General features: G+C 71.5%; 52 protein-coding genes, 1 pseudogene and 1 riboswitch (2 of these 54 only partly in view). Of the genes and pseudogenes, 37 read left to right on the plus strand and 16 right to left on the minus strand.

Annotated features, from left to right (window positions below):
- The 14 genes from rimM to ACFWBY_RS14135 all read left to right on the plus strand — a co-directional run.
- Positions 1–286: the 3' portion of a ribosome maturation factor RimM gene (gene rimM / locus ACFWBY_RS14070; protein ID WP_385329350.1), read on the plus strand. It extends 284 nt beyond the left edge of the window; 286 of the gene's 570 nt are visible here — the last part of the coding sequence; its start codon lies beyond the left edge, outside the window; its stop codon occupies positions 284–286.
- Positions 286–1107 carry a tRNA (guanosine(37)-N1)-methyltransferase TrmD gene (gene trmD / locus ACFWBY_RS14075; protein ID WP_385329347.1) on the plus strand — a complete coding sequence of 274 codons (822 nt, stop codon included), beginning with the start codon at positions 286–288 and terminating at the stop codon, positions 1105–1107. Before rimM ends, trmD begins: the two co-directional genes overlap by 1 nt.
- Positions 1108–1241: 134 nt before the next feature.
- On the plus strand, positions 1242–1592 hold the full coding sequence (gene rplS, locus ACFWBY_RS14080; RefSeq protein ID WP_214947866.1) for a 50S ribosomal protein L19: 351 nt from the start codon (positions 1242–1244) through the stop codon (positions 1590–1592).
- Positions 1593–1636: 44 nt separating this feature from the next.
- Positions 1637–2422: a signal peptidase I gene (lepB, locus tag ACFWBY_RS14085; RefSeq protein WP_385329344.1), complete on the plus strand. Its 786-nt coding sequence runs from the start codon at positions 1637–1639 to the stop codon at positions 2420–2422.
- Positions 2415–3284 (plus strand): signal peptidase I, encoded by an 870-nt coding sequence (gene lepB / locus ACFWBY_RS14090; protein WP_385329342.1) that lies wholly within the window; start codon positions 2415–2417, stop codon positions 3282–3284. The genes lepB (ACFWBY_RS14085) and lepB (ACFWBY_RS14090) overlap by 8 nt, the downstream gene beginning before the upstream one ends.
- 117 nt (positions 3285–3401) lie before the next feature.
- Positions 3402–4328 carry a signal peptidase I gene (gene lepB, locus ACFWBY_RS14095; protein WP_385329339.1) on the plus strand — a complete coding sequence of 309 codons (927 nt, stop codon included), beginning with the start codon at positions 3402–3404 and terminating at the stop codon, positions 4326–4328.
- A 103-nt stretch (positions 4329–4431) separates the two neighbouring features.
- Complete coding sequence (lepB, locus tag ACFWBY_RS14100) at positions 4432–5148, plus strand: signal peptidase I (RefSeq protein WP_385329337.1); 717 nt, start codon at positions 4432–4434, stop codon at positions 5146–5148.
- Positions 5138–5650, plus strand: coding sequence for an NUDIX hydrolase (locus ACFWBY_RS14105; RefSeq protein WP_385329334.1), 513 nt, complete (start codon positions 5138–5140; stop codon positions 5648–5650). Before lepB (ACFWBY_RS14100) ends, ACFWBY_RS14105 begins: the two co-directional genes overlap by 11 nt.
- A 55-nt stretch (positions 5651–5705) precedes the next feature.
- A complete protein-coding gene (locus tag ACFWBY_RS14110; RefSeq protein ID WP_214947872.1) occupies positions 5706–6014 on the plus strand; it encodes a DUF2469 domain-containing protein in 309 nt (102 codons plus the stop codon).
- A 203-nt stretch (positions 6015–6217) separates the two neighbouring features.
- Positions 6218–6589 carry a YraN family protein gene (locus ACFWBY_RS14115; protein WP_385329331.1) on the plus strand — a complete coding sequence of 124 codons (372 nt, stop codon included), beginning with the start codon at positions 6218–6220 and terminating at the stop codon, positions 6587–6589.
- A complete protein-coding gene (locus ACFWBY_RS14120; protein ID WP_385329329.1) occupies positions 6589–8211 on the plus strand; it encodes a YifB family Mg chelatase-like AAA ATPase in 1623 nt (540 codons plus the stop codon). The genes ACFWBY_RS14115 and ACFWBY_RS14120 overlap by 1 nt, the downstream gene beginning before the upstream one ends.
- The gene (gene dprA, locus ACFWBY_RS14125; RefSeq protein ID WP_385329327.1) at positions 8208–9428 is read left to right on the plus strand and encodes a DNA-processing protein DprA; all 1221 of its coding nucleotides are present in this window, start codon (positions 8208–8210) and stop codon (positions 9426–9428) included. Before ACFWBY_RS14120 ends, dprA begins: the two co-directional genes overlap by 4 nt.
- A gap of 209 nt (positions 9429–9637) precedes the next feature.
- Positions 9638–10474 (plus strand): RNA polymerase sigma factor WhiG, encoded by an 837-nt coding sequence (gene whiG, locus ACFWBY_RS14130; RefSeq protein WP_385329324.1) that lies wholly within the window; start codon positions 9638–9640, stop codon positions 10472–10474.
- A 125-nt stretch (positions 10475–10599) separates the two neighbouring features.
- Positions 10600–11157, plus strand: a complete 558-nt coding sequence (locus tag ACFWBY_RS14135) for a TetR/AcrR family transcriptional regulator (protein WP_385329707.1) — start codon at positions 10600–10602, stop codon at positions 11155–11157.
- A gap of 60 nt (positions 11158–11217) precedes the next feature.
- Here the strand turns inward: ACFWBY_RS14135 and ACFWBY_RS14140 are convergent, their stop codons facing one another.
- A complete protein-coding gene (locus tag ACFWBY_RS14140) occupies positions 11218–11739 on the minus strand; it encodes a M23 family metallopeptidase (protein ID WP_385329321.1) in 522 nt (173 codons plus the stop codon).
- A gap of 253 nt (positions 11740–11992) precedes the next feature.
- On the opposite strand from ACFWBY_RS14140, the gene rpsB reads away from it, so the two are divergent.
- The 9 genes from rpsB (at position 11993) to ACFWBY_RS14185 (ending at position 21829) form a co-directional block, all read left to right on the plus strand.
- Positions 11993–12916 carry a 30S ribosomal protein S2 gene (gene rpsB / locus ACFWBY_RS14145; RefSeq protein WP_385329318.1) on the plus strand — a complete coding sequence of 308 codons (924 nt, stop codon included), beginning with the start codon at positions 11993–11995 and terminating at the stop codon, positions 12914–12916.
- Positions 12917–13051: 135 nt separating this feature from the next.
- The gene (gene tsf / locus ACFWBY_RS14150) at positions 13052–13888 is read left to right on the plus strand and encodes a translation elongation factor Ts (RefSeq protein ID WP_385329315.1); all 837 of its coding nucleotides are present in this window, start codon (positions 13052–13054) and stop codon (positions 13886–13888) included.
- Between the two features lie 162 nt (positions 13889–14050).
- Positions 14051–14830: a UMP kinase gene (gene pyrH, locus ACFWBY_RS14155; protein ID WP_385329312.1), complete on the plus strand. Its 780-nt coding sequence runs from the start codon at positions 14051–14053 to the stop codon at positions 14828–14830.
- 98 nt (positions 14831–14928) lie between these two features.
- A complete protein-coding gene (gene frr / locus ACFWBY_RS14160) occupies positions 14929–15486 on the plus strand; it encodes a ribosome recycling factor (RefSeq protein WP_385329309.1) in 558 nt (185 codons plus the stop codon).
- Positions 15486–16562 carry a phosphatidate cytidylyltransferase gene (locus tag ACFWBY_RS14165; RefSeq protein ID WP_385329306.1) on the plus strand — a complete coding sequence of 359 codons (1077 nt, stop codon included), beginning with the start codon at positions 15486–15488 and terminating at the stop codon, positions 16560–16562. The genes frr and ACFWBY_RS14165 overlap by 1 nt, the downstream gene beginning before the upstream one ends.
- Positions 16563–16661: 99 nt before the next feature.
- Positions 16662–17774: a 23S rRNA (adenine(2503)-C(2))-methyltransferase RlmN gene (gene rlmN, locus ACFWBY_RS14170; RefSeq protein WP_385329304.1), complete on the plus strand. Its 1113-nt coding sequence runs from the start codon at positions 16662–16664 to the stop codon at positions 17772–17774.
- A gap of 58 nt (positions 17775–17832) precedes the next feature.
- A riboswitch (TPP riboswitch) is annotated at positions 17833–17941 on the plus strand.
- Positions 17942–18027: 86 nt separating this feature from the next.
- Entirely contained in the window at positions 18028–19128 is a 1101-nt protein-coding gene (locus ACFWBY_RS14175; RefSeq protein ID WP_385329302.1) for a thiamine ABC transporter substrate binding subunit, read from the plus strand.
- A gap of 62 nt (positions 19129–19190) precedes the next feature.
- Positions 19191–20807 carry an ABC transporter permease gene (locus ACFWBY_RS14180; RefSeq protein WP_385329300.1) on the plus strand — a complete coding sequence of 539 codons (1617 nt, stop codon included), beginning with the start codon at positions 19191–19193 and terminating at the stop codon, positions 20805–20807.
- Positions 20807–21829: an ABC transporter ATP-binding protein gene (locus ACFWBY_RS14185; protein ID WP_385329297.1), complete on the plus strand. Its 1023-nt coding sequence runs from the start codon at positions 20807–20809 to the stop codon at positions 21827–21829. The genes ACFWBY_RS14180 and ACFWBY_RS14185 overlap by 1 nt, the downstream gene beginning before the upstream one ends.
- A 151-nt stretch (positions 21830–21980) precedes the next feature.
- On the opposite strand, the gene ACFWBY_RS14190 is transcribed toward ACFWBY_RS14185, so the two are convergent.
- The 6 genes and pseudogenes from ACFWBY_RS14190 to ACFWBY_RS14215 form a co-directional block, all read right to left on the minus strand.
- Positions 21981–22883, minus strand: a complete 903-nt coding sequence (locus ACFWBY_RS14190; RefSeq protein ID WP_385329295.1) for a hypothetical protein — start codon at positions 22881–22883, stop codon at positions 21981–21983.
- Between the two features lie 87 nt (positions 22884–22970).
- Positions 22971–24068, minus strand: a complete 1098-nt coding sequence (locus ACFWBY_RS14195) for an LOG family protein (protein WP_385329292.1) — start codon at positions 24066–24068, stop codon at positions 22971–22973.
- Between the two features lie 26 nt (positions 24069–24094).
- A complete protein-coding gene (locus tag ACFWBY_RS14200; RefSeq protein WP_385329290.1) occupies positions 24095–25168 on the minus strand; it encodes a hypothetical protein in 1074 nt (357 codons plus the stop codon).
- A pseudogene (locus ACFWBY_RS14205) lies at positions 25150–25812 on the minus strand (ABC transporter ATP-binding protein); the annotation flags it as partial. The gene ACFWBY_RS14200 and the pseudogene ACFWBY_RS14205, both read right to left, overlap by 19 nt.
- Before the next feature lie 305 nt (positions 25813–26117).
- On the minus strand, positions 26118–27479 hold the full coding sequence (locus tag ACFWBY_RS14210) for an aspartate aminotransferase family protein (protein ID WP_214947890.1): 1362 nt from the start codon (positions 27477–27479) through the stop codon (positions 26118–26120).
- A 3-nt stretch (positions 27480–27482) separates the two neighbouring features.
- Positions 27483–27986 (minus strand): Lrp/AsnC family transcriptional regulator, encoded by a 504-nt coding sequence (locus ACFWBY_RS14215; RefSeq protein WP_073910973.1) that lies wholly within the window; start codon positions 27984–27986, stop codon positions 27483–27485.
- A 169-nt stretch (positions 27987–28155) separates the two neighbouring features.
- Between ACFWBY_RS14215 and ACFWBY_RS14220 the strand changes: the two genes are divergently transcribed.
- The 3 genes from ACFWBY_RS14220 (at position 28156) to ACFWBY_RS14230 (ending at position 31489) form a co-directional block, all read left to right on the plus strand.
- Positions 28156–29595 carry a gamma-aminobutyraldehyde dehydrogenase gene (locus ACFWBY_RS14220; RefSeq protein ID WP_385329286.1) on the plus strand — a complete coding sequence of 480 codons (1440 nt, stop codon included), beginning with the start codon at positions 28156–28158 and terminating at the stop codon, positions 29593–29595.
- 105 nt (positions 29596–29700) lie between these two features.
- The gene (locus tag ACFWBY_RS14225; RefSeq protein WP_385329283.1) at positions 29701–30879 is read left to right on the plus strand and encodes a spermidine/putrescine ABC transporter substrate-binding protein; all 1179 of its coding nucleotides are present in this window, start codon (positions 29701–29703) and stop codon (positions 30877–30879) included.
- Positions 30880–30979: 100 nt separating this feature from the next.
- Positions 30980–31489: a hypothetical protein gene (locus ACFWBY_RS14230; RefSeq protein WP_385329280.1), complete on the plus strand. Its 510-nt coding sequence runs from the start codon at positions 30980–30982 to the stop codon at positions 31487–31489.
- A 7-nt stretch (positions 31490–31496) separates the two neighbouring features.
- Here ACFWBY_RS14230 and ACFWBY_RS14235 read toward each other — a convergent pair whose 3' ends face one another.
- The 5 genes from ACFWBY_RS14235 to ACFWBY_RS14255 all read right to left on the minus strand — a co-directional run bounded on the left by ACFWBY_RS14235 (position 31497) and on the right by ACFWBY_RS14255 (position 36507).
- Positions 31497–32708: a serine hydrolase domain-containing protein gene (locus tag ACFWBY_RS14235; protein WP_385329278.1), complete on the minus strand. Its 1212-nt coding sequence runs from the start codon at positions 32706–32708 to the stop codon at positions 31497–31499.
- Positions 32709–32852: 144 nt separating this feature from the next.
- A complete protein-coding gene (locus ACFWBY_RS14240) occupies positions 32853–33599 on the minus strand; it encodes a response regulator (protein WP_385329276.1) in 747 nt (248 codons plus the stop codon).
- The gene (locus ACFWBY_RS14245; RefSeq protein WP_385329273.1) at positions 33596–34774 is read right to left on the minus strand and encodes a sensor histidine kinase; all 1179 of its coding nucleotides are present in this window, start codon (positions 34772–34774) and stop codon (positions 33596–33598) included. The genes ACFWBY_RS14240 and ACFWBY_RS14245 overlap by 4 nt, the downstream gene beginning before the upstream one ends.
- Positions 34771–35460, minus strand: coding sequence for a glycerophosphodiester phosphodiesterase (locus ACFWBY_RS14250; RefSeq protein ID WP_385329270.1), 690 nt, complete (start codon positions 35458–35460; stop codon positions 34771–34773). Before ACFWBY_RS14250 ends, ACFWBY_RS14245 begins: the two co-directional genes overlap by 4 nt.
- A 21-nt stretch (positions 35461–35481) precedes the next feature.
- Positions 35482–36507, minus strand: coding sequence for an adenosine deaminase (locus ACFWBY_RS14255; protein WP_385329268.1), 1026 nt, complete (start codon positions 36505–36507; stop codon positions 35482–35484).
- A gap of 110 nt (positions 36508–36617) precedes the next feature.
- Between ACFWBY_RS14255 and ACFWBY_RS14260 the strand changes: the two genes are divergently transcribed.
- Complete coding sequence (locus ACFWBY_RS14260; RefSeq protein ID WP_385329265.1) at positions 36618–37301, plus strand: DUF4190 domain-containing protein; 684 nt, start codon at positions 36618–36620, stop codon at positions 37299–37301.
- A gap of 94 nt (positions 37302–37395) precedes the next feature.
- On the opposite strand, the gene ACFWBY_RS14265 is transcribed toward ACFWBY_RS14260, so the two are convergent.
- A complete protein-coding gene (locus tag ACFWBY_RS14265; RefSeq protein WP_385329262.1) occupies positions 37396–39006 on the minus strand; it encodes a TROVE domain-containing protein in 1611 nt (536 codons plus the stop codon).
- 449 nt (positions 39007–39455) lie between these two features.
- Positions 39456–40007 carry an NADAR family protein gene (locus tag ACFWBY_RS14270; protein ID WP_385329260.1) on the minus strand — a complete coding sequence of 184 codons (552 nt, stop codon included), beginning with the start codon at positions 40005–40007 and terminating at the stop codon, positions 39456–39458.
- Positions 40008–40201: 194 nt separating this feature from the next.
- Between ACFWBY_RS14270 and ACFWBY_RS14275 the strand changes: the two genes are divergently transcribed.
- From ACFWBY_RS14275 to ACFWBY_RS14310, 8 genes are all read left to right on the plus strand, one after another.
- On the plus strand, positions 40202–41731 hold the full coding sequence (locus ACFWBY_RS14275) for a gamma-aminobutyraldehyde dehydrogenase (RefSeq protein WP_385329704.1): 1530 nt from the start codon (positions 40202–40204) through the stop codon (positions 41729–41731).
- 73 nt (positions 41732–41804) lie between these two features.
- Positions 41805–43055 carry a spermidine/putrescine ABC transporter substrate-binding protein gene (locus ACFWBY_RS14280; protein ID WP_385329257.1) on the plus strand — a complete coding sequence of 417 codons (1251 nt, stop codon included), beginning with the start codon at positions 41805–41807 and terminating at the stop codon, positions 43053–43055.
- Between the two features lie 75 nt (positions 43056–43130).
- On the plus strand, positions 43131–44282 hold the full coding sequence (locus tag ACFWBY_RS14285) for an ABC transporter ATP-binding protein (RefSeq protein WP_385329254.1): 1152 nt from the start codon (positions 43131–43133) through the stop codon (positions 44280–44282).
- Positions 44279–45208: an ABC transporter permease gene (locus ACFWBY_RS14290; RefSeq protein WP_385329252.1), complete on the plus strand. Its 930-nt coding sequence runs from the start codon at positions 44279–44281 to the stop codon at positions 45206–45208. The genes ACFWBY_RS14285 and ACFWBY_RS14290 overlap by 4 nt, the downstream gene beginning before the upstream one ends.
- On the plus strand, positions 45208–46014 hold the full coding sequence (locus tag ACFWBY_RS14295; protein WP_385329248.1) for an ABC transporter permease: 807 nt from the start codon (positions 45208–45210) through the stop codon (positions 46012–46014). Before ACFWBY_RS14290 ends, ACFWBY_RS14295 begins: the two co-directional genes overlap by 1 nt.
- A 22-nt stretch (positions 46015–46036) precedes the next feature.
- Positions 46037–47455, plus strand: coding sequence for an NAD(P)/FAD-dependent oxidoreductase (locus ACFWBY_RS14300; protein WP_385329245.1), 1419 nt, complete (start codon positions 46037–46039; stop codon positions 47453–47455).
- 152 nt (positions 47456–47607) lie between these two features.
- Positions 47608–48072: a hypothetical protein gene (locus ACFWBY_RS14305; protein ID WP_385329243.1), complete on the plus strand. Its 465-nt coding sequence runs from the start codon at positions 47608–47610 to the stop codon at positions 48070–48072.
- Positions 48073–48172: 100 nt separating this feature from the next.
- On the plus strand, positions 48173–50014 hold the full coding sequence (locus ACFWBY_RS14310) for a chitinase (protein WP_385329241.1): 1842 nt from the start codon (positions 48173–48175) through the stop codon (positions 50012–50014).
- Here the strand turns inward: ACFWBY_RS14310 and ACFWBY_RS14315 are convergent.
- Positions 49999–50511 (minus strand): phosphatase PAP2 family protein, encoded by a 513-nt coding sequence (locus ACFWBY_RS14315; protein WP_385329238.1) that lies wholly within the window; start codon positions 50509–50511, stop codon positions 49999–50001. The genes ACFWBY_RS14310 and ACFWBY_RS14315 overlap by 16 nt on opposite strands.
- A 432-nt stretch (positions 50512–50943) precedes the next feature.
- The gene (gene gabT, locus ACFWBY_RS14320) at positions 50944–52278 is read right to left on the minus strand and encodes a 4-aminobutyrate--2-oxoglutarate transaminase (RefSeq protein ID WP_385329235.1); all 1335 of its coding nucleotides are present in this window, start codon (positions 52276–52278) and stop codon (positions 50944–50946) included.
- Between the two features lie 242 nt (positions 52279–52520).
- On the opposite strand from gabT, the gene ACFWBY_RS14325 reads away from it, so the two are divergent.
- On the plus strand, positions 52521–54929 hold the full coding sequence (locus ACFWBY_RS14325) for an ATP/GTP-binding protein (protein WP_385329233.1): 2409 nt from the start codon (positions 52521–52523) through the stop codon (positions 54927–54929).
- Between the two features lie 140 nt (positions 54930–55069).
- Positions 55070–56292 carry the 5' portion of a PucR family transcriptional regulator gene (locus ACFWBY_RS14330; RefSeq protein ID WP_385329231.1) on the plus strand. The gene runs 358 nt beyond the window's last position, so the window shows 1223 of its 1581 coding nt (coding positions 1–1223); it begins with the start codon at positions 55070–55072; the stop codon falls past the right edge of the window.

Consider the following 56292-nt stretch of genomic DNA (forward strand, 5'->3'; position numbering starts at 1 on the left):
GTACTACGACCACCAGCTGATGGACCTCGACGTCGTCCTCGCCGACGGCACCGAGATCGGCCGGATCACCGAGATCTCGCACCTGCCCTCGCAGGACCTCTTCATCGTCGAGCGGCCGGACGGCTCCGAGGTGATGATCCCCTTCGTCGAGGAGATCGTCGCCGAGATCGACCTGGAGGAGCAGCGCTGCGTCATCACGCCGCCGCCCGGGCTGATCGACGAGCGCGAAGCGATCATCGACTCCAGCCGCGACGAGGACTCCGAGGGCTCCGGGGAAGAAGCCTGATGCGTCTCGACGTCGTCACGATCTTCCCGGAGTACCTGGAGCCGCTCAACGTCTCCCTGGTCGGCAAGGCGCGGGCGCGCGGGCAGCTCGACGTACACGTCCACGACCTGCGGGACTGGACGTACGACCGGCACAACACCGTGGACGACACCCCGTACGGCGGCGGCCCCGGCATGGTCATGAAGACCGAGCCGTGGGGCGAGGCCCTGGACTCCGCGATGGCCGACGGCTACGAGGCGGGCGCGCACGGGCCCGTCCTGGTCGTTCCCACGCCCAGCGGCCGACCGTTCACCCAGGAACTGGCGGTCGAACTCTCCGAACGTCCGTGGCTGATCTTCACCCCCGCCCGGTACGAGGGCATCGACCGCCGGGTCATGGACGAGTACGCCACCCGGATCCCGGTCTACGAGGTCTCCATCGGCGACTACGTCCTGGCCGGCGGCGAGGCGGCCGTCCTGGTCGTCACCGAGGCCGTGGCCCGGCTGTTGCCCGGGGTGCTCGGAAACGCCGAATCGCACCGCGACGACTCCTTCGCGCCCGGCGACATGGCCAACCTGCTGGAAGGGCCCGTCTACACCAAGCCGCCCCAATGGCGCGGCCACGGCATCCCGGACGTGCTGGTCAGCGGACACCACGGCAAGATCGCCCGGTGGCGCCGGGACGAGGCCTTCCGCCGCACCGCGAGCAACCGCCCGGATCTGATCGAGCGCTGCGAGGCCTCCGCCTTCGACAAGAAGGACCGTGAACTGCTCAGCATCCTCGGCTGGAAGCCGTCGGCCGACGGCCGGTTTTGGCGTAGGCCGCAGACCGTGGAAGAATAGGCGGCTGCTGTGTGCTCGCGTGCGCCCCTGCCACAGGGGGACAGTCGTCCGCCGAGTCCCGCAGCTCCCGAATTCTCTACGGAAACCCCGCACCGGCGGCCTGTGGCGCCGTGCGAAGAAAGCAGACGAATCACATGTCTCACCTGCTCGATGGCGTCAACGCCGCCACGCTGCGCTCGGACGTTCCGGCCTTCCGCCCGGGTGACACGGTCAACGTGCACGTCCGCGTGATCGAGGGCAACCGCTCCCGTATCCAGCAGTTCAAGGGTGTCGTCATCCGCCGCCAGGGCGCCGGCGTCTCCGAGACCTTCACGGTCCGCAAGGTCTCCTTCAGCGTCGGCGTGGAGCGTACCTTCCCGGTCCACTCCCCGATCTTCGAGAAGATCGAGCTCGTCACCCGCGGTGACGTGCGTCGCGCCAAGCTGTACTTCCTCCGTGAGCTCCGCGGCAAGGCCGCGAAGATCAAGGAGAAGCGCGACCGCTGATCTGCTCTCGGGGTTCCGGGGCAAGCCCGATAGGCTCGCCCCCGATGGACACCGAAGCAGCTCACACGCAGCGCGGCCACTCTTCCCCCGGCGAGGGGGAGGGGCGGTCGCGCTTCGCGTTTTCCGACGGCGGTTCCACGGGCTCCGATGACGCGGCGGGCCGGGGCGACGAGGCCGCCGCCCAAGCGGCGGGGTGGCTGACCTGGCGCCGGGCCGGGCTGCTGGGCGTAGCCTGCACCCTCTTCCTCCTGCTGCTCAGCAACTTCGTCCTCCAGCCCTTCCTGATCCCGAGCCGCTCGATGGAGCCGACGCTCGAGGTCGGCGACCGGGTCCTGGTCAACAAGCTGGCGTACCGGTTCGGCGACCGGCCCCGGCGCGGGGACGTCGTGGTCTTCGACGGCACCGGATCCTTCGTGCCGCAGGGACCCGACGGCAATCCGGTCGGCGACGCCCTGCACGGCGCGGCCTCGGCGCTCGGGCTCGCCGATCCCTCGGACACCGACTTCGTGAAGCGGGTCGTGGGCGTCGGCGGAGACGACGTCGTCTGCGACGAGAACGGCCGGATCAAGGTCAACGGGGTCCCGTTGGAGGAGCCGTACCTGTTCCCCGGAGACTCGGGGTCGAGAGTGCCCTTCCGGATCGTCGTACCCCTTGGGACCCTGTGGGTCATGGGTGATCATCGTTCCCAGTCCCGGGACTCCCGGGACCACCTGGGCGAACCGGGCGGGGGGATGGTGCCGGTGGAGAAGGTGATCGGGCGGGCCGACTGGATCGGCTGGCCCGTCTCGCGCTGGGGCGCCGTGGACTCCGCGGACGGCCGACGTGGGTAGCAGGGGGCGTCCGAGAGGCGCCCGGGACGAGGACGCGGGCGCCGAACCGGAGCCCGGGGACGCGGCCGGTGGCGGCCCGGCGGAGGCCGGCGGCCGCGCCGACCGGCGTCGGCTGGCCCGCCGGGTCCGGCGCAAGCGGCGTACCCGCCGGGTGGGGGAGCTGCCCCTGCTGGTGGTCGTCGCGCTGTGCATCGCGCTGGTCCTCAAGACCTTCCTCGTGCAGGCCTTCTTCATCCCGTCGGGCTCCATGGAGCAGACGATCCGGATCGGCGACCGGGTCCTGGTGGACAAGCTGACCCCCTGGTTCGGCTCCGAGGTCGAGCGCGGCGAGGTCGTCGTGTTCAAGGACCCCGGGGACTGGCTCGGTGGCGAGGCCGCCCGTCCGGCACCGGATCCGGTGGGGGTCAAGCAGATCAAGCAGACGCTCACCTTCATCGGCCTGCTGCCCTCCGCCGACGAACAGGACCTGATCAAGCGGGTCATCGGAGTCGGCGGGGACACCGTGAAGTGCTGCGACGCCCGGGGCCGGGTCAGCGTCAACGGATCACCGCTGGACGAGCCGTACCTGAACCCGGGGAACGTGCCGTCGGAAATCCGCTTCGAGGTGCACGTGCCCGACGGACGGCTCTTCGTCATGGGCGACCACCGGGCGAACTCCGCCGATTCCCGCTACCACCTCGACGAGGCCTTCCAGGGCACGATCGACGAGAACGACGTGGTCGGCCAAGCCGTGGTGATCGCATGGCCCTTCGGGCACTGGCACCGGCTGGAACAGCCCGCCACCTTCCGCATGGTGCCCGACCAGGCGCGCGCCGGACGCCGCGCGCCCCGTCGGCGCCGCCCGGGTGCGTCGTTCGCATAGTGTGTCCTCGGTCTCCCGCGCCTTTGGGAACTCCCGCTCGTTAGGGGAGGGGAGGGCCCGCGCCCGATCAGGCGCGGGCGGATTTCCGATTCCGACTGAGGAGTGGATGTGGGGGATGTGGCGGTAGGCGCACGGTCCGGACGCGATGAAGGTGATGAGCGGCCGGACGACGCCGTCGAGCGCGATGCCGTCGAGCGCGATGCGAAGGACGGCGACGCGCACGACGACGGCGTGGTCACGCGCCCGCACCGCTCGTTCTGGAAGGAGCTGCCGCTCCTGGTCGGTATCGCCCTGCTGCTCGCTCTGCTGATCAAGACCTTCCTGGTGCAGGCGTTCTCGATCCCCTCCGACTCGATGCAGAACACCCTGCAGCGCGGTGACCGGGTGCTCGTGGACAAGCTGACGCCATGGTTCGGTTCCGAGCCCGAGCGCGGAGAGGTCGTCGTCTTCCACGACCCCGCGAACTGGCTGAGCGGCGAGGCCAGCCCGGAGCCCAACATCGCGCAGAAGGTCCTCAGCTGGATCGGCCTGATGCCGTCCGCCGAGGAGAAGGACCTGATCAAGCGGACGATCGCGATCGGCGGTGACACGGTCGAATGCAAGAAGGGCGGACCGGTCGTCGTCAACGGCAAGGAGCTCGACGAGCCGTACATCTTCCCCGGCAACACCCCCTGCGACGACTTCCCCTTCGGCCCGCTCAAGGTGCCCGAGGGCAAGATCTGGGTGATGGGCGACCACCGGCAGAACTCCCAGGACTCCCGCTGGCACCAGCAGGACCCGACCCATGGCTTCGTGCCCGTCGACGACGTCGTCGGCCGGGCCGTGGTCGTCGCGTGGCCGATCACCCGCTGGTCCACGCTGCCGATCCCGGAGACCTTCGACCAGCCGGGCATCGGCAACCAGGCCGCGGCCACCGCGCTCGGTCTCGGGGCGTCCGGACTGGCGCCGGTCGGGCTCGGCCCGGCCGCTCTCGGCTTCGCCGGAGCGGTGCCGGTCGTGCTGTGGCGCAGGCGGAGGCTGACTGGCGGGCGTACCGGCAGGTAGGGTGCCGCCCAGGTCGACGATCTCCGAGGGTGGGGGCGCTGCAATGGGCGGAACACGAGCAATACGAGCAGGTGACGGCGGTGGCCGCGGCAGTCTCGGCAGCATGCTGTCGGGAATCGCCGTGGCCATCGGCTTTGTGCTCTTCCTGGGCGGGTTCGTGTGGGGAGCCGTCGTGTACCAGCCGTACACGGTGCCGACCGACTCGATGGTGCCGACGGTCAAGCCCGGGGACCGGGTGCTGGCCCAGCGCATCGACGGCGGCGACGTGCGCCGCGGGGACGTGGTCGTCTTCAAGGACGACCTGTGGAGCGATTCGCCGATGGTCAAGCGGGTCGTGGGCATCGGCGGGGACACCGTCAAGTGCTGCGGGGACGGCGGCCGGCTCACCGTGAACGGCAAGGAGCTGGACGAGCCGTACATCGAGGAGGAGACGCTCGACGTGCCGGACGCGCCGGGCGGCTCCGCCTCGCGGACGCCGTTCGAGGTGACGGTCCCCGAGGGCAACCTCTTCCTGCTGGGTGACCGCCGCGGCGCCTCGCTGGACTCCCGGGCGCACCTGCAGGAGGCCGGGCAGGGGACGGTGGCGCGGTCGGCGGTGAAGGGCCGGGTCGACGCCCTCGCGTGGCCCTCCATGTCGATGCTGGAACGGCCGGGGACCTACGCCTCCCTGCCCGGCGGGATCTCCGGTGCCGGGCCGCTGCGCCTCCAGGTGGCGGCGGTGGCGGCCGGTGCGGCCCTGGTGCTGCTCGGAGCCGCGTACGGTCCGGTCGCACGGGTTCTCGGGCGCGGGCGCAGGAGGGACCGGGCCGGTGTCCGCTGACACGGCGGGCGGAGCCGGCGGCGGCCCGCGCAAGGTGTCGCGCGTCATCCTGCTGGACCCCGAGGACCGGATCCTGCTGCTGCACGGCTTCGAGCCGGGAGACGCGGCGGACGACTGGTGGTTCACGCCCGGCGGAGGCCTGGAGGGCTCCGAGACCCGGGAGCAGGCCGCGCTGCGCGAACTCGCCGAGGAGACCGGGATCACCGAGGTGGAGCTCGGGCCGGTGCTGTGGCACCGCTACTGCTCGTTCCCCTTCGACGGGCGCCGCTGGGAACAGGACGAGTGGTACTTCCTGGCCCGGACCACCCAGACGGTGACCGGGATGGGCGGGCTCACCGAACTGGAGCGGCGCAGTGTCTCCGGAGCCAGGTGGTGGACCTCCGAGGAACTTCTCGCGGCCCATGAGACGGTGTACCCGACCAGACTCGCGGAGCTGCTCCGTACGCTGCTCGACGACGGTCCTCCGGGTGCGCCCGTGAACCTGGCCCCGGAAATCGTTTAGGGGCGCACGGGCCTGGCGCACAATAGGGGGACGCACGGCTGAAGGGGAACATGCCATGAGTGCCGAGGACCTCGAGAAGTACGAGACCGAGATGGAGCTGAAGCTCTATCGCGAGTACCGCGACGTCGTCGGGCTGTTCAAGTACGTGATCGAGACCGAACGCCGTTTCTACCTCACCAACGACTACGAGATGCAGGTGCACTCGGTCCAGGGGGAGGTCTTCTTCGAAGTCTCGATGGCCGACGCGTGGGTCTGGGACATGTACAGGCCGGCCCGCTTCGTCAAGCAGGTGCGCGTGCTGACCTTCAAGGACGTGAACATCGAGGAGCTCAACAAGAGCGATCTCGAGCTTCCGGGCGCCTGAGGCGTTCTGAGGCGTTCTGAGGCGGCGCCTGAGGCGCCGCCTTCTCTAGGGCGCTGCTGATGCGCTGAGCTGTGCAAAGGCCTCCTTCCGAGCCGACGGTTCACCCCCAGGGGTGAGCGGGTTATCCACAACGCCTTGGTTGTCCACCAAGATCCACAAGGTGGGCGGGGCTGCGGGACCGTCGGCGGTGGAGGTGGTGCCGGATGAACGCGAAGGGCGTGGCACAGCAGGCATTGGGGCGGTACGGCGAAGATCTCGCGACGCGGCGGCTCACCGAGGCCGGGATGACCGTGATCGCGAGGAACTGGCGGTGCCGCGGCGGGGAGATCGACATCGTCGCCCGGGACGGGGACGCCCTGGTCGTGTGCGAGGTCAAGACCCGGCGGGTCGGGGAGTTCGAACACCCCATGGCCGCCCTGCGGCCGGTCAAGGCCGACCGATTGCGCCGGCTCGCCGGGCGCTGGCTCGCCGACCACGGCGGGCCGCCCCCGGGCGGGGTGCGCATCGACCTCGTCGGAGTCCTCCTGCCGCGGCGCGGTGCGCCCGTGGTGGAGCACGTCAGGGGGGCGGCCTGATGGGCTTCGCGCGTGCCTGCTCGGTCGCCCTCGTCGGCGTCGACGGAGTGGTGGTGGAGGTCCAGGCCGACCTCGAACCGGGCATCGCGGCCTTCGCCCTGGTGGGGCTGCCCGACAAGACCCTGATCGAGAGCCGGGACCGGGTCCGGGCGGCCGTGGTGAACTCCGGCGCCACCTGGCCGCAGAAGAAGCTCACCGTGGGCCTCAGCCCGGCCTCGGTACCGAAGTCCGGCGCCGGCTTCGACTTGGCCGTGGCCGCCGCGGTCCTGGGCGCGGCGGAGGTGATCGACCCCGCCGTGATCGCCGATCTCGTCCTCATCGGGGAGCTGGGGCTCGACGGCAGGGTGCGCCCCGTCCGGGGAATACTGCCCGCCGTCCTCGCCGCCGCGGAGGCCGGGTACCGGCAGGTCGTGGTCCCGCAGCAGTGCGCGGCCGAGGCCATGCTCGTCCCCGACGTCTCGGTGCTCGGCGTACGCAGCCTGCGGCAGCTGATCGCGGTGCTGACCGGCGGGGAGGTCCCCGAGGAGGACCCTCCGGACCCGCCGGGGAGGCCCGACCCGATACTGGCCGGGCTGGTGGTCCCCGGCGCCGGACTCGGTACGGGGGTCGCCCGGGACGGGGACGGGCGGGACTTCCCCGACCTGGCCGACGTCGCGGGACAGCACGCCGCTCGCCGGGCGCTGGAAGTGGCCGCCGCCGGTGGCCACCACCTCTTCCTGAGCGGACCGCCGGGGGCGGGCAAGACGATGCTCGCCGAGCGGATCCCGTGGATCCTGCCCCCGCTCACCCGACAGGACTCCCTGGAGGTCACGGCCGTCCACTCGGTCGCGGGAATCCTGCCGCCGGGCGAGCCGCTCGTCGCCCGGCCGCCGTACTGCGCCCCGCACCATTCGGCGACCATGCAGTCCCTCGTGGGGGGCGGGGCCGGTGTGCCCAGACCAGGAGCGGTGTCCCTGGCACACAGAGGGGTGCTCTTCCTCGACGAAGCCGCGGAGTTCGGCACCAAGGCCCTGGACGCCCTGAGGCAGCCCCTCGAAGCCGGGCACGTGGTCATCGCACGGGCCGCCGGCGTGGTACGCCTGCCGGCGAGGTTCCTGATGGTGCTCGCCGCCAACCCCTGCCCGTGCGGGCGGCACACCCTGCACGGGACGGGGTGCGAATGCCCGGCCTCGGTGATCCGGCGCTACCAGGCCCGGCTCTCGGGGCCCCTGCTCGACCGGGTCGACCTGCGGGTTCAGGTCGAGCCGGTCACCCGCTCCGATCTGCTGGGGCGCGGGGGCCGCGGCGAAGCCACGGCGGTGGTCGCCGACCGGGTGCGCGGAGCCCGGGACCGGGCGGTGGCCCGGCTGGCCGGCACCCCTTGGCGGACCAACGCCGAGGTGCCCGGGCACGAACTGCGGACCCGCTGGCCGGCCGGCCCCGGGGCGCTGGCCCTGGCCGAGCGGGACCTGGAGCGCGGGCTGCTCACCGCCCGGGGGCTGGACCGGGTGCTCCGGGTCGCCTGGACGGTGGCGGACCTGCGGGGCCGCGAGCGGCCCGACGCGCTGGACGTGGCCGTCGCCCTGGAGCTGCGCACCGGTATCGCCCGCGGCACGGCGGCGGCCATGGGGTCCGCATCGTGACCGGGCCCGGGCCCGGGCGGCCGGACGGGCGGCCGCCCGCCGAGGAGACGGATCCGCGGGACGATCTACTCGCCAGGGCCGCGCTGACCCGGGTGCTGGAGCCGGGGGACGCGCACGGCGGGCGCTGGCTGCGCGAGCACGGGGCCGTCGGGTTGATGCGGCTGCTCACCGCATCCGACGCGGCGCCGGGGATACCGGCCGGGGTCGGCGCCGAGAGACTGGACGGATACCGCAGGCGGGCCGCGCTGGCCGACCCCCGGCGGGATCTGGCGGTCGCCGCCGAGACGGGCGGCCGGTTCGTCTGTCCCGGGTCGCCGGAGTGGCCGACCCAGCTGGACGGGCTCGGCGACGCCCGGCCCCTCGGACTGTGGGTGCGGGGCCGGCCGGGTCTGCGGACCTGGGCGCTGCGCTCGGTCGCGATGGTCGGGGCCCGCGCCTGCACCCCGTACGGGGCGCACATGGCGCAGTCCCTCGCCGCCGGACTCGCCGAGCGCGGCTGGGTGGTCGTCTCCGGAGGTGCCTACGGGATCGACGGCGCGGCCCACCGCGGGGCCCTCGGCGCCGGCGGCGCCACGGCCGCCGTGCTGGCCTGCGGGGTGGACGTCCCGTACCCCCGCGGGCACGCCGGACTGTTCGGCCGGATCGCCACCCAAGGGCTGCTGCTCGGGGAGCTGCCACCCGGCAGCCACCCCACGCCGAGCCGGTTCGTCCTGCGCAACCGCGTCATCGCGGCCCTGACCCGGGGCACGGTCGTCGTGGAGGCCGCCCACCGCAGCGGATCCCTCGTCACCGCCCGGCGGGCCCAGCAGCTCGGCAGGTGCACCATGGGCGTTCCCGGCCCGGCCACGAGCGGGCTCTCGGCCGGAGTGCACGAGCTGCTGCGCGGGGAGGCCGCGCTGGTCACGGACGCGGCGGAGGTCATCGAGCTCGTCGGTGCCATCGGCGAACTGGCCCCCGAGCGGCGCGGCCCGGTGATCGCCCGGGACCTGCTGGACCCCGCCACCGTCCGCGTACTCGAAGCGCTCCCGGCAGGGCGGCTCGCCGATCTGGGGGAGGTCGCCCTCGCGGCGGGCGCCGACACCGATGAAGTCATCGGCAGACTGTACGAACTTCACTCTCTGGGGTTCGTCGAACGGCAGGGCGACGGCTGGCAATTGATCCTGCGAGGGCCGATAGGAGGCATGCAAACCGAAGGCACCCGGCGAGGCGGTCGTTGACCTGGGGAGTTCCGGTGAAAGAGTGAAGCCGATGAGAGACGCGGTCTTCCCGGTGGCAGTCGCCGGGACCGTGCGCCAGGCGCCGGTCCCGGGTCGCCCGCGCGAGTCGGGGCGCCTTTGGCTGCCCGCGCGATCCCGTACTCTTCGCGCACCGCGACACTTCCGTCACGCTACGCTCCCAAGGAATCCGGCTCCGGCAAAGGCGAAGCATGCCCCAGCACACCTCAGGGTCCGACCGCGCTGCGGTGCCCCCCGCTGCGCGCAGCAGCGAGCGGTCGACCGCGCCCTCGTCCCTGGAGGTGCTCTGGCGCTCGTACAAGGACTCGGGTGACGAGCGGCTGCGGGAGCAGCTGATCCTGCACTACTCGCCCCTCGTCAAGTACGTGGCCGGACGGGTCAGCGTCGGCCTGCCGCCCAACGTGGAGCAGGCCGACTTCGTCTCCTCCGGAGTCTTCGGACTCATCGACGCCATCGAGAAGTTCGACATCGAGCGGTCCATCAAGTTCGAGACGTACGCGATCACCCGGATCCGGGGCGCGATGATCGACGAGCTGCGGGCGCTGGACTGGATCCCCCGCTCGGTGCGCCAGAAGGCGCGGGCCGTGGAGCGGGCCTACGCCACGCTGGAGGCCCAGCTGCGGCGCACCCCGACCGAAGGAGAGGTCGCCGGTGAGATGGGCATCGGAGTCGAGGAACTCCACGCGGTGTTCAGCCAGTTGTCGCTGGCCAACGTGGTCGCTCTGGAAGAGCTCCTGCACGTCGGCGGGGAGGGCGGCGACCGCCTCTCGCTGATGGACACACTGGAGGACACCGCCGCCGACAACCCGGTGGAGGTCGCGGAGGACCGCGAGCTGCGGCGGCTGTTGGCACGGGCCATCAACACGCTGCCCGAGCGGGAGAAGACGGTGGTGACCCTCTACTACTACGAGGGCCTCACGCTCGCCGAGATCGGCAACGTGCTCGGTGTGACCGAGAGCCGCGTCAGCCAGATCCACACCAAGTCGGTGCTGCAGCTGCGGGCGAAGCTGGCGGACGTCGGGCGCTGAGCGGCGCCTTCGGGTCGGTGGGGCGTCGTGGGTGGCTCGAAGGCGGCTCGAGGGTTCGTCCGGCGAGCCCCGGCCTTGCGGTACCTCCGTAGAGTGGACGCGTGCCCAGGATTCGAGCGGCCTCCGTGGCCGAGCACCGGTCGATGCAGCGCGGCGCCCTGTTGGACGCCGCGCGTTCCCTGCTGTCAGAAGGGGGGACGGAAGCGCTGACCTTCCCCGCCCTCGCCGAGCGGACGGGCCTCGCCCGTTCCTCCGTGTACGAGTACTTCCGCTCCCGCGCAGCAGTCGTCGAGGAGCTCTGCGCGGTGGACTTCCCCGTGTGGGCAGCCGAGATCGAGGCGGCGATGTCCGAGGCGCAGACGCCGGAGGCGAAGATCGAGGCGTACGTCCGCAGCCAGCTCGGGCTGGTGGGGGACCGCCGGCACCGGGCCGTGGTGGCGATCTCGGCGAGTGAGCTGGACGCCGGCGCGCGGGAGAAGATCCGTGCCGCGCACGGGGGGCTCGTCGCGATGATCGTGGAGGCGTTGGCCGCGCTGGGGCAGGTGGAGCCGCGGCTCGCGGCGATGCTGCTCCAGGGTGTCGTGGACGCGGCCGTGCGGCGGATCGAGGCGGCCTCGGGGGAGGAGCCGGCCGTCGTCACGGACGCGGCTGTGGCGATGGCTTTGCGGGGCGTCGGGGGTTAGGCCGTCTCTTCCGGATCTTGCCGGGCCCGCGGGCCGGCCCCTTTGCCGTGCGCTTCGGCCTCAGGTCGGCGGGTCCGGGTGGGCGGTGTTCAGGGGGAGGAGCCGGGGGGTCGGGCGGGGGAGGAGGGCGAGGGGGTTGAGGTAGGTGTCGGCCTTCAGGAGCCCCCAGTGGAGGCAGGGGCGGAGGCAGTGGGTGCCGTCCGTGAGGAGGGCCACCACCTGGCCCGTCGTGACCTCGGCGCCCTCCGCGACCAGGGGGCGGACGGGTTCGTAGGTCGTGCGCAGGCCGTTCGGAAGGGTCAGGGAGAGCACTCCGCGCCCCGCGACCAGGCCGGCGTAGTGGACCCGGCCCGGGCCGACCGCGCGCAGCTCCGCGCCCACCGCCGCCGCCAGGTCCACGCCGCGGTGACCGGCCGCGTACTTGGTGGGGGGCGGGTCCCACCACCGGAGCACGGTCAGGGGGGCCGGCAGGGGGCGCGCCCCCGGTGGTACCGCAGCACCCGGTCGTCCCGCAGCATCCGGCGGCGCCGGCGCGGCGGTGAGGGACAAGGTCAGCAGCAGGGCGAACAGGAATGCCGTCATGGCCGTCAGGATCCCGCCCGCGGGCGCCCCCCGCTCGGCCTGTGGACGAGCGGCCCGGCTGTGGAAAACCTCGTCATCCGGCATACCGCCGGGTCCCGTACACTTCTTGTGGCGATCCGGGTCACCGGGTCGACTTCGCACGCCCCAGCACACCGGCCGCTCAGGCCGGGTGACAGCGTCTCTCGGTCCCCTCTTCGGGGGCAGGGCGCGACAGGGGCGTCAGGAACCAAACCGAGAAAACAAGGAGATGGCCATGGCCGTCGTAACGATGCGGGAGCTGCTGGAAAGCGGCGTCCACTTCGGTCACCAGACCCGCCGCTGGAACCCGAAGATGAAGCGCTTCATCTTCACGGAGCGCAACGGCATCTACATCATCGACCTGCTCCAGTCGCTGTCGTACATCGACCGCGCCTACGAGTTCGTGAAGGAGACCGTCGCCCACGGCGGTTCCATCATGTTCGTCGGTACCAAGAAGCAGGCCCAGGAGGCCATCGCCGAGCAGGCGACGCGCGTTGGTATGCCGTACGTCAACCAGCGCTGGCTGGGTGGCATGCTCACCAACTTCTCCACCGTCTACAAGCGCCTCCAGCGTCTGAAGGAGCTTGAGGCGATCGACTTCGACGACGTCGCCGCGTCGGGTCTCACCAAGAAGGAGCTCCTGGTCCTCTCTCGCGAGAAGATCAAGCTGGAGAAGACCCTCGGTGGTATCCGCGAGATGTCGAAGGTCCCCAGCGCCGTCTGGATCGTCGACACCAAGAAGGAGCACATCGCCGTCGGTGAGGCGCGCAAGCTCCACATCCCGGTCGTCGCGATCCTCGACACCAACTGCGACCCCGACGAGGTCGACTACAAGATCCCGGGCAACGACGACGCGATCCGCTCCGTCACCCTGCTCACCCGCGTGATCGCCGACGCCGTCGCCGAGGGCCTCATCGCCCGTTCCGGTGCCGCCACTGGCGACTCGAAGCCGGGCGAGAAGGCCGCCGCCGAGCCGCTCGCCGAGTGGGAGCGCGACCTCCTCGAGGGCGAGAAGAAGGCCGACGACGCTGAGGCCGCTCCGGCCGAGGCCGCTGTCGAGGCCCCCGCCGCCCCGGCCGAGGCCGCTCCGGCCGCCGAGGCCGAGGTTGTCGCCGAGGCCGTCGTCGAGGCTCCGGCCGCCGACGCCGAGCAGGCCTGACCCACTGAGAGCGCCCGGCGTTCACACGCCGGGCACTCACAGCACGGACGATGACGGCGGGGGAGCCGCGCCCGAGGCGCGACTCCTCCGCCGTTCACCCGTAGATCTACGACTTCGAGAGAGAATCACAGACTCATGGCGAACTACACCGCCGCTGACGTCAAGAAGCTCCGCGAGCTCACCGGCGCCGGCATGCTGGACTGCAAGAACGCGCTGGTCGACTCCGACGGCGACGTCGACAAGGCCGTCGAGGCGCTCCGTATCAAGGGTCAGAAGGGCGTCGCCAAGCGCGAAGGCCGTTCTGCCGAGAACGGTGCCGTCGTCTCCCAGATCGCCGACGACAACACCTCCGGTGTCATCGTCGAGCTGAAGTGCGAGACGGACTTCGTCGCCAAGGGCGACAAGTTCCTGGCTGTCGCCAACCAGCTCGCCGCGCACGTCGCCGCGACCTCCCCGGCCGACCTCGAGGCGCTCCTCGCGTCCGAGATCGAGCCCGGCAAGACCGTCACCGCTTTCGTCGACGAGGCCAACGCCAACCTCGGCGAGAAGATCGTCCTGGACCGCTTCGCGCAGTTCACCGGCGGTTACGTGTCGGCGTACATGCACCGCACGATGCCCGACCTGCCGTTCCAGATCGGCGTCCTGGTCGAGCTCGACAAGCCCAACGCCGAGGTCGCCCGCGGCATCGCGCAGCACATCGCCGCGTTCGCGCCGAAGTGGCTCTCCAAGGAGGACGTGCCGGCCGACGTCGTCGAGTCCGAGCGCCGCGTCGCCGAAGAGGTCACCCGCGCGGAGGGCAAGCCCGAGGCCGCCCTGCCGAAGATCGTCGAGGGTCGTGTCAACGGCTTCTTCCGCGACAACACGCTGCTCGGCCAGGCTTACGCCCTGGACGCCAAGAAGTCCGTCCAGAAGGTTCTGGACGAGGCTGGTGTCACCCTGGTGCGCTTCTCGCGCATCAAGGTCGGCATCTGAGTCCGTCCGTACGCGACGGACACCGGACCCCGGTAGGGTCTGAAGCAGTCGTCCGCGTCCGCGCAGGACGACCGCAGATCTGACGAGGAGGCCATTGCCGCAGAGGGAACCGCGAGGACCCACCGGCAATGGCCTTCTTCGTATGTGCACGAGGAGATCTCCATGAATCAGGGCGTGGACACCCACACCGCTTCCGACGACAAGAGCGACCAGGACAAGAAGGGCCGCCGCTTCATGCTGAAGCTGTCGGGCGAGGCCTTCTCCGGTGGCGGAGGACTTGGCGTCGACCCCGACGTCGTCCACGCCATCGCGCGCGAGATCGCCGCGGTGGTCCGCGACGGCGCGGAGATCGCCATCGTGATCGGCGGCGGCAACTTCTTCCGCGGCGCCGAACTCCAGCAGCGCGGCATGGACCGGGCCCGGTCCGACTACATGGGCATGCTCGGCACGGTCATGAACTGCCTCGCCCTCCAGGACTTCCTGGAGAAGGAGGGCATCGACTCCCGCGTCCAGACCGCCATCACCATGGGCCAGGTCGCCGAGCCGTACATCCCGCTGCGCGCCGTGCGCCACCTCGAGAAGGGCCGCGTCGTCATCTTCGGCGCCGGCATGGGCATGCCCTACTTCTCCACCGACACCACGGCCGCCCAGCGCGCCCTGGAGATCGACGCGGAAGCCCTGCTCATGGGCAAGAACGGCGTCGACGGGGTCTACGACTCGGACCCCAAGAAGAACCCGGACGCCGTGAAGTTCGACGCGCTGGAGTACAGCGAGGTGCTCTCCCGCGACCTCAAGGTCGCCGACGCAACCGCCATCACGCTGTGCCGCGACAACAAGCTGCCGATCCTGGTCTTCGAGCTGCTGGCCGAGGGCAACATCGCCCGCGCCGTCAAGGGTGAGAAGATCGGCACGCTCGTGAGCGACCAGAGCACCCGGGCCTGAGCGCTCGGGCCCGAGCACACCGCTGCCGGTTCGAACCCGCCGGGCCGAACCGGCTCCGCCCGCCTGAACCATCCATTTCTGACATGCAGGAGCACGTGGTGACCGAAGAGATCCTCCTCGAGGCCGAGGAGAAGATGGAAAAGGCCGTCGTCGTCGCCAAGGAAGACTTCGCCGCGATTCGCACCGGTCGTGCGCACCCGGCGATGTTCAACAAGATCGTGGCGGAGTACTACGGCGCCATCACGCCCATCAACCAGCTCGCCTCGTTCTCGGTTCCCGAGCCGCGCATGGCCATCGTGACCCCGTTCGACAAGAGCGCCCTGCGCAACATCGAGCAGGCCATCCGCGACTCCGACCTGGGCGTCAACCCCAGCAACGACGGCAGCATCATCCGGGTGACCTTCCCCGAGCTGACGCAGGACCGCCGCAAGGAGTACATCAAGGTCGCGCGCACCAAGGCCGAGGACTCCAAGGTCTCGATCCGCGCCATCCGCCGCAAGGCGAAGGACGCCCTCGACAAGCTCGTCAAGGACAAGGATGCCGGCGAGGACGAGGTGCGCCGCGCCGAGAAGGAGCTCGACGACACCACCGCGAAGTACGTCGCGCAGGTGGACGAGCTCCTCAAGCACAAGGAAGCCGAGCTCCTCGAAGTCTGATGAACGACACTTCCTGGCAGCCGGAGCCGGTTCCGGCGGGTCCCGCATACGATGCGCAGGCGGGCCCGCACACTCGGCCCATGCCCATCGTGCCCGATGCCGCCGGCCGTGACTTCGACGACCGGGAAGCACGCGATCGGGGGGCCGCCGTCGACGGCGGCTCCCTCTTCCGCGCCGAGACGCCGCCGCAGGAGCCCATGCCCAGCCCCCCGCCCCCGCCTCCGTCGGCACCGCAGGACCCCCCGCCCCCGCCGCAGAAGAAGCGTGCGGGGCGGGATCTGCGTGCCGCCATAGGGGTCGGCGTCGGCCTCGGCGCGGTGATCTTCGCTTCGCTGTTCATCGTCAAGGCGGTCTTCCTCGGCGTGGTCGTCGTAGCGGTCGTCGTGGGCCTGTGGGAGCTCACCTCCCGGCTCCAGGAGCAGAAGGGCATCAAGGCCCCGCTGGTCCCGCTCGCGATCGGCGGCGCGGCGATGGTCATCGCCGGCTACGTCCGCGGGGCCGAGGGCGCCTGGGTGGCGATGGCACTGACGGCCCTCGCGGTCCTGGTCTGGCGGATGACCGAACCGCCCGAGGACTACCTCAAGGACGTCACAGCCGGGGTCTTCGCGGCGTTCTACGTGCCCTTCCTGGCCACCTTCGTCGCGATGCTGCTCACCGCCGACGACGGGCCGCAGCGCGTGGTCACCTTCCTGGTCCTGACGGTCGTCAGCGATACGGGGGCCTACGCGGTGGGCTGGCGCTTCGGCAAGACCAAGCTCGCCCCGCGCATCAGCCCCGGGAAGACCCGCGAGGGGCTCCTGGGGGCGGTGGCCTTCGCCATGGCGGCCGGGGCGCTCTGCATGGAGTTCCTGGTCGACGGGGGCGTCTGGTGGCAGGGCCTACTGCTGGGCCTGGCCGTCGCGGTCAGCGCCACGCTGGGCGACCTCGGCGAATCCATGATCAAGAGGGATCTCGGGATCAAGGACATGGGCACGCTGCTGCCCGGTCACGGCGGCATCATGGACCGGCTGGACTCGCTGCTGCCCACCGCCCCGGTGGTGTGGCTGCTGCTGGCGGCTTTCGTGGGTACGGGCTGATCCACGTATCACGAAAAACCCCGGCGGGGCCGGGGCGGTTACTCTTGGAAGGCGTGCTGCTTCTGCGGCGCGCCTTTCGTCTTACAAGGAGTACCTGCCATGGCCCGCCCTGTCCCGGGAGAGCTCACTTTCGTCGCCCCTCGTGGAGCGAAGAAGCCGCCCCGGCACCTCGCCGACCTCACCCCCGAGGAGCGCCGGGAGGCCGTCGCCGCGATCGGTGAGAAGCCGTTCCGGGCCAAGCAGCTCTCCCAGCACTACTTCGCCCGCTACGCGCACGACCCGGCCGAGTGGACGGACATCCCGGCGGGCTCCCGCGAGAAGCTCCGCGACGAGCTGCTGCCCGACCTGATGAACGTCATCCGCCACATCTCCTGTGACGACGACACCACCCGCAAGACCCTGTGGAAGCTGCACGACGGCACGCTCGTCGAGTCCGTGCTGATGCGCTACCCCGACCGGGTCACCATGTGCATCTCCTCGCAGGCCGGCTGCGGCATGAACTGCCCGTTCTGCGCCACCGGCCAGGCCGGTCTCGACCGCAACCTGTCCACGGCCGAGATCGTCCACCAGATCGTCGACGGCATGCGCGCCCTGCGCGACGGCGAGGTCCCCGGCGGGCCGGCCCGGCTGTCGAACATCGTCTTCATGGGCATGGGCGAGCCGCTCGCCAACTACAACCGCGTCGTCGGCGCGATCCGCCGCCTCACCGACCCGGAGCCCGACGGCCTGGGCCTGTCACAGCGCGGCATCACCGTCTCCACCGTCGGCCTGGTCCCGGCCATGCTGCGCTTCGCCGACGAGGGCTTCAAGTGCCGCCTCGCCGTCTCGCTGCACGCGCCGGACGACGAGCTGCGCGACACGCTGGTCCCCGTGAACACCCGCTGGAACGTCCGCGAGGTGCTCGGCGCGGCCTGGGAGTACGCGGAGAAGTCCGGCCGCCGCATCTCCATCGAGTACGCACTGATCCGCGACATCAACGACCAGGCCTGGCGCGGCGACCTGCTCGGCAAGCTCCTCAAGGGCAAGCGCGTGCACGTCAACCTGATCCCGCTGAACCCGACGCCCGGCTCGAAGTGGACCGCCTCGCGGCCCGAGGACGAGAAGGCGTTCGTGGATGCCATCGCCCGCCACGGCGTGCCGGTGACCGTCCGTGACACCCGCGGTCAGGAGATCGACGGCGCGTGCGGTCAGCTCGCCGCCTCGGAGCGCTGATTACGCCAGTCGAGGTTCACATTCGGCCAAGGGGTACCCTGTGGCCGAACCAATTTCATATTTCCGACAGGGGAGCGCCACAGCGCTGAGAGTGCGGTATCCGTCACCGCAGACCCTCTGAACCTCGCCCCGGTCATTCGGGGTAGGAAGTTCGGTCACCACTCAAGCTGTTGCGCCCTGCCCGGCGTCCGCTCCGAACAGAGCGCCGGGCGGGGCCGCGTCTTCTCCTGGACATCCCAGGAGGAAAATCACAGTGAGCACCACCAAGAAGCTCGCGGGCGCCGCACTCGCGGCCGCCCTCGGCGTCAGCACGCTCAGCGCATGCGGCGGCTCCGACGGCAAGGACGGGGCCGCGGGCGCGAGCGACGCCCCCCAGTCCAAGACGGTCACCCTCGTCTCGCACGACTCCTTCAACGCGACCGACACGGTCCTCAAGGAGTTCGAGCAGCAGAGCGGCTACACCGTCAAGGTCCTGAAGTCGGGCGACGCGGGCGCCGCGCTGAACCAGGAGATCCTGACCAAGGGCTCCCCGCGCGGCGACGTGTTCTTCGGCGTGGACAACACGCTCCTCTCTCGCGCCCTCGACAACGGCATCTTCACGCCGTACGAGGCCAAGGGGCTGGCCGGGGTCAAGCCGGAGTTCGTGCTCGACAAGGAGCACCGGGTCACCCCGGTCGACTCCGGTGACATCTGCGTCAACTACGACAAGGCCTACTTCGCCGACAAGAAGATCGCCCCGCCGCAGACGCTGGACGACCTGATCAAGCCGGAGTACAGGAACCTCCTGGTCACCGAGAACGCGGCGACCTCCTCGCCCGGCCTCGGCTTCCTCCTCGCCTCCGTCGGCAAGTACGGCGAGGACGGCTGGAAGGACTACTGGAGCAAGCTGAAGGCCAACGGCGTCGAGGTCGTCGACGGCTGGGAGCAGGCCTACAACGAGCGCTTCTCCGCTTCGGCGGGCGGCAAGAAGGCCAAGGGCGACCGCCCGCTGGTCGTCTCCTACGCCTCCAGCCCGCCGGTCGAGGTGCTCTACGGCGAGCCGCAGCCGGCCGAGGCCCCGACGGGCGTCGCGACCGGTACGTGCTTCCGGCAGACCGAGTTCGCGGGTCTGCTCAAGGGCGCGAAGAACGAGGAGGGCGGCAAGGCGCTCCTGGACTTCCTGATCTCCAAGAAGTTCCAGGAGGACATGCCGCTCCAGATGTTCGTGAACCCCGTGACCAAGGACGCGGCGCTGCCGGAGCTGTTCACGAAGCACGGCGTCGTGATCGAGAAGCCGGAGACGGTCGCCCCCGAAGCCATCGCGAAGAACCGCGACCAGTGGGTCAAGGCGTGGTCGACGCTCGTCGTGAAGTAATGGGACGAGTGGGTGCCGCACCGAAGGAGAGCGGGCGGGCGACGGTCGTCAGACTCGCACTGATGGCCGTTCCGCTCCTCTTCTTCGGGCTGTTCTTCGCCTACCCCGTCGCCGCGATCGTCGGGCGCGGGCTCAAGACCGACACGGGCTGGCAGTTCGGTCGGATCGGTGAGGTGCTGGCCCGGCCCGACATCGGAGAGGTGCTCTGGTTCACCACCTGGCAGGCGTTCGCCTCGACGGTGCTCACGCTCCTGATCGCGCTCCCCGCCGCGTACGTCTTCGCACGCTTCGAGTTCCCCGGCAAGCAGCTGCTGCGGGCGGTCGTGACGGTGCCGTTCGTACTGCCCACCGTCGTGGTGGGCACGGCCTTCCTGGGGCTCGTGGGGCGCAACGGTCTGCTGGACGAGGTGTGGGGGATCCGCCTCGACACGACCGTGTGGGCCATCCTGCTGGCGCACGTCTTCTTCAACTACGCCGTCGTCATCCGCACGGTCGGCGGGCTGTGGGCGCAGCTGGACCCGCGCCAGGAGGAGGCGGCCCGGGTGCTGGGCGCCGGGCGGTTCGCCGCCTGGCGCCGGGTGACGCTGCCCGCGCTGGCCCCGGCGGTGGGCGCCGCCTCATTGATGGTGTTCCTGTTCACCTTCAGTTCCTTCGGCGTCGTACTCATCCTCGGCGGCCCCGCGTACTCCACCCTGGAGGTGGAGGTCTACCGGCAGACGGCGCAGCTCCTGGACCTGCCGACGGCCGCGGTACTGACGATGGTGCAGTTCGCCGCGCTCGGCGGCATCCTCGGCGTGCACGCCTGGACCGTGCGCAAGCGGGAGACCGCGCTGCGGCTCGTGGACCCGGCGCGGACCTCGCACCGGCCGCGCGGCTGGGCGCAGCGCGCCCTGCTCGGCGGGGTGCTCCTGACGGTCGCGCTGCTGATCGTGCTCCCCCTCGGCGTGCTCGTGGAACGCTCCTTCGACGCCCCCGGCGGCTACGGCTTCGGCTTCTACCGGGAACTCCAGGAGGCCGGCGGCCGCGGCGGGACCTTTCTGGTGCCGCCACTGGAGGCGATCTGGAACTCCCTGCAGTACGCGCTGGCCGCCACGGCCATCGCGCTGGCCGTCGGCGGACTCGCGGCCGCCGCCCTGACCCGGCGCGCGGGCCGCTTCGTACGGGGCTTCGATGCGCTGCTGATGCTGCCGCTCGGGGTGTCGGCCGTGACGGTCGGTTTCGGTTTCCTCATCACCCTCGACGAGCCGCCGCTGGACCTGCGGACCTCGTGGATCCTGGTGCCCCTGGCCCAGGCGCTGGTGGGCGTGCCCTTCGTCGTACGGACCATGCTGCCCGTGCTGCGCGCGGTCGACGGCCGGCTGCGGGAGGCCGCCGCCGTGCTCGGCGCGTCGCCGCCGCGGGTCTGGCGGGAGGTTGACCTGCCGATGGTGCGGCGGGCCCTGCTGATCGCGGCGGGCTTCGCCTTCGCCGTGTCCCTCGGGGAGTTCGGCGCGACCGTCTTCATCGCGCGTCCGGACCGTCCGACGCTCCCGGTCGCCGTGGCACGGCTGCTGGGCCGGGCGGGGGAGATGAACTACGGGCAGGCGATGGCCCTGAGCACGATTCTGATGCTGGTGTGCGCTGTGTCCCTGCTGCTGCTGGAGAGACTGCGACCCGACAAGACCTCCGGAGAGTTCTGATGGCACTGCTCCAGCTGGAAGGGGTGTCGGTCCGCTTCGGTGAGCGCGCCGTCGTGGACTCCGTGGACCTGCGGGTGGCCGAGCACGAGACCGTGTGCGTGCTCGGACCGAGCGGCAGCGGCAAGTCCACCCTGCTGCGGGTCGTGGCCGGCCTCCAGTCCGTCTCGGGCGGACGGGTGCTGCTGGGCGGCGCCGACCAGGCCGGGGTACCCGTGCACCGGCGGGGGGTGGGCCTGATGTTCCAGGACCACCAGCTGTTCCCGCACCGGGACGTGGGCGGGAACGTGGCGTTCGGGCTGCGGATGCGGGGTTCCTCGAAGGCGTCCTCCGGGAGCCGGGTCGCGGAGCTCCTGGAGCTGGTCGGGCTCCCCGGGGCGCAGGGCCGGGCGGTGGCCTCGCTCTCCGGTGGCGAGCAGCAGCGGGTCGCGCTGGCCCGGGCGCTGGCGCCGTCGCCGCGGGTGCTCATGCTGGACGAGCCGCTCGGGCAGCTGGACCGGGGGCTGCGCGAGCGGCTCGTCGTGGAGCTGCGGGGGCTGTTCGCGCGGCTGGGGACGACCGTGCTGGCCGTCACGCACGACCAGGGCGAGGCGTTCGCGCTGGCCGACCGGGTGGTCGTGATGCGGGACGGGCGGATCGCGCAGGCGGGGACGCCGCTGGAGGTGTGGGAGCGGCCGGCGTCGGAGTTCGTGGCGCGCTTCCTGGGCTTCGAGAACGTGGTCCCGGCCGTGGTGTCGGCGGGGACGGCGGCGACTGCCTGGGGCGCGGTGCCCGTCCCCGCCGGGGCTGAGGAGGGCCCGCGGCGGGTGCTGATCCGGCCCGCCGGGGTCGTGCTGTCGCCCGAGGGGCTGGGCTGCGAGGTGGTGTCCCGCACCTTCCGGGGCACGCACGTCGCCCTGCTGCTGCGGCCGCAGGCGGGGCCGCAGCTTGAGGCGGAATGCGGGCTGGCGGGGGCGCCGGCGGTCGGGGACCGGGTCGCGGTGACCTTCGCCCCGGCCGAGGTGGTCGTCCTCCCGGTGGAATAGGGCCGGGGGAGCGGCGCCGCGCGGAACCCCGTCCCCTACCGGACCTGGGGGGTCTCGCGCCGTCGTGCATCCGTGCTTGCGGCGCCCGTGCCTCCGGCGTCCGCGCTTGTGGCGTCCGTGCTGCGGGCGCCCGGGTGACCGCGCGGCGCGGTCACCCGACCGGGACCGGTTCGGCGGGGGTCTGCGCCTCGGCCCCGTCGTGGTTGCCGAACCAGGCGACAGCCACCGCGCCGGTGACCGCCAGGACGAAGCCGAGGACCGCCAGCCAGGCCATGCCGGGGCGGGAGGCGTCGCCGAGCCAGAGGACGCCGATGGCGCCGGGCAGGACGGTCTCGCCGACCACCAGGGCGGCGGTGGCGCCGTTCACTGAGCCGATCTGGAGCGCGACCGTGTGGAGGTACATGCCGCCGACCCCCGCCAGGACGATGGCGTAGAGGGCCGGATCGGACAGGAGGGCGGGGAACGAGAACGGCTCGATGCCGTTCAGGATGCGGACCCCGACCCCCAGGGCGCCGAACGCCAGGCCCGAGAGCAGGCCCGCGAGGATCGCGGCCCGGCTGCCGAGGAGGCGTACCGCCACCGTGCCGCCGACGATGATCAGCGCGGTCACCGCCAGCAGCCACCAGTGGGTGGCCGCCGGTGCGTGGTGGCCGCCCTCGTGTCCCGCAGCCGTGGCCAGCAGGACCAGAGCCGTGCAGACGACCCCGATCGAGGTCCATTCCTTGCGCGTCAGCCGGATCCCCAGCATCTTCACGCTCAGCACCGCGGTGATCACCAGGTTGGCGCTGATGACGGTCTGCGAGAGGAAGAGGGGAAGGAGGCGCGCGGCCAGGGCACCGAGGCCGAAGCCCACGAAGTCCAGGATCGTGCCGACGATGAACTCCCAGGTCATCGCGGCCTTCGCGGTGGAGGAGAGGTTCGGGCCACCGTGCTGTGTGACCCCGGCGGCGGCCGGCGACGTGCGGGCCGCCCGCCGGGAGCCCACGGCTTGCAGGACGGATCCCGTGCCGTAGCAGATGGATGCCGCGATGGCGGTCAGCAGGCCTATGAGCACCCGGGGGCTCCGTTCACGTCTGGCAGGTTCTGCGGTGTGCGTACCTCTTGCAGACGTGTGGAAGGGGCGAGAAGTTGCCTGCCGGGGTCAGTTCATTGCGGCGAGGACCTTCGGGACCTCGTCCACGGAGTCGACCAGCGCGATCCGCGACTCCATCGCACGGCCGCGGGCCAGCGCCTGGAGGAGCGGCCAGGCCGGGAGGTGTTCGGTCCAGTGGGCGCGGCCGACGAGGACCATCGGCGCCGGCTCGCCCCGCGAGCCGTAGTAGTTCGGCGTCGCGCTGTCGAAGATCTCCTGGACCGTTCCCGCCGCGCCCGGCAGGAACACCACGCCCGCGTTCGACCGGGCGAGCAGGCCGTCCTCCCGGGTGGCGTTCGCGAAGTACTTCGCGATGTGGCCGGCGAAGGCGTTCGGCGGCTCGTGCCCGTAGAACCAGGTCGGGATGCCCACCGAGTCGCCGCCGGCGACGGCCGGCCAGCGCTCGCGCACGGCGAAGGCGGCCTGTGCCCAGTCGGAGACGGACGGGGCGAAGGAGGGGGCTGCGGACAGGATCTTCAGAGCCTCGGGCAGGGCGTCGTCGGGGGCAGGGGCGAGGTACGCGCCGAGGTTGGCGGCCTCCATCGCACCCGGGCCGCCGCCGGTGGCCACCGTCAGGCCGGAGCGGGTGAGGGCGCGGCCGAGCTCCGCCGCGCCCTCGTAGTCGCCGCCGCCGCGGGCCATGGCGTGGCCGCCCATCACGCCGACCACGCGGGCGCCGGCGAGGTGCTCGTCGAGGGCGTCGGAGACGGCGTCGTCGTGGAGGGAGCGCAGCATCGAGGAGAAGACGTCACCGTCCGCCTTGGTCTCCTGGAACCAGGCGTAGGACTCGGCGTCCGGGGTGGCCGCGTAGCCGGCGGCCAGTCCGGCGAACAGCTCCTCGGCCGTGTACAGCAGGCCGCGGTAGGGGTTGAAGGGCAGGTCGGGGACGGGCGGGAAGACCAGAGCGCCGTCCGCGCGCACCTTCACCGAGGCGTCGGGCTCCATCGCGCAGCCCAGGAACACGGCTGCCGAGGTGTCGGCGGACAGCAGCGCGAAGGTCCGCTCCAGCAGGTTGACCGACTGGATCCGGTACCCGCTGAGCGAGCCGCGTGCCACGACCCGGTCGAATTCGGAGAGCGTCTCGATCTCGATGTCTGCGTTGACCATTCGGCCCACACTAAGGGCTGCCCGGGTCAGCGGGTCAATGCCAGCGACGTCAGCTGTGACACACCCCAGCTGAGCGGCAGGCACACTGCCGTCAGGGCGGTGGCCCGCACGGTCACGGCCGTACGCAGGACTCCGCCGGGTGCGCCGAGGCCGGTCAGGGTCTCGCGGGTGGCGGCCCGGGCCTGGTGGACATCGACCGCCGAAGTGAGAAGAGTCGCTGCCGCGCACAGCGTCACCAGCGCGGCGGCGGGAGCGGTCAGCGGGCCGAGCGGGACCTGCAGGCCCCCGTGCCCGCGCAGGGCCCAGGCGCTGAGGGCGCCCGCGGCGACCGCGCACAGGACCCCGAGGGGCGCGCCGAGCCGGGGGGCTTCCTCCTGGAGGGCCCGTCCGGCCAGCAGCCGGAGCGCGCCCGGGCGGACGGACTGGACGAGCGCCCCGCAGGCGTAGGCCAGGCCGGGGCCGGCGAGGGCGAGTCCGACGGCGGTGAGCGCCCAGCCCACGGGCAGGGCGGCGGCGTCGGGTCCGGCGTAGGCCAGGGCGGCGAGTCCGCAGGCGGTGAGGGCGATGCCCCAGGGCAGTACGGTCTGCGGGGCGGGCCGGGTGTGGGGGCGCAGGGCCAGGGCCGTGGCGGCCGAAGCGGCCAGCGGCAGCAGGGCGAGCAGGGTGAGGGCGGCCGCCACGGGCAGTGGCAGCTCGGCGTGCAGCAGCTTCGCCCCGGCGCCGTCGAAGGGCAGCCCGGTGACCTCCCCGCGCAGGTGCAGGAAGGCGGCCAGGGCCACGGCGCTGCCGAGGGTGCAGGCGACGGCGGTGGAGACCGCCGCGACCAGGGTGAGCCGTACGGGCCCCAGCCCGGCCGCGTCGAGGCCCTCCCGGGGCCGCGTCGCCGGGTCGCTGCGGGCCACGGCGACGGCGAACTGGACGGTGGCCGCGAGCGGGACCAGGGCCCACAGCAGGCGAGGGAACGATCCGGCGGTCCGGGCCGTGGCGTCCGCGAGCACGTACAGCAGCAGGAAGCCGCTGCCGGCCGAGGCGGCGGCGACCAGCATCCTGCGCAGCTGGACGAGCGGGCGGGAGCCGCGGGCTAGGCGGAGAGCGAGCACGCGGCCTGATCCTCCGGGGGATGGGGGAAGGAGGTCTGCGGTGAGCCGGCGGCCGCGGCGGGGCGGCCGTCGAGAAGGTCGAACCGCCGGTCGGCGACGGCCGCGGTCTCCTCGTCGTGGGTCGCCAGCAGGACGGTGATCCCGTGCGAGCGGGCCGCGGTGGTGAGCGTACGGAGCAGCAGCGCGCGCTCGGTGCGGTGCAGCGGGGCCGCAGGCTCGTCGGCGAAGATCACGACGGGTTCGCTCGCGAGGGCGCGGGCGAGGGCGACGCGCTGGGACTCGGCCCGGTTGAGGGCGCCGGGACGCTTGCGGGCGAAGGCGCCGATGTCGAGGCGGTCCAGCCATTCGCAGGCGGCCCTCTTGGCGCTGCGGTGGGTCGCGCCCGCGATCAGCAGCGGCAGCGCGGCGTTCTCCCAGACCCGGAGCTCGGGCAGCAGCTGCGGTTCGGGGCCGATCAAGCCGAACCGGTCGCGGCGCAGCCGCTCCCGGGCCAGGGCTCCCATGGTGTGCACGGGGACGCTGTTGAACCAGACCTCGCCCTGCTCGGCCTTCAGCTGTCCGGAGAGGCAGCGCAGCAGGGTGGTCTTGCCGCTGCCGCGCGGGCCCGTGACGGCGAGGATCTCGCCCGCGCGGACACCGACCGAGACTCCGATGAGTCCCGGCGAACCGCTGTGGGAGTAGTGAACGGACCGTGCCCAGAGCAGATCGTCCTGAGGCGGGGCAGGGTCCGGCGGAGCGTTGTCCCGTGGAGCCACCATGGCGTACACCTCCGTCCGGGGGAACGAAGCGGAGCCTGCTTGGTCACTGGCGCCGCAATGAGATGTAAAGAGATGAACGTCCCGGCTGGGGACAGCACACGGCCCGGACCCGCCGTTCTCACTCGAACGGGGGATCCGGGCCGTGTGGCAGGACCATCTGCTTCCCGGTGCCGGCCGGGGACGGCTGCTGGTTAGAGCTTGGTCCAGGCCTCGGTGAGCACGCGGCGCAGGATGCCTTCGATCTCGTCGAAGGTGCCCTGGTCGGCGGTCAGCGGCGGGGCCAGCTGGATGACCGGGTCGCCACGGTCGTCGGCGCGGCAGTACAGGCCGTTCTCGAAGAGCGCCTTGGAGAGGAAGCCGTAGAGGACGCGCTCGGTCTCCTCGTCCGTGAAGGACTCCTTGGTGACCTTGTCCTTGACGAGCTCGATGCCGTAGAAGTAGCCGTTGCCGCGGACGTCGCCGACGATCGGCAGGTCGTGCAGCTTCTCCAGCGTCGAGCGGAAGGCGTCCTCGTTGTCCAGCACGTGCTGGTTGAGGCCTTCCTTGTCGAAGATGTCGAGGTTGGCGAGCGCCACCGCGGAGGACACGGGGTGTCCGCCGAAGGTGTAGCCGTGAAGGAAGGTGTTGTCTCCCTTGTAGAACGGCTCCGCGAGCTTGTCCGAGATGATGCAGGCACCGATCGGGGAGTAGCCCGAGGTCATGCCCTTGGCGCAGGTGATCATGTCCGGGACGTAGCCGAACTTGTCACAGGCGAACATCGTGCCCAGACGGCCGAAGGCGCAGATCGTCTCGTCGGAGACGAGCAGCACGTCGTACTCGTCGCAGATCTCGCGGACCCGCTGGAAGTACCCGGGCGGCGGCGGGAAGCAGCCGCCGGCGTTCTGCACCGGCTCCAGGAAGACGGCGGCGACGGTGTCGGCGCCCTCGAACAGGATCTCCTGCTCGATCTGGTCGGCGCACCAGCGGCCGTAGGCCTCGGGGTCGTCGCCGTAGATCGGGGCGCGGTAGATGTTGGTGTTCACTACCTTGTGCGCGCCGGGGACCAGCGGCTCGAAGGGGGCCTTCAGGGCCGGCAGGCCGGTGATGGACAGGGCGCCCTGCGGGGTGCCGTGGTAGGCGACCGCACGCGAGATGACCTTGTACTTGGTGTGCTTGCCCTGCAGCTTGAAGTACTGCTTGGCGAGCTTCCAGGCGGTCTCGACGGCCTCGCCGCCACCCGTGGTGAAGAAGACCTTGTTCAGGTCGCCCGGGGCGTAGTGCGCGAGGCGCTCGGCGAGCTCGACGGCCTTGGGGTGCGCGTACGACCAGATGGGGAAGAACGCGAGTTCCTGCGCCTGCTTGTAGGCGACCTCGGCCAGTTCCTTGCGGCCGTGACCGGCGTTGACCACGAACAGTCCGGCGAGACCGTCCAGGTAGCGCTTGCCCTTGTCGTCGAAGATGTAGGTGCCCTCGCCCCGCACGATGGTGGGTACGGGCGAGTTCTCATACGACGACATGCGGGTGAAGTGCATCCACAGGTGGTCGTAGGCGGTCTTGGAGAGGTCCTGGCTCACGGGCTATCGAGTTCCCCACATGTAGGTCTGCTTCTTCAGCTTCAGGTAAACGAAGCTTTCGGTGGATCGCACGCCGGGGAGCGCGCGGATCTTCTTGTTGATCGTTTCGAGTAGGTGGTCGTCGTCCTCGCAGACGATCTCCACCATCAGGTCGAACGAGCCCGCGGTCATCACCACGTACTCGCACTCGGCCATGGCGGTCAGAGCATCGGCCACCGGGTCGAGGTCTCCCTCGACGTTGATGCCGACCATCGCCTGGCGCCGGAGCCCCACGGTGAGCGGGTCGGTGACCGCGACGATCTGCATCACGCCCTGGTCGAGCAGCTTCTGTACGCGCTGGCGCACCGCCGCTTCGGACAGGCCCACGGCCTTGCCGATCGCTGCGTAGGGACGGCGACCGTCCTCTTGCAGTTGCTCGATGATCGCCAGGGATACAGCATCGACCGAAGGGGACGGTTGTCTGTTCCTGGAATCTGCGCTTCGACTGACCACGACCTCACTGTGCACGAGGAGTCGTCTGTTCCGCAAGAGAAGACCGATGTAATTCGTTGTTTCGCTGCTCCATTCTCACTGATTCCGTAGTTCGTGGTGGGTGGGCCTGTCGAAAACGGCGTGCGCCGGGATAGGCTGGGGAGCTGTCTCAACCACTGGACATGTGATCAGGAGTGTGGCTGTAGTGACCACCGAACTGCGTCGTCTGCGCAACTACATCGGCGGGGAGTTCAAGGACGCCGCCGACGGGCGGACCACCGAGGTGGTCAACCCCGCCACGGGCGAGGCGTACGCGACCGCCCCGCTCTCCGGCCAGGCGGACGTCGACGCCGCCATGGCCGCCGCCGCCGCCGCCTTCCCGGCCTGGCGCGACGCGACCCCCTCGGAGCGCCAGAAGGCCCTGCTGAAGATCGCGGACGCCTTCGAGGCGCGCGCCGACGAGCTGGTCGCCACCGAGTCGGAGAACACCGGCAAGCCGCTGGGCCTCACGGCCAGCGAGGAAGTACCGCCGATGGTGGACCAGATCCGCTTCTTCGCGGGCGCCGCGCGCCTGCTCGAGGGCCGTTCGGCCGGCGAGTACATGGAGGGGATGACCTCGATCGTCCGCCGTGAGCCGGTCGGCGTCTGCGCCCAGGTCGCGCCGTGGAACTACCCGATGATGATGGCCGTCTGGAAGTTCGCCCCGGCCCTGGCCGCGGGCAACACCGTGGTCCTCAAGCCCTCGGACACCACCCCGGCCTCCACCATCCTGATGGCGGAGATCATCGACTCGATCCTGCCCAAGGGCGTCTTCAACGTCGTCTGCGGCGACCGCGAGACCGGCCGCGCCATGGTCGAGCACCGCACCCCGGCGATGGCCTCCATCACCGGCTCGGTGCGCGCGGGCATGCAGGTCGCCGAGAGCGCCGCCAAGGACGTCAAGCGCGTCCACCTGGAGCTCGGCGGCAAGGCGCCCGTCGTGGTCTTCGAGGACGCCGACATCGCCAAGGCCGCCGAGGACATCGCGGTCGCGGGCTTCTTCAACGCCGGCCAGGACTGCACCGCGGCCACCCGCGTACTGGTCCACGAGTCGATCCACGACGAGTTCGTCGCGGCGCTGGCCAAGAACGCGGCCGACACCAAGACCGGCCAGCCGGACGACGAGGACGTGCTGTACGGCCCGCTGAACAACCCGAACCAGCTGAAGCAGGTCGCGGGCTTCATCGAGCGGCTCCCCGCCCACGCGAAGGTCGAGGCGGGCGGCCGCCAGGTCGGCGAGAAGGGCTACTTCTACGCCCCGACCGTCGTCTCCGGCCTCCAGCAGGACGACGAGATCATCCAGAACGAGGTCTTCGGCCCCGTCATCACCGTCCAGTCCTTCACGGACGAGGCCCAGGCCCTGGACTACGCGAACGGCGTCGAGTTCGCCCTCGCCTCCTCCGTGTGGACCAAGGACCACGGCCGCGCGATGCGGATGTCCAAGAACCTCGACTTCGGCTGCGTGTGGATCAACACCCACATCCCGCTCGTCGCCGAGATGCCCCACGGCGGCTTCAAGAAGTCCGGCTACGGCAAGGACCTCTCCGCCTACGGCTTCGAGGACTACACGCGCATCAAGCACGTGATGACCTCGCTGGACGGCTGACCGGCCACTACGCCGATCGCATCGATCAGGACAAGGCCTTGAAGGGGCGGGCAGTAGACAACATGTCTATTGCCCGCCCCTTCGCGTTTCGCCGAGGCTTTGGCCATGCCTGAACTCGCCTTCTCCCGCCGAACGGCGCTGCGCGGCCTCGGTGCCGCAGGCCTGCTGGCCGCCGTGACCGGCTGCGGTGTCCCCGCCGCGTACGTACCCGAGAACCGGCGTGAGGGACGGGACCGCTCCGGGTCGGACCGGAGCGTCTCCTTCTCGAACTGGCCGCTCTACATCGACACCGACGACGAGGACGAGAACAGGCGGCCGACGCTCGACGCCTTCTCGGTGAAGACCGGCATCGAGGTCCGGTACACCGAGGAGATCAACGACAACGACGAGTTCTTCGGCAAGGTCAGCCCGGCGCTGATGAACGGCCAGGAGACCGGCCATGACGTGCTCGTGGTCAGCGACTGGATGGCCGCCCGCTTCGTCCATCTGGGCTGGGCCCAGAAGATGGACCGCTCGGCGCAGGGCAACGTGGCCAAGTACCTGGACCCGCAGCTGCGCTCCCCGGCCTTCGACGCGGGCCGGCTGCACACCGTCCCCTGGCAGTCCGGGATCACCGGCATCGCCTACAACCGCAAGGCGCTCGGCCGGGAGATCAAGTCGGTCAAGGACCTGTGGCACCCGGACCTGGCCGGCAAGGTCACGCTCCTCTCCGGCCTCGACGAGTCCTTCTCCCTGCTGATGCAGGGCAACGGCGTCGACGTCACCCGGTGGACCGAGTCCGACTTCCACCGGATGTGCGACCAGGTGGAGAGCATGGTGAAGAAGCAGCACATCCGCCGTTTCACCGGCAACGACTACACCTCCGACCTCAGCAAGGGGGACGTCCTGGCCTGCCAGGCGTACTCCGGAGACGTGATCCAGCTGCGGGCCGACAACCCCGACATCGAGTTCGTCGTGCCCGAGGAGGGTGCCGAACTCTGGGCGGAGAGCCTGCTCATCCCCAACCTCGCCCGACACAAGGCCAACGCGGAGGCGCTGGTCGACTTCTACTACGACCCCGCCGTGGCCGCGGAGCTCGCCGCTTCCGTCAACTACGTCTGCCCGGTCCCGGCCGCCCGCGCGGTCCTGGCCGCCTCGGGCGACAGGGAGACCGCCGAACTGGCCGAGAACCCGCTGATCTTCCCGGACGAGGAGATGCGCAAGCGGCTCGTCGTCTCACGGGACATCTCCTCGGCGGAGCGGGCGCCCCTCGCCAAGCGCTGGAACGGCATCGTCGGTCTGTGAGGGGGCGGCCGGAGCGGGGCGGCCGGAGCGGGGAGGTGCAGAAGTGAACATGTTCAGAGATTGTGCTGAACATGTTCAAAATCTGGGTATGCTTCCTTCCATGAGCGAGAGAAGCGCCCTTGAGCGGCGGATCCGTGCCTGGTTGACCCTGTTCCTCGTCTGCCTCGTGCTCAGCGGCCTCACGGCCTTCCCCCTCGTCAGCGAGCTCCGCTGGGCCAACGCCTTGGTGGACAACGAGTGGTTGCGCCGGGTCGGTGACGGACTCGACGAGGCGGACGCCGCCTACCCGTTCCTGCTCTACGGCACCGACTGGCTCGCCTTCGCCCACCTGGTGATCGCCGTCTTCTTCTACGGAGTGCATCGCGACCCGGTCCGCAACATCTGGATCGTCGACGCCGGAATGGTCGCTTGCGCCGGCATCATCCCGCTGGCCCTGATCTGCGGGCCCGTCCGGGGCATCCCCTTCTGGTGGTCGGTCATCGACATGTCGTTCGGTGTCTTCGGGGTGCTCCCGCTGCTCGTCCTGCGGCGCATGATCAAGCGGCTGGAAGCCATGGGGGCGGATACCGGCCCGGCCCCGGCCGCCGTCACCGCCGGGGCCCGGAGCTGAGGCCGGGCTACTTCGCGAAGGCCGCCATGACGATGCCGAGGGCCACCGGGTTCATGTCCTGGCCCTTGGCGTCGGTCGAGTTGACCGAGTACACCAGGGTGCGGGAGAGGTCGCGGGTCCCGCCTATGGCCGTGTTGTAGCCGTGCCGGCCGCCCGTCTTGCCCCAGGCCACCGTGCCGTCGGGCAGCACGATGCGCGACATCCCCGCCGTCATCACCGCGTCCTTGCCGGTGACGAAGTCCTTCACCGCGGGGACCGTGAACATCTCCTCGAGCTGCGCCCGCGGCACCACCCGCCCGCTGAACAGGGCGACGGTGAACCGCTCCAGATCGGCCGTGGTCGAGATGATGTCGCCCGCGGCCCACCGGTCCGAGGAGTTCCACGCGGTCACGTCCCGGAGCCCGGTCGAACCGTCGGCCCGCGCCACGGCCTGGTAGCCGTGGTTGTGCGGACCCGGTATGCGGGTCTGGAACCGGCCCGGGAACGAGGTGTCCCGCAGCCCCAGCGGCTTCAGGACGCGCGCCCCGACCGCCTTCTCGTACGCCGTACCCGTCACCTTCTCGATCAGCACGCCCAGCACCGTGTAGTTGATGTTCAGGTAGTGCTGGGCCGTGCCCGGAGCGAACTCGGGGGTCTTGCCCAGGGCGTCCGCGATCTGGTCGCGCGGGTCCGTCACATCGAAGCGGTGCTCCCACTGGGCTTCGAAGGAGTCCCCCGGACCGTCGGCCGCCGGGATTCCGCTGGTGTGGTCGAGCAACTGCCGCACGGTGACCGCGCCGTAAGCGCCGGGGACGGTCCCGGGCAGGTACCGCCGCACGGGCGCGTCCAGGTCCACCGTGCCCTCGGCCGCGAGCTGGAGCACCACCGCCGCGGTGAAGGTCTTGGTCACCGACCCGGCCCGGAACCGGCCGTCCTCGATCACCCCGCGGCCGCTACGGATGTCCGCGACACCGGAACTCCCCTGCCAGCCGCCGCTCGTTCCGCCCACCCGCACCAGCGCGGCCGTCGCGTCCTTGTGCCCCGCGCCCAGCCCGGCGATCGCCTTCTCCAGCGCCGCGGCGTCCGGCGGCGTCGAGACGACCGGATCGATCGCTCCGGCGGCGCCGACCGCGGCTGCCGACGGCACGGGCACCGCCGCGTAAGCGGCGAGCGCGCCCGGCCCGGCCGCGATCCCCATGACCAGAGCGGCGGCGAGCAGCGTACGAGTGGTCGCGTTCATGGTTTCCCCCTGTGAGATCCACGGGGCGGTGCTGCCCCGTTGACCTCAATGCTGCTGGTCGCAGGGGTGGTTGCGGATCACCACCAAGAGTGGTCTTCACCGGTACGACAACTCACCACCGCGAGGGAGGAGACCCCCTCCACCTCACTCTCCGGAGGGAGATACCCCAGAGCCGGCAGACGTCCCGGAGGAGCCGGTGCCGGTGCCGGTGCCGGAGCCGGGCACCGCACCGGCCGCGATCAGACCCGTCTCGTACGCGCAGATCACCGCCTGTATCCGGTCCCGCAGCCCCAGCTTCGACAGCACGTTCCCCACATGCGACTTGACCGTGTGCTCGCTCACCGTCAGCGCCACCGCGATCTCCGCGTTCGACAGCCCCCGCCCCAGATGCAGCAGCGTCTCGCGCTCCCGGGCCGTCAACACCTCCAGCCGCTCCGCGGACAGCGCCGCCCCCGCGGCGGGCCGGGCCGTCGCCGCCGTGTACTCCTCGATCACCCGCCGCGCCACCGAGGGCGCCAGCAGCGACTCGCCCGCCGCCACCACCCGTACCGCGTGCACCAGATCGTCCCGCCGCACGTCCTTCAGCAGGAACCCGCTCGCCCCCGCGTGCAGCGCCTCGTACACGTACTCGTCCGAGTCGAAGGTCGTCAGCATCACCGTGCGGCAGGAACTCTCCGCCGTGATGGTCCGGCACGCCTCGATCCCGTCGAGCACCGGCATCCTCACGTCCAGCAGCGCCACGTCGGGCCGCAGCGAGCGGACCGCCTCCACGGCCGCCGCGCCGTCCCCGACCTCCGCCACCACCTCGATGTCGTCCTGGACGTCCAGGATCATCGCGAAGCCGCTGCGCACCAGCTCCTGGTCGTCGGCCACCACCACACGGATCGTCAACTCCCCACCTCCAGCGGCGAGGTTACAAGCCGGACGCGCACCTCGAAGCCCCGCCCGCCCGGGCCGGGGCCGCAGAGCGCCGTGCCGCCGTGGGCCGCCGCGCGCTCCCGGATGCCGATCAGTCCGTGCCCGCCGGAGCGGCCCGGCGCGGGGCCCCGTCCGTCGTCCGTCACCGTGATCGACAGTTCCCGGGGCGCGTGGTGGAGCCGTACCGACACCCGCCGGGCGTCCGCGTGCTTGACCACATTGGTCAGAGCCTCCTGCACGATCCGGTAGGTGGTCGTGTCCACGGCCGGGGCCGGTGCCCGTACCTCCCCCGTCTCCTCGTAGGAGATCTCCGGGCCGCCCATCCGCACCCGGTCCAGCAGTGCGGGCAGGTCCGCCGTGCCCGGCTGGGGCTCGCGCGGGGCCGGACCGTCCTCCCGCAGTACGCCCAGCATCGTGCGCAGTTGCGCCATCGCCTCCCGGCCCGTGTCCGCGATCGCGTCGAAGGCGGCCTCGGCGCGTTCCGGGGCCCGCCGTACCGCCACCGGACCGGCCTCGGCCTGCACGATCATGATGCTGACCGCGTGCGACAGGATGTCGTGCATCTCCCGGGCGATGCGGGCGCGCTCGCGCGCCGCCGCCTGCTCGGCCTCGATCCGGTTGGCCCGCTCCAGTTGCGCAGCACGGTCCTCGACGGCCGTCAGATAGGCCTGCCGCGTGTGCTGCAGCCGGCCCAGCGCGTACGCCGCGCCCGAGACGAAGAGCGTGAAGAGGAGTTCGCGCGCGGTCCCGGTGTTCCAGCCCACCGACAGGGTGACCGTGAGGACCGTGAGGGCGCCCACCGTCAGCCGGACCCGGGCCGAGCACAGCAGGGCGACCGTGTAGAAGGCGATCAACCCCGCGTACGGGAGCGGCTGCCCCGGCCCGTCGAGCGCCAGCTTGTACGCGCCGCCCGCCACCAGGATCGCGACCAGCACCGCCACCGGAGCCCGCCGCCGCCAGACCAGCGGGAGCACGCCGAGCGTGGTCATCGCGTACGAGGGCCAGTCCGCGGGCGGCGCGTCGGCCGGCCTGGGCACCACGAACGGCATGGTGACGCCCAGTTGCACCAGCAGCGTCAGCCCCAGGTCCTGCCGGCGCGGACCCGCCCGCCTGATCCGCGCCGCGAGTTCCCCCCAGCCGCGTATCACCGGCCGAGGCCGGCCCGTAGGGCCGTCAGCACGTCCACCCGGTTCGTCGTGATCGAGTCGACCCCGGCCGTGATCATCGCGCGCATCGACCGCTTGGTGTCGGGAGTCCAGGCCGACACCGCCAGGCCGTCCCGGTGCAGGGCGTCCACCAGTTCCCGGCCGACCAGCCCGAACCGGTAGTTCAGCAGGCTCGGGGCCACCGCGTCGATCAGCACCCGCCGGGGCGGCGACAGGGTGGTCCAGGTCAGGGCGATCTCGGCGCCGGGGTCGGCGGCGCGCACCGCCAGCATGGTGTTGGGGCCCGCGCAGTAGTACGTACGGTCGCGCGCCCCGCACTCGCGGACCTGCCCGACGACGGTGCGCACGGTCTCGGCCGTCGCACCGGGCAGGTCGAGCATGACCCGGCCGTCGCCGGCCGCCGTCAGGGCGTCGCGGAGGGTGGGAACCGCGCCGCCCGTCAGCTCCTTGAGCTGCGGGGCCGTGACGGCGTCGAGCCGCACGTCATGGCCCCACAGCCGCTTGAGGTCCTCGTCGTGGAGGAGTACGGGGACCCCGTCGCGGGTCATCCGGACGTCGATCTCGACCGCGTCCGCCCCGTAGTCGAAGGCGGAGCGGATCGAGGCAAGGGTGTTCTCGCGGACGCGGTAGGGATCCCCGCGGTGGCCTACGGCAGTCAGGGTGCGCATGCACCCCATTCTGCGCAGGCGTCAGGAAGCCAGCCAGGCTGAGGTGTACGTGTCGATCTCGGCGCAGAGCTCCGCCTTGCCGGCCGGGTCCAGGAACGAGGCCTCGACGGCGTTCTTCGCGAGCTGCGCGAGCCCGAGCTCGTCGAGGTCCAGCAGCCGGGCGGCCACCGCGTACTCGTTGTTGAGGTCGGAGCCGAACATCGGCGGGTCGTCGCTGTTGATGGTGACGAGCACGCCGGCCGCCACCATCTCCTTGACCGGGTGCAGGTCGAGGTCGGTGACCGCACGGGTGGCGATGTTGGAGGTCGGGCAGACCTCCAGCGCGATGCGGTGCTCGGCGAGGTAGGCGAGCAGCTCCGGGTCCCGGGTGGCGCTGGTGCCGTGGCCGATGCGCTCGGCGCCCAGCTCGCGGATGGCGTCCCAGACGGTCTCCGGGCCGATGGTCTCGCCCGCGTGCGGCACGCTGTGGAGGCCGGCGGCGCGGGCCCGGTCGAAGTACGGCTTGAACTGCGGGCGCGGGACGCCGACTTCGGGACCGCCCAGGCCGAAGGAGACGAGCCCTTCGGGTCGCAGGTCGACGGCGAGGCGGGCGGTCTCGGCGGCGGCCTCCAGGCCGGCTTCGCCGGGGATGTCGAAGCACCAGCGCAGGATGACGCCGAGCTCGGCCTCGGCGGCCTTGCGGGCGTCCTCGATGGCCTCCATGAAGGCGTGCTCGTCGATGCCGCGACGGGTGGAGGAGTACGGGGTGATGGTCAGCTCGGCGTAGCGGATGTTCTGCCGGGCCATGTCGCGGGCCACCTCGAAGGTGAGGTCGCGTACGTCGGCGGGCGTGCGGACGAGGTCGACGACCGACAGGTAGACCTCGATGAAGTGCGCGAAGTCGGTGAAGGTGAAGTAGTCGGCGAGGGCCTCGGGGTCGGTGGGGACCTTGGAGTCGGGGTGCCTGGAGGCGAGTTCGGCCACGATGCGGGGGGAGGCCGAGCCGACGTGGTGTACGTGCAGTTCTGCCTTGGGCAGCCCCGCGATGAAGGGGTGCAGGTCGGGCATGAGGGTGCCTCCGGAGGGGACGCGGGTGCGGACGGATCGGCTTCATCGTAGGCAGGCCCGGGGCTGTCCGAGGCAGCGCTTAGCATGGCTGTACGAGAGGGGGGCGCCGTATGACCGACCAGAGCCCTGAGCCGCGAGACCCCTGGGCGCCGCCCGAGAGGCCCGCCGTCGACCTGGGGAAGCAGCAGGGCGCGCCCGGCGCGCCGGGGGTCCACGACCAGCAGACCGTCGTGGGCATGCCCGGCGGGATGCCGCCGGTCGCGCCTGCGGACGGGCAGGCGCCCGCGCCCCTGCCGGCGCCCGCCTACGGATATCCCGCGCAGCCGGATCCCGCCGGGTACGGGTACCCCGCGCAGCCGGCCGCGCCGCAGGCCCCGTACGGCGGCCATCCCGCCCAACCGGTCGTCCCGCAGGCCGCGTACGGCGGGTACCCGGGCTACCCCGGATACCCGGGGCACGCCGGATACCCGCCCTACCAGCCCAGGAGCAACGGCTTCGGGGTCACCGCGCTCGTCCTCGGCATCATCGCCGTCGTCAGCTGCTACCTGGGCCTCCTGTTCGGCGTACCGGCCGTCATATTCGGCGTGCTGGGGCGAGGCAAGGCCAAGCGCGGCGAGGCGGACAACGGCGGCATGGCGCTGGCCGGCATCATCACCGGCTCCGTCGGCATCGTCATCAGCTGCGTGTTCATCGCGTTCGTCATCGTGAGCGTGCTGCTCGGCGACAGCTCCGACTCCGACTCGGACTTCGAGTACTCGCGCCCGAGGAACACCCAGGTCCTCCACCAGGACTGAGTCGCGCGGCGGAGACGACGAGCGGGACGGGCCGGGACACGTACTGTCCCGGCCCGTCCCACTTCGTCAGGGGGCCGTCCGCGCGCCCACCCCGTCAGGCGGTCGCGGTCTCCCACGGCCACGAGGCGTCCCGACCGTCCTCGATCAGGGACACCATGCGGAAGGCGGCATCGGTGAGGCCGCCGAAGGTGTGCCGGTTCGCGGACCCGGAGGGCGCGTGGCCCACCCGGTATCCGGCCAGGTTCCAGGTGTAGACCGGGACGGTGTCGGCCACCAGTGCGGTCGGGTCCCCGCCGTGGGCGTAGGTGGCCTGCTCGTCGGTGACGATCAGTACCCGGTCGTGCCCCGCGTAGTGCTTGCGCACCGCCTCGGCCGTGTAGGTGCCGCCGAGGTCCTCGAAGCGTTCCAGCACCTTCAGAACCGACTCTCCGCGGCGGTACGCGACCTCCTTGCTGCCGGTGCCGAACTGCACGAGGCTCGCGTCCTCGGCGCGCAGCGCCAGCGCCGTCCCGAAGACGGCGGCCGCGTCCGCCCGGTTCAGCTGCGATCGGTCCGAAAGCGGCGACCACATCGACCCGGAGCGGTCCACCAGGATCAGTGTCCGGCCGGGCAGCGCCGGTACGTTGCCCAGCGAGTGCCCGAGCGCCCGCTCCAGCGGGTACGCCCAGCGCAGCGACGGCGCGTGCTGGTAGGCGGCCAGGTACCGGAAGGGGAACTGCCGGGAGCGGGCGACGGCCTCCGGGTCGGAGACCTTCGCCGCGACCCGCGCGGCGACCTCGTCCGAGACCCCGGCCTGGTCGAAGTTGCGCAGGTTGCGCAGCAGCGCCATCGCGCCCATGGACGGGATGACCGCCTCCCAGGCGTCCGCGTCCATCGGACCCTGCAGCCAGCCGGCCAGGGCCTCCCACGTCATGCCCGCCTCCGCGAGCCGCTCGGCGCCGTCCGGGGCGGTGACCACGGCCCGGCGCTCCGTCACGGGCAGCTCCATCAGGGCCCGGTGCGCGAGGAGGGTGCGGCTTCCCGCCGGGACCTCGGCGGTCTCCGGGTTGTGCCGGCGGTCGAGGGCGTGGCGGAACAGCTCGCCCTGCCAGGGCTTGGCAGGGTCGGGGGAGGCGTGCACGAGGTTCAGGACGTCGCCGAAGCGGTAGGCCTTGGACGCCGTGTCGTACTTCAGGAGGGACGTTTCGCCGTAGAGGCGGCGCACCGCGTCGGCGATGCCTCGCTTGACGGGCTTGGGCACGGCCCGTCCGTACGCGGCCGTCCAGTAGGCGAGCAGCTCACCGGGCTCGTCCGCGCGCAGCAGTACGGAGTCCACGACCCGCCTGTTCGAGGGGCCCCCGGTCGCTCCGGCGTCGAGCCGCGCCTTGACGTACTCGGCGGCGCCGACGAGCGAGGCCGTACGCATGTTGCCGTCGCGGCGCAGCCAGCCGAGCAGGCCGGCGGTCCACTCGGGGTCCTCGACCGCGAGGCTGCGCACGAGCGCGGCGAACCGGCCGTCGCGCGCCGGGCCGCCCTCGTAAGCGGTCTGCTGGGTGACGAAGTTCGCTACGGCGAGCAGGAACAGCTCGGAGCGGGAATCGCGGACGAAGCCGCGGCTGCCGTGGTGGTTGCGGGCCCGGGCTCCGGTCGAGCGGACGGGCGATGCGGGCGCGGCCGTCGCTGCCGCCGTGGCGGACTTGGACGGGCGCAGGTTGAAACGAGCCATGTGAATCCCCCCGAATTCAGTGAAAGGGGGAGGTCTGACGTGCGGAACGCCCGAGATCGAAGTCGGCGACGGACTGTGTCGACTGCTCTACCCGACTGAGCTACCGGCCGGAGCCGGGCGGGACTCGAACCCGCGACCCGTTGATCCGGAAGGAGCCGCTGCCTGCGCACCGGGCGTTCCGCACGCGGGCCTCCCGAGATCAAGAAGTGGCTGCGGCGTGATTTCTGCAAGAAGGAGCCGCTGCCGGGCGCACCGGGAGGTGCGTGACGTAGGTGTCCAGAGATCGAAGTCGGCGAAACCACAAGGTGCTCTACCAGCTGAGCTACACCGGCCCGAAGCCGGTGACGGGACTCGAACCCGCGGCCGCCCGATTATGAGTCGAAGTAGGTCTCGCCTTCGCACCTGGACGAGGATCACGCTAGCCGCCCGCCCCCCGCGGGCGGAAACGATTAACTCCCCGCCCGCAGCCGCTCGCGCGCCTCCATCAGCGCGAAGCCCAGCAGGTTCAGCCCCCGCCAGCGCGCCGGGTCCAGGGTCCGCTCGTCGTCGGCCGCCAGTCCGATGCCCCAGATCCGGTCCATCGGGCTGGCCTCCACCAGGACCCGGTTCCCGGTCGAGAGCAGGTACGACTTCAGTGCGGGCTCAGAGCCGAACTTGTGCGCGCTGCCCGCGACCACCAGCTCGAACCGCTCCCGCTCCCAGACCGCGTTGTCGAAGCCGCGGACCAGCCGTCCGGCCTTCTTCGCGGCCGCCGGACTCTTGGCTTCCAGCGCCGCGCGCTCCGCCTCCGGGTCTTCGAACAAGCGGGCCTTTCCGGCCATCATCCAGTGCTCGGCGCTTGCGTACCGCACATCACCCACGGTGAACTCGGACGGCCACCACTGGCTGAGGCAGCTAGGTCCGAGGCTTCCGTCCGGCCGCGGCCGGTGTCCCCAGAACGGCAGGAACTTCACCCGCTCACCCCGGCTGACCTGCCCGATCAGTTCCTCGATCATCTCCATGCACGCGAGTCTCGCAGGGGCCACGGACACTTCGTACGGGATTTTGGGCGCGCCTCGACACATGGTCGACCGATTCCGTCGCGTAATCAAAAGGCAACAACGGAATCACTTGGCCGAGGGGTACTCCTCTGTCAGGATCGGCACTCAATTCGAGCTGTAGCTCGAACTGTAGCTACGGAGAGCGTGAGAGCGTGATGGGCAACCGCTTCCAGGTCAAGGACCAGGTCAAGGACCGCTTCGCCGAGGGCGCGCAGTACATCGACGGGCAGCTGCGTCCCGGAACCTCCGGGCGGTCACACACCGTGATCGACCCGGCGACGGGCGAGGAGGTGCTCACCTACGAGCTGGCCTCCACCGAGGACGTCGACGCGGCCGTCGCCGCCGCCAAGCGTGCCTTCCCCGGCTGGTCGGGCGCCACCCCGGCCGAGCGCTCCGACGCGCTGCACCGGCTGGCCGCAGTGCTGGCCGAGCACGCCGAGGACTTCGCGTACGCCGAGTCCCTGCAGTGCGGGAAGCCGGTCAAGCTGTCCACCGGGTTCGACGTGCCGGGGACCATCGACAACACCGCGTTCTTCGCCGGCGCCGCACGCCACCTCCAGGGGCAGGCCGCCGGCGAGTACTCCGGGGACCACACCTCCTACGTGCGCCGCGAGGCGATCGGGGTCGTGGGCTCCATCGCGCCGTGGAACTACCCGCTGCAGATGGCGGCCTGGAAGATCCTCCCGGCGATCGCCGCGGGCAACACCATCGTCCTCAAGCCCGCCGAGCTCACCCCGCTGACCTCCCTGATGTTCGCCCAGGCAGCCAAGGAGGCGGGCCTTCCCGACGGTGTGATCAACATCGTCACCGGCGCCGGCCGGGACGCGGGCGAGCACCTGGTCGGCCACCCGGACGTCGTCATGACCTCCTTCACCGGTTCCACCGCCATCGGCAAGCGGGTCGCCGAGATCGCCACCGCCACCGTCAAGCGGCTGCACCTGGAGCTCGGCGGCAAGGCGCCCTTCCTGGTCTTCGACGACGCCGATCTGGAGGCCGCCGCGAACGGCGCCGTCGCCGCCTCCCTCATCAACACCGGCCAGGACTGCACGGCGGCCACCCGCGCCTACGTCCAGCGCCCGCTGCACGACGCCTTCGTCGCCCGGGTCGCCGAGCTGATGGAGACCGTTCGCCTCGGCGACCCCTTCGAGCCGTCCACGGACCTCGGCCCGCTGGTGTCCCACGCCCAGCGCGACCGCGTCGCCGGTTTCGTCGAGCGCGCCCGCTCGTACGCCACCGTCGTCACCGGCGGTGAGATCCCCGGCGGCGACCTGGCCGACGGCGCCTACTACCGGCCCACCCTGATCTCCGGCGCGGCACAGGACAGCGAGGTGGTCCAGTCCGAGATCTTCGGGCCGGTCCTCGTCGTCCTGCCCTTCGACACCGACGACGAGGGCATCGCGCTGGCCAACGACACCCCCTACGGCCTCGCCGCCTCCGCCTGGAGCCGCGACGTCTACCGGGCGAACCGCGCCACCCGCGAGATCAAGGCGGGCTGCGTGTGGGTCAACGACCACATTCCGATCATCAGCGAGATGCCCCACGGGGGCTACAAGGCGAGCGGCTTCGGAAAGGACATGAGTACGTACTCCTTCGAGGAGTACACGCAGGTCAAGCACGTGATGTACGACAACACCGCGGTTGCCGCGAAGGACTGGCACCGCACGATCTTCGGGGACCGCACCTAACACTTCGCGGCTGCCGCCGCGTGGCACTCGCCGCCCGACCAGCGGCCCGCACCCACCCGAAAGGGCACCTCCCATGGAGCAGTTCGAGCCCGACCGCCTCTCGGCGGCGCAACTCGCCGCGATGCGACGCAGCCTCACCAGCGGACGCGGAGCGCTGACCCGCCGTTCGCTGCTGCGCGCATCCGGAGTCGGTGCGCTCACTCTCGGCGGCCTGTCCACCCTCGCCGGCTGCGGCATCCCGCCCGCCAAGCGCGAGGGCGGCACGGCCGTGGCGTCCGACGACCACTCGGAGCAGGAGAAGGAGCTCAACTTCTCCAACTGGACCGAGTACATGGACACCAGCGAGGACGAGAAGTCCCGCCCCACGCTGGAGGAGTTCACCAAACGGACCGGGATCAAGGTCAAGTACACCGAGGACATCAACGACAACGTCGAGTTCTTCGGCAAGGTCCGCCCGCAGCTCGCCGCGGGCCAGGACACGGGCCGCGACCTGATCGTCGTCACCGACTGGCTCGCCTCGCGCATCATCCGCCTCGGCTGGGCACAGAAGCTGGACCCCTCCCACCTCCCGCACGCCTACGCCAACCTGATCCCGCAGTTCCGCAACCCCGACTGGGACCCGGGCCGCGCGCACAGCTATCCCTGGACCGGCATCGACACCGTGATCGCCTACAACACCAAGGCGACCGACGGGAAGAAGGTCGACTCCGTCACCCAGATGCTCGACGACCCCTCCCTCAAGGGCCGCGTCGGCTTCCTCACCGAGATGCGCGACAGCGTCGGCATGACCCTCCTCGACCAGGGCAAGGACCCGGGGAACTTCACGGACGCCGACTACGACGAGGCGATCGGCCGGCTCCAGAAGGGCGTGGACAAGAAGCAGATCCGCCGCTTCACCGGCAACGACTACACCTCGGACCTCGACAAGGGCGACCTCGCCGCCTGCCTGGCCTGGGCCGGCGACGTCATCCAGCTGCAGGCCGGCAACCCGGACATCCAGTACGCGATCCCGGCGCCCGGCTACATCACCTCCAGCGACAACCTGCTGGTCCCCGTCAAGGCCCGGCACAAGGCCAACGCGGAGAAGCTCATCGACTACTACTACGAGCCCGCGGTGGCCGCCCAGCTCGCCGCCTTCATCAGCTACGTCTGCCCCGTCGAGGGCGTCAAGGACGAGCTGGCCAAGATCGACCCGGCGCTCGCGGACAACGTCCTGATCGTCCCGGACAAGGCGATGGCCGCCAAGTCGCACGCCTTCCGCTCCCTCACCAGCGAGGAAGAGACGGCGTACGAGGAGAAGTTCGCCAAGCTCATCGGAGCCTGACGGGTCCCGCCGCCCCCACGGCCCCCGTACCGGCACTCGTCCCTTCCACGACACCACCACCGAAGGCCCAGGCCCATGACTGACAAGACCGCGGGCGGCGACGTCCGCCTCGCCGGGATCAGCAAGCACTACGGATCCTTCACCGCCGTGCATCCGCTGGATCTCACCATCCCCCAGGGCTCCTTCTTCGCCCTGCTCGGCGCCTCGGGCTGTGGGAAGACCACCACCCTGCGCATGATCGCCGGCCTGGAGGAGCCCTCCACCGGCACCGTGAGCCTCGGCGAGCGCGAGGTCACCCACCTGCCCCCGTACAAGCGCCCGGTCAACACCGTCTTCCAGAGCTACGCCCTCTTCCCGCACCTGGACGTCTCCGAGAACATCGCCTTCGGGCTGCGCCGCCGGGGCATCAAGTCCGTCAAGAAGCAGGTCGACGACATGCTGGAGCTGGTCCAGCTCGGCCAGTTCGCCCAGCGCAAGCCGCACCAGCTCTCGGGCGGCCAGCAGCAGCGCGTCGCCGTCGCCCGCGCGCTCATCAACCACCCCCAGGTACTGCTCCTCGACGAGCCCCTCGGCGCCCTCGACCTCAAGCTGCGCCGCCAGATGCAGCTGGAGCTGAAGAGGATCCAGACCGAGGTCGGCATCACCTTCGTGCACGTCACGCACGACCAGGAGGAGGCCATGACCATGGCCGACACGGTCGCGGTGATGAACGGCGGCCGCGTCGAGCAGCTGGGCGCCCCCGCCGAGCTGTACGAGAACCCGAAGACGACCTTCGTGGCGAACTTCCTCGGCACCTCCAACCTCATCGAGGCCGAGGTCCTGGAGGCCGGAGCCCCGGACGTCGTGGTCGCCTCGGCGGGTACGAAGCTGCGCGTCCCGGCGGCGCGGTGCTCGACCGCGCCCCGCGCCGGCGGAAAGCTGCTCGTCGGGGTGCGCCCGGAGAAGATCTCCCTGGTCCACGCCGACGGGGAGGACACCATCGCGGCGGGCCGCAACAAGGTCGCGGGCAAGATCGCCGCCTCCTCCTTCATCGGCGTCTCCACCCAGTACGTCATCGACAGCCCGGTCTGCCCCGAGCTGGAGGTGTACGTCCAGAACATCGAGCGCGACGCCCGCCTGGTGCCCGGCGCCGACGTGATCCTGCACTGGAACCCCGACCACACCTTCGGCCTCGACGCGGACCAGGACATCGACGCGGGCATCGAGACGGTCGAGGAGAGCGCATGACCGCCCCCGCCGCACTGCCCGAGGCCGCCGTCCCGGCACGGCCACCGGTCCACAAGCCGTCCCTGAAGAAGCGCCTGGTCCCGTACTGGCTGCTGTTCCCGGGCATACTCTGGCTGCTCGTCTTCTTCGTGCTGCCGATGATCTACCAGGCCTCGACGTCGGTGCAGACGGGCTCCCTCGAAGAGGGCTTCGAAGTCACCTGGCACTTCCGGACGTACTGGGACGCCTTCACCGAGTACTACCCGCAGTTCCTGCGCTCGCTGCTCTACGCGGGCACCGCGACGGCGCTGTGCCTGCTCCTCGGGTACCCCCTGGCCTACCTGATCGCCTTCAAGGCGGGGCGCTGGCGGAACCTCCTGCTGGTGCTGGTCATCGCGCCGTTCTTCACCAGCTTCCTCATCCGCACCCTCGCCTGGAAGACGATCCTGGCGGACGGCGGCCCCGTGGTCGCCGTCCTCAACGCCGTCGGCTTCCTGGACGTCACCAGCTGGCTCGGCATGACGCAGGGCGACCGCGTCCTCGCCACGCCCCTGGCCGTCGTCTGCGGTCTGACGTACAACTTCCTCCCCTTCATGATCCTTCCGCTGTACACCTCGCTGGAGCGCATCGACACCCGCCTCCACGAGGCGGCCGGGGACTTGTACGCCCGCCCCGCAACGGTCTTCCGGAAGGTGACCTTCCCGCTCTCCATGCCGGGCGTGGTCTCCGGGACCCTGCTCACCTTCATCCCGGCGAGCGGCGACTACGTCAACGCCGAGCTGCTCGGATCGACGGACACCCGGATGATCGGCAACGTCATCCAGTCGCAGTACCTGCGCATCCTCGACTACCCGACGGCGGCCGCGCTGTCCTTCATCCTCATGGCCATCGTGCTGGTCATGGTCACCATCTACATCCGCCGAGCGGGGACGGAGGACCTGGTCTGATGAAGAGCGCCACCACCTGGCTTCGCCGCAATCTCGTCGTGATCGCGGGGCTCGTCACGCTCGCGTACTTGATCCTGCCGAACGTCGTCGTCACGGTCTTCTCCTTCAACAACCCCACCGGGCGGTTCAACTACGCCTGGCAGGAGTTCTCCCTCGACGCGTGGAAGGACCCGTGCGGAGTCGCCGACATGTGCGCCTCCCTCTCCCTCTCGCTCCAGATCGCGGTCTGGGCCACCATCGGCGCGACCCTCCTCGGCACGGCCATCGCCTTCGCGATGGTCCGCTACCGCTTCCGGGCGCGCGGAGCGGTCAACTCGCTGATCTTCATGCCGATGGCCATGCCCGAGATCGTGATGGCGGCCTCGCTGCTCGCCCTCTTCCTCAACATGGGCATCCAGCTGGGCTTCTGGACGATCCTGATCGCCCACGTCATGTTCTGCCTGAGCTTCGTCGTCGCCGCCGTCAAGGCCCGTGTGCTCTCCATGGACCCCCGGCTGGAGGAAGCCGCCCGCGACCTCTACGCGGGTCCCGCGCAGACCTTCCTGCGCGTCACCCTGCCGATCGCGGCCCCCGGTATCGCGGCGGGCGCGCTGCTCTCCTTCGCGCTCTCCTTCGACGACTTCATCATCACCAACTTCAACTCGGGCAACACCGTCACCTTCCCCATGTTCGTGTGGGGATCGGCCCAGCGCGGTACGCCTGTACAGATCAACGTCATCGGAACGGCGATGTTCGTCATCGCGGTCCTGGTGGTGCTGGCCGGCCAGATGGTCGGCAACCGCCGCAAGAAAGCACAGCCCAAGTAATTCCTGTAGGGAGTTGGAAGACATGGCCCCAGACGCCATGCGCACCGCTGCACGATCTCTTTCCGAAGCCAAGCCGGTCTCGTACTGGCTGGACGACCCCGGCAAGCCCGCCGCCGAGCCCGCCCTCACCGGCGACGAGCACTGCGACCTGCTCGTCATCGGCGGCGGCTACAGCGGCCTGTGGACCGCGCTGCTCGCCAAGGAGCGCGACCCCGCGCGGGACGTCGTCCTGATCGAGGGCCACGAGGCGGGCTGGGCCGCCTCGGGACGCAACGGCGGGTTCTGCGCCGCGTCCCTCACCCACGGCCTCGCCAACGGCATGGCCCGCTGGCCGGACGAGCTGGCGAAGCTGGAGGAGCTCGGCGCGCGCAACCTCGACGCCATCGAGGACGCCGTCGCCCGCTACGGCATCGACTGCGACTTCGAGCGCAGCGGCGAGATCGACGTGGCCACCGAGCCGCACCAGGTCGAGGAGCTGCGCGAGTTCCACGCAGAGGCCGAGCGCCTGGGCCTCACGGGCCGCTCCGAATGGCTGGATCGAGACGCCCTGCGCGCCGAGGTCGACTCGCCGACCTTCCTCGGCGGGATCTGGGACCACGACGGCGTCGCCATGCTGAACCCGGCGAAGCTCGCCTGGGGCCTCAAGCGGGCGTGCCTGGACCTGGGCGTGCGGATCTACGAGAACACGCGCGGGCTGGACCTGGCCGGCTCGGGAGCCGGGATGGCCGTGCGGACCCCCTACGGGCGGATCTTCGCCCGGCGGGTGGCGCTGGGCACCAACATCTTCCCGTCGCTGGTCAAGCGGGTGCGCCCGCTCACCGTCCCGGTGTACGACTACGCGTTGATGACGGAGGAGCTGACCGAGGCGCAGCTGGACTCGATCGGCTGGAAGAACCGGCAGGGGCTCGGTGACAGCGCCAACCAGTTCCACTACTTCCGGATCACCCCGGACCGGCGGATCCTGTGGGGCGGCTACGACGCGATCTACCCCTACGGCGGCAGGCTCGACCCCGACCTCGACCACCGGCCGGAGACGTACCTCAAGCTCGCCGAGCACTTCTTCACCTGCTTCCCGCAGCTTGAAGGGGTGAAATTCAGCCACGCCTGGGGCGGGGCGATCGACACCTGCTCGCGCTTCTCGGCCTTCTTCGGCACCGCGCACGCGGGGAAGGTGGCCTACGCGGCCGGCTTCACCGGGTTGGGCGTCGGAGCCACCCGCTTCGGCGCCGACGTGATGCTCGACCTGCTGGCGGGGGAGCGGACCGAGCGCACGGAGCTGGAGATGGTCCGCTCCAAGCCGATGCCCTTCCCGCCGGAGCCCTTCGCGTGGACCGGGATCACGCTGACCAAGTGGTCGCTGGCCCGGGCGGACCGGCTGGGCGGACATCGGAACCTGTGGCTGAAGGTGATGGACCGCCTCGGTCTCGGCTTCGACAGCTGACGCCCGCACGCACGCCCGGGGTACATCCCGGGCGTCGTGCTGTGACCCGGTTCACTACCACGGAGTAACGAAACCCGCGTCATAGTCGCGCCCGGCACCGCTCTCACAGGTGAGGACTACTCACCGCACACCCAGAGAGCGGAGGCCGGGCGATGACGATCCCGGGGGACAAGACGGCAGTGGAATGGCTGGCCTCGGCGGCACCCGATCCGGACGCCTGCCGCCGGGCGTGGGAGCGCAACCCCCTCGGGGTCGCCCTGCTGCCCGCCGGCCGGCGGTGGGACGTGCTGATCCTGCCCGGGGTGCTGGGGCGGACCACCCTGGAGGTCCTGGACCCGCTGCTGGAGCGGCCCGGCCCGGTGATCGCCGATTTCGGCGACACCCGGCTGGGCTTTTTCGTGCCCGCGGGCACGGCCTCCCGCTGGATCGGGACGGGCGTACGGGGAGCCGGGCACGGGACCTGGATCGTCGTCCCGTATCCCGGCCGGGCGACGGGCGGGGTGCGCTGGCTGGTGGTCCCGGACGGGCGGGGCACGCTCACCGACCCGGCGGTCCTGGAGCTCGCGATGCACGAGGCGGCCGCGATCGTCGTGGGGCGGGGAGGCGGGAAGTCTTGACAAGGGCATTGGTCTGGACCATCTTGGGCGCCGCTGCGCCTTCCCCCGCCGCGCCCCCCATCGCGGCCTGGCTCCATCCCCCCATGCACCGGAGGCAGTTGTGCGCCCCACCAGAAGCACCGCCAGACGCTCGGTCCTGTCCCTCCTTACCGCCGCCGCCCTCGCGGCGGCAGGCCTCCTCGCCGTCGGCCAGCCGGCCGCGGCCGCGGACGCCGACCTCATCCGCAACGGCGGTTTCGAGGCCGGCCTCGACGGCTGGAGCTGCTCCGCCGGCAGCGGAGTCGCCGTCAGCACCCCGGTCCACGGCGGGAGTTCCGCCCTCAAGGGCACACCGGCCAGCCAGGACAACGCCCGCTGCTCCCAGACCGTCACCGTCAAACCCGACTCCGCCTACACGCTGACCGCCTGGGTGCAGGGCGCCTACGTCTACCTCGGCGCGACCGGCACCGGGACCACGGACGCGCAGACCTGGACGCAGACCCCGGGCGCCTACAAGCAGCTGAGCACGAGCTTCCGTACCGGCGCGGCCACCACCTCGGTCACCGTCTACACCCAGGGCTGGTACGGCCAGCCGCCGCAGTTCACGGACGACGTCACCCTCGTCGGCCCCGACCCCGGCGGTTCCGGACCCGGCCAGCCCCAGCCCCCGGCCGCCCCCACCGGCCTGACGGCGTCCGCGGCCTCCCCGACCTCGGTCGGCCTCTCCTGGACGGCGGCGACCGGCGCCACCTCGTACAAGGTCTACCGCGACGGCGCGAACCCGACCACCGTGAGCGGGACGTCGGCGACGGTCACCGGCCTCACGGCTTCCACGACGTACTCCTTCCAGGTCAGCGCGGTGAACGCGGCCGGCGAATCGCCCAAGGGCGCCGCCGCCGCGGTGACGACGCCGAGCGGAGGCGGTGGCAACCCGGGCAACCCGGGCCTGCCCGCCCACGCGCTCGTCGGCTACCTGCACTCCAGCTTCGCCAACGGCTCCGGCTACGTCCGGATGGCCGACGTGCCCGCCTCGTGGGACGTCATCAACCTGGCCTTCGGCGAGCCGACCTCGGTGGCCTCGGGCGACATCCGCTTCCAGCTCTGCCCGGTGAGCGAGTGCCCGAACGTCGAATCGGCCGCCGAGTTCAAGGCGGCGATCAAGGCCAAGCAGGCCGCGGGCAAGAAGGTCCTGATCTCGATAGGCGGCCAGAACGGCCAGGTCCAGCTGGGCACCACGGCGGCCCGCGACGCCTTCGTCTCCTCCGTCGGCAAGATCATCGACGAGTACGGGCTGAACGGCCTCGACATCGACTTCGAGGGCCACTCCCTCTCCCTGGCGACGGGCGACACCGATTTCCGCACCCCCACCACCCCGGTGATCGTCAACCTGATATCCGCCGTGAAGACCCTCAAGGCCAAGTACGGCCCGGACTTCGTCCTGACCATGGCCCCCGAGACCTTCTTCGTCCAGCTGGGCTACCAGTACTACGGCTCCGGCCCCTGGGGCGGCCAGGACCCGCGCGCCGGGGCGTACCTCCCGGTCATCCACGCCCTGCGCGACGACCTGACCCTGCTCCACGTCCAGGACTACAACTCGGGCTCGATCATGGGCCTCGACAACCAGTACCACTCCATGGGCGGCGCCGACTTCCACATCGCCATGACCGACATGCTGCTCACCGGCTTCCCGGTCGCGGGCAACGCCGCACGCGTCTTCCCGCCGCTGCGGGCGGACCAGGTCGCCATCGGCCTCCCGGCGACGACCAACGCGGGCAACGGCCACACCTCCCCGGCGGAGGTCGCCAAGGCGCTGGACTGCCTGACGAAGAAGGCGAACTGCGGGTCGTACCAGACCCACGGCACCTGGCCCGCCCTGCGCGGCCTGATGACCTGGTCCATCAACTGGGACCGCTTCGGCAGTTGGGAGTTCTCGAAGAACTTCGACGCCTACTTCGGCTCCTGACAGGCCGCCGACCGCCCCGGCGTGGCCCACCGCACCCCGAGGAGCAGGGGGGTGCACATCAGGAGGCTGGCCAGGACGTCCAGGGGCCAGTGGTAGCCGCGCAGGACCAGGCCCGCCGAGGTGAGGGCGGTGAGGGCGGCCGCGACGGCGAGGGGCCATCGGCGGCCCAGGCGGGGCGTGACGAGCAGGGCCGCGGCCGTGTACGCCACGTACGCGGTGGCCGTGTGGCCCGAGGGGTAGTAGCTGGTGGCCCAGGGCTCCAGCGGGCCCGGGCGGCCGGTCCACTCCTTCAGCGGGGCGACCAGGGCCGGCACCATGGCCATGGCCAGCGCCGCGGCCGCCGCGCCCCGCCGATCGCCGCGCAGGGCGGCGTAGAGGACCGCGAGGAGCAGGACCGGGACCGCGACCGGGATGTTGCCGAAGTCGGAGAGGCGCTGGGTGACCGCGTCCGGGACGGTGCGCACGAGGGCGCGGCTGAGGCGGGCGTCCGGGGTCAACAGGGGGCCCGATACGAGGACCTGCCAGGTGATCAGGGCGAAGAGCGCGGCGCAGAGCGCGGCCAGGAGAGTGGCCGGCCGTCCCGGAACAGGGGGGGTGGTTCCGGGACGGCCGCCCGGATCGGGTTGCCGGGCGCCCCGGGGGGTTTGGGGCGAGCGGCCGTCCGATCGGTGAGGAGTGTGCGCGAACGCATGCCCAGTACGGCGCTGGGGAAGCCCGTTACTGGTATCGCTCCCGGTTTCCCCGGAGCGGGCTGTCTCACTCATCTGCAGAAACCGTACGCCAGCGGAACGGGGACCGACAGCCGGAAAACGCTCCCGCCATCGGCCCCCCACACGTTCTTCACAGTGCCCGACCGTTACCCGCGGTAGTGGTCGAGAAGTGATCGAGCAATGCACCCGTCCGTTCTACCGCGCGTGTCAGACGTTCGATCAGATGGCCGCGAACGCGGCCTCGATGACGTCCAGACCCTCGTTCAGCAGGTCCTCGCCCATGACGAGCGGCGGGAGGAAGCGGAGCACGTTGCCGTAGGTGCCGCAGGTGAGGACGAGCACGCCCTCGGCGTGGCAGGCCTTGGCGAGCGCGCCGGCCGCCTCGGGGAACGGGGTCTTGGAGACGGGGTCCTTGACGAGCTCGATCGCGATCATGGCGCCGCGGCCGCGGATGTCGCCGATGATGTCGTACTTCTCCTGCATGGCCGTCAGGCGGGCCTTCATGAGGGACTCGATCTTCTTCGCCGCGGCGTTGAGGTCGAGCTCCTTCATGGTCTCGATGGAGCCCAGCGCACCGGCGCACGCCACCGGGTTGCCGCCGTAGGTGCCACCCAGGCCACCCGCGTGCGCGGAGTCCATGATCTCGGCGCGGCCGGTCACGGCGGCGAGCGGCAGGCCGCCCGCGATGCCCTTGGCGGTGGTGATCAGGTCCGGGACGATGCCCTCGTCCTCACACGCGAACCACTGGCCGGTGCGGCAGAAGCCGGACTGGATCTCGTCGGCGACGAAGACGATGCCGTTGTCGTTGGCGAACTTCACGATCGCCGGGAGGAAGCCCTTGGCCGGCTCGATGAAGCCGCCCTCGCCGAGGACCGGCTCGATGATGATCGCGGCGACGTTCTCGGCGCCGATCTGCTTGCTGATCTGGTCGATCGCCTGGGCGGCGGCCTCGGGGCCGCAGTTCTCGGCGCCGGTCGGCCAGCGGTAGCCGTAGGCGACCGGGACGCGGTAGACCTCGGGGGCGAACGGGCCGAAGCCCTGCTTGTACGGCATGTTCTTCGAGGTCAGCGCCATCGTGAGGTTCGTACGGCCGTGGTAGCCGTGGTCGAAGACGACGACGGCCTGGCGCTTGGTGTACACGCGGGCGATCTTGACGGCGTTCTCGACGGCCTCGGCGCCGGAGTTGAACAGCGCCGACTTCTTCGCGTGGTCGCCCGGGGTGAGCTCGGCGAGCGCCTCGCAGACCTCCACGTAGCCCTCGTAGGGGGTCACCATGAAACAGGTGTGGGTGAAGTCGGCGAGCTGCGCGGAGGCGCGGCGCACGACGGCCTCGGCGGAGGCGCCGACCGAGGTCACGGCGATGCCGGAGCCGAAGTCGATCAGGCGGTTGCCGTCGACGTCCTCGATGATGCCGCCGCCCGCACGGGCCGTGAAGACGGGGAGCACGGAGCCCACGCCGCCGGCCACCGTCGAAAGGCGGCGGGCCTGCAGCTCCTGCGACTTGGGGCCGGGGATCGCGGTGACGATGCGGCGCTCCTGCGGAACAGCGGTCATAGGGGGCTCCTGGGGGGGTGTTTTCGGACGCACTTGTGTCTTTGTCCGCAGGCTAGGCCCGGGAGGCGGGGTCCTGCATGCTCCGTTCGGGAGTGGTGTCCGCGTGTCCTTGTCCGTGACGGCCATAGGAGGGAACCGGCACGTCTCCTGTGGATCATGGCCGGGCGCGGGCCGCAGGGCGGCGCCGCCCACTAGATTGAGCGCGCAGCACAGTGCGGTAACGGGCAGGGGGCAGGGGTTACATGGACACCGACGGCACGCACGGCACGCAGGGGCAGCGGGCTCCGCGCGCGACCGGGCACGTCCCCCGCCCGGCGGGACCGCCGGCGCCCCCGGTCCCTTCCGGCCCGCCGGCCCCCCCGCCGATGCCCGCGCACGCGCCGGCCGCTCCGGTCCACGCCCCGGCGGCGGCCCCCGCCCTCGCCGACTGGCTGCGCGTCCCGCGCCCGGACGCCGGCCCCGGCATCTGGCGCCACGCCTACGTGCCGCCCGCGCCGCGGCCCGAGACGGCCGACGCCTCCCTGCTCAAGCGGGTCGGGATCTCGCTCGTGATCTGCTTCGTGGTCTGGCGCCTCTTCGTGGACGGCGCCCTGCCCCTGGTGGGCGTACCCCTCGACCTCTTCACCCCCGATGACTGGTGGACCAACGGGCTGCGGCGCGAGCCCGTCGACCACCGGGGCACGGCCGCCACCGAGCTCTACGAGCTGCTGGTCACCGGCGGCATGCTCCTCGCGTTCGCCCGGCTCGGCGGCTGGCGGACCGCCTTCGACCGGCTCGTCGTGGCCCGCGGCCCCTGGTACCGCGCGTTGGGCGCCCTGATCGGCGCCCTCGTCGTGGTCCTGCTCGTCGTGAGCGAGACCCTGCCGGTCTACCCGCTGGCCTTCGGCCACCTGCCCTACGCGGAGCTCGGCGGCTCGGCGGGGCCGGTCGTCACCTACCTCCTCTACGCGGCGGTCTACCTCCCCGTCATCCTCTTCTTCGGACGGCTCGGCGACTGGGCCGGGCTGGCGCACGGAGCCCTCGCCGGCCCCGCCGCCGAGCCCCCCGCCACCCCCCTCCCGGCCGGGCAGGCCGCCGCGGACGACCCCGCCGGCTGGCCGCAGCTGCGCGCCGCCGGGTTCGCGGAGACCGCCGACCGGCTGGCCGCCGAAGCCGCCGCCGGGCGCATGAACGACGTCGACCACGTGCGGATCCGGCGGGCCTGGGACTCCGTGCTCGCCGACCCCGGGCGGCGCCACGCCTTCGTCCAGGCCGTGCGGGACAAAGGCCCCGCCGCCTGCGGGCACCCCTCCGGAGCCCGCGACCTGCCCGTCCGCGCGGCCCGGCACGACCTGCTCGTCGGCCAGGTCCGCCTCGGGACCGTCACCGACACCGAACCCAACCCCTTCGAGCGCCGGGGGACCGGCCTGGCCCTGGACCCCGCCCTCCTCGGGACCTCGGTGCTCGCCGTCGGCCCCTCCGGAGCGGGCAAGACCTCCCGGCTGGTCCGCCCGGTCGTCGAATCGCTCATGCTCCAGGCCCTGGCCGGCGAAGCCGCCGTCATCACCGTCGCCGCCGCCGGGACGCCGCTCGGGCCCGACGGGGCCTACGACATCGTCGTCCGCCTCGGCGACTCCTCGTCCGTCCACGACCTCGACCTCTACGGCGGCGCCACCGACCCCGACGAAGCGGCCTCCGTCCTCGCCGAGGCGTTCGTCGGCGACCTCCCCGGCATCGACGTACGCCGCTGCGCCACGGCCCTCGCACAGCTCCTCGGCCCCTTCCGGGCCGCGTACGGCCGCTTCCCCACGGTGGCCGAGCTGCGGGAGCTGCTCGACGGGCGGCCCGCCGCGGTCGACGCCCTGCGCGAAGTCCTGGAGCGCGCGGGCCGCCAGGCCATGCTGCGCGAGCTCGACGCCCGGACCCGGCAGCACGGGGCCCACGGCGACCCCGGCCCCGTCCTCGCCGACCGGGTGGCGCTGCTGGACCGGCCCGCCTTCCACGGGTTCTTCGACACCACCGGCGCCGGCCGGCCCTTCTCCCCGCGCGCCCTCGAACACCCCGTCCGGGTCCGCGTCGACCTGCCCGAGCGCGCCCACGCGGACGCCTCCCGGCTGCTGGCCCGGCTGCTGCTCGCCCAGTTCAACGCCTCGGTCGCGGCGCGCACCGACCGCTCCCTGTTCGCCTTCCTCGCCTTCGACGACGCCTCGCGCACCCTCACGCCCGAGACCGTGCGCGGTGTACAGCGGCTCCGCTCGGCGAACGCGGGGGTCCTGCTGACGCTGCGCACCCTGGACGACGTACCGGAACCGCTGCGCACCCCGCTGCTCGGGGCGGTCGGCTGCCGGGTGGCCTTCTCCGGCGTCACCACCTGGGACGGCAAGTGGTTCGCCGACGCCTGGGGGACCGAGGTGGTCGAGACGCGGGACGTCACCAGCCGGACGGTCTACGCCGACCGCCCGATGACCAGGGCCGTGCACACGCTGCGCAAGATGATCACCGGCAAGGCCGTCACCACCGACGCGGTCACCGTGCGGCAGGTCGAGCGGGAGCGCTGGTCCGCCTCCGCCCTCGCCAACACCGTGCCCCCCGGCCACGCCGTGCTCTCCCTCACCTCCGTCCGCGGCGAGCGGGCCGCACCGCTGTTGGTGCGGCTCGGGGGTACGAGCTGAGGCGACCCGTACGGGGTGGCAGAATCAAGGTGAGCCGTTCGTACGCCACGGCGAAAACCGGTGGGGGCGTCCACGGCGAGAATCCCGCGTCGCCACCTCGCCGCCGAAACCCCCTCCTCCCCTAAGGCGCCCCGGTACCCATGCCGCTCACCCTCGCCTCACTCGTCCAGCACTCGGCGCTCAAACTCAGCGTCCGGGCCGGCGAGGGCCGCCTCGACACCGCCGTGCGCTGGGCCCACGTCAGCGAGCTCGCCGACCCCGTCCCCTACATGGAGGGCGGGGAACTCCTCCTCATCACCGCGATGAAGCTCGACGCGGAGGACCCCGAGGAGATGCGGCGCTACGTACGAAGGCTCGCCGCGGCCGGGGTCGTCGGCATCGGCTTCGCCGTCGGCGTCAACTACGACGCCGTGCCCGAGGCGCTGGTCGAAGCCGCCCGGGCCGAGGACCTGCCCCTGCTGGAAGTGCCCCGGCGCACCCCCTTCCTCGCCATCAGCAAGGCCGTCTCCGCCGCCCTCGCCGCCGACCAGTACCGGGCCGTGACCGCCGGCTTCGAGGCGCAGCGGGAGCTGACGCGGGCCGCACTGTCCGCCGACGGCCCCGCCGAGCTGCTGACGAAGCTGGCGGCGCACGTACACGGCTGGGCCGCCCTGTACGACACCTCCGGCGCCGTCGTCGCGGCCGCGCCCGACTGGGCCGCGCGCAGGGCGGCCCGCCTGACCCCCGACGTGGAGCGGCTGCGCGAGCGCCCGGCGCCCGCCAGTGCCGTGGTCGGCGGCTCCGAGGACCGGGTCGAGCTGCAGTCCCTGGGCACCGGGCGGCGGGCGCGCGGTGCCCTCGCCGTCGGCACCGCGGCCCCGCTCGGCACGGCGGAGCGCTACGCGGTCCACTCGGCGGTGGCTCTCCTGACCCTCACCACGGAACGCTCCCGTTCCCTGCACGACGCCGAGTCCCGGCTCGGCGCGGCGGTGCTGCGCATGCTGCTCGCCGGTCAGGCGGACCACGCGCGGGCCGTGGCCGGGGACCTGTACGGGGCCCTGCTGGAGGCCCCGTTCCGGATCGTCGTGGCGGAGCCTGCGCAGGCGGGGACCGCGCAGCCGCACGGCCTCGCCCAGCTGGCCGACGCCGCGGAGTCGGCGGCGGCGCGCACGGGGGAGGCCCTGCTGGTGGTGCCGGAGGCCGGGCGCCTCGTGGTCCTGGCGGCCGACGGGGGATCCGCCGTGCAGGCGTGCGCCGAGTACGCGCGGGCGCTGGAATCGCGGCGGGGGCGGGACGCGGGCGAACCCGAGCCGGACGAACCGGTGATCGGCCTATCGGCGGCGGCCCTGGCCTCCGGCGTGGCCGCGGCCTTCAAACAGGCCGA

Origin of the sequence: Streptomyces sp. NPDC060049 (genome assembly GCF_042736715.1) — a bacterium.
In the GTDB taxonomy this organism is placed as follows: Bacteria; Actinomycetota; Actinomycetes; order Streptomycetales; family Streptomycetaceae; genus Streptomyces.

What these genes read in the sequence shown, in the direction of transcription:
- ACFWBY_RS14180 (WP_385329300.1), top strand. Translation starts at nt 19,191, where the DNA reads ATGGCCGTTCCGCTCCTCTTCTTCGGGCTGTTCTTCGCCTACCCCGTC.
- ACFWBY_RS14275 (WP_385329704.1), top strand. Translation starts at nt 40,202, where the DNA reads ATGGGCAACCGCTTCCAGGTCAAGGACCAGGTCAAGGACCGCTTCGCC.
- rpsB (WP_385329318.1), top strand. Translation starts at nt 11,993, where the DNA reads ATGGCCGTCGTAACGATGCGGGAGCTGCTGGAAAGCGGCGTCCACTTC.
- tsf (WP_385329315.1), top strand. Translation starts at nt 13,052, where the DNA reads ATGGCGAACTACACCGCCGCTGACGTCAAGAAGCTCCGCGAGCTCACC.
- ACFWBY_RS14285 (WP_385329254.1), top strand. Translation starts at nt 43,131, where the DNA reads ATGACTGACAAGACCGCGGGCGGCGACGTCCGCCTCGCCGGGATCAGC.
- ACFWBY_RS14265 (WP_385329262.1), bottom strand. Translation starts at nt 39,006, where the DNA reads ATGGCTCGTTTCAACCTGCGCCCGTCCAAGTCCGCCACGGCGGCAGCG.
- ACFWBY_RS14280 (WP_385329257.1), top strand. Translation starts at nt 41,805, where the DNA reads ATGGAGCAGTTCGAGCCCGACCGCCTCTCGGCGGCGCAACTCGCCGCG.
- ACFWBY_RS14235 (WP_385329278.1), bottom strand. Translation starts at nt 32,708, where the DNA reads ATGAACGCGACCACTCGTACGCTGCTCGCCGCCGCTCTGGTCATGGGG.
- ACFWBY_RS14270 (WP_385329260.1), bottom strand. Translation starts at nt 40,007, where the DNA reads ATGGAGATGATCGAGGAACTGATCGGGCAGGTCAGCCGGGGTGAGCGG.
- ACFWBY_RS14250 (WP_385329270.1), bottom strand. Translation starts at nt 35,460, where the DNA reads ATGCGCACCCTGACTGCCGTAGGCCACCGCGGGGATCCCTACCGCGTC.
- ACFWBY_RS14305 (WP_385329243.1), top strand. Translation starts at nt 47,608, where the DNA reads ATGACGATCCCGGGGGACAAGACGGCAGTGGAATGGCTGGCCTCGGCG.
- ACFWBY_RS14295 (WP_385329248.1), top strand. Translation starts at nt 45,208, where the DNA reads ATGAAGAGCGCCACCACCTGGCTTCGCCGCAATCTCGTCGTGATCGCG.
- ACFWBY_RS14165 (WP_385329306.1), top strand. Translation starts at nt 15,486, where the DNA reads ATGAACGACACTTCCTGGCAGCCGGAGCCGGTTCCGGCGGGTCCCGCA.
- ACFWBY_RS14110 (WP_214947872.1), top strand. Translation starts at nt 5,706, where the DNA reads ATGAGTGCCGAGGACCTCGAGAAGTACGAGACCGAGATGGAGCTGAAG.
- lepB (WP_385329337.1), top strand. Translation starts at nt 4,432, where the DNA reads ATGCTGTCGGGAATCGCCGTGGCCATCGGCTTTGTGCTCTTCCTGGGC.
- ACFWBY_RS14140 (WP_385329321.1), bottom strand. Translation starts at nt 11,739, where the DNA reads ATGACGGCATTCCTGTTCGCCCTGCTGCTGACCTTGTCCCTCACCGCC.
- ACFWBY_RS14300 (WP_385329245.1), top strand. Translation starts at nt 46,037, where the DNA reads ATGGCCCCAGACGCCATGCGCACCGCTGCACGATCTCTTTCCGAAGCC.
- ACFWBY_RS14120 (WP_385329329.1), top strand. Translation starts at nt 6,589, where the DNA reads ATGGGCTTCGCGCGTGCCTGCTCGGTCGCCCTCGTCGGCGTCGACGGA.
- ACFWBY_RS14255 (WP_385329268.1), bottom strand. Translation starts at nt 36,507, where the DNA reads ATGCCCGACCTGCACCCCTTCATCGCGGGGCTGCCCAAGGCAGAACTG.
- trmD (WP_385329347.1), top strand. Translation starts at nt 286, where the DNA reads ATGCGTCTCGACGTCGTCACGATCTTCCCGGAGTACCTGGAGCCGCTC.
- rlmN (WP_385329304.1), top strand. Translation starts at nt 16,662, where the DNA reads ATGGCCCGCCCTGTCCCGGGAGAGCTCACTTTCGTCGCCCCTCGTGGA.
- pyrH (WP_385329312.1), top strand. Translation starts at nt 14,051, where the DNA reads ATGAATCAGGGCGTGGACACCCACACCGCTTCCGACGACAAGAGCGAC.
- ACFWBY_RS14260 (WP_385329265.1), top strand. Translation starts at nt 36,618, where the DNA reads ATGACCGACCAGAGCCCTGAGCCGCGAGACCCCTGGGCGCCGCCCGAG.
- ACFWBY_RS14185 (WP_385329297.1), top strand. Translation starts at nt 20,807, where the DNA reads ATGGCACTGCTCCAGCTGGAAGGGGTGTCGGTCCGCTTCGGTGAGCGC.
- ACFWBY_RS14225 (WP_385329283.1), top strand. Translation starts at nt 29,701, where the DNA reads ATGCCTGAACTCGCCTTCTCCCGCCGAACGGCGCTGCGCGGCCTCGGT.
- ACFWBY_RS14195 (WP_385329292.1), bottom strand. Translation starts at nt 24,068, where the DNA reads ATGGTCAACGCAGACATCGAGATCGAGACGCTCTCCGAATTCGACCGG.
- whiG (WP_385329324.1), top strand. Translation starts at nt 9,638, where the DNA reads ATGCCCCAGCACACCTCAGGGTCCGACCGCGCTGCGGTGCCCCCCGCT.
- rplS (WP_214947866.1), top strand. Translation starts at nt 1,242, where the DNA reads ATGTCTCACCTGCTCGATGGCGTCAACGCCGCCACGCTGCGCTCGGAC.
- ACFWBY_RS14325 (WP_385329233.1), top strand. Translation starts at nt 52,521, where the DNA reads ATGGACACCGACGGCACGCACGGCACGCAGGGGCAGCGGGCTCCGCGC.
- ACFWBY_RS14290 (WP_385329252.1), top strand. Translation starts at nt 44,279, where the DNA reads ATGACCGCCCCCGCCGCACTGCCCGAGGCCGCCGTCCCGGCACGGCCA.
- gabT (WP_385329235.1), bottom strand. Translation starts at nt 52,278, where the DNA reads ATGACCGCTGTTCCGCAGGAGCGCCGCATCGTCACCGCGATCCCCGGC.
- ACFWBY_RS14230 (WP_385329280.1), top strand. Translation starts at nt 30,980, where the DNA reads ATGAGCGAGAGAAGCGCCCTTGAGCGGCGGATCCGTGCCTGGTTGACC.
- ACFWBY_RS14115 (WP_385329331.1), top strand. Translation starts at nt 6,218, where the DNA reads ATGAACGCGAAGGGCGTGGCACAGCAGGCATTGGGGCGGTACGGCGAA.
- lepB (WP_385329344.1), top strand. Translation starts at nt 1,637, where the DNA reads ATGGACACCGAAGCAGCTCACACGCAGCGCGGCCACTCTTCCCCCGGC.